This is a genomic window from Pseudaquabacterium rugosum (assembly GCF_038066575.1).
Lineage (GTDB): Bacteria > Pseudomonadota > Gammaproteobacteria > Burkholderiales > Burkholderiaceae_C > Pseudaquabacterium > Pseudaquabacterium rugosum.
Genome location: NZ_JBBUTF010000005.1, coordinates 1 through 57671, shown reverse-complemented (window position 1 = coordinate 57671; position 57671 = coordinate 1). Strand labels below are relative to the sequence as shown.

Here is a 57671-nt window from a genome sequence, read left to right as displayed (position 1 = left end):
TGTCGACCAGCGTGGCGTGATAACGCCCCTGCAGCACATGCCCGACCAGGCCATGCCGGCGATTGAACGCCTGCGTGTAGACGCCGTTGATCTGCCGCATCACGCGGGACAGCGGGATCTCGCCCGTGCGCAGCACCAGGTGGTAGTGGTTGCCCATCAGACACCAGGCCAGCGCGCGGGCATCGAACCGCATCAGCGCCCGGGCGATGACATCCAGGTGGGTGCAGCGGTCCTGGTCATCGCGGTAGATGGGCTCGCGCCGGTCCCCACGCGAAGTGACGTGATGCACGGCGCCCGGGTACTCGATGCGCAACGGTCGGACCATGCCGACAGTCTGCAAACCCACCGCCAAGACGCAATGCCTCCGATCGGGGTCAGGTCTTGCTGTTTGCTCCCCCATCGGAGGGAGCAAAAGGCAAGACCTGACCCCGATCGGATCACAGCTCGCGCTTGGCCTGGAGGATGGTGGTGATGGTGATGTTGGAGGCGGTGGCGAAGTCGCTGCCGCTGGCCATCAGGCGTTCGGCCTGGGTGTAGTCGCCGCGGTTGATGGTGTGGGCGATGGCGCCGGCGGCGCGGTGGAAGGCGGCGTGCTCCTGGATCAGGCGGCTGAAGACCGGGGCGTGTGACCAGCGCACGCGGCCGTCGCCGTGCAGCCACTGGCCGAGCGGGCACTGGTCGTCGCGGCACAGCTTGTCCGCATCCAGCGGCTCGCGCTTGGCGATGGCGCTGCGCAGCTTGACCTTCCAGGCCTGGTGCGCCTGCACCGCCTTGTCGAAATCGAAGACCGGCGCGCCGCGGCTCAGCTGCTCGGCGGCGCTGACGGGCTCCAGCTCGGCCGGCAGACGGAAGGCCGCCACGCGCTGCACCAGCTGGCCGGCCTGATCCTTGAGGGACGCGGCCGCGGCGGCGGTCTCCTCCACCAGCGCGGCATTGCTCTGGGTGCTGCGGTCGAGCTCCTGCGCGGCCTGGCCCACCTGCTGCACGCCCGCGCTCTGCTCGCGTGCGCCGACGGCGATCTGCTGCACGTGCTGGCCCATGTGGCGGGCGCTGGCCACCACCTCGGCAATGGCCTCGCGGGCGCTGCCGACGATCTGGCCGCCGGTCTCCACCTGCTCGCCGCTGCGCTGGATCAGCTGGCGGATCTCGCGGGCCGCCGCGCCGGCACGCTGGGCCAGCAGCCGGACCTCGCCCGCCACCACCGCGAAGCCGCGGCCGGCCTCCCCGGCCCGGGCCGCCTCGACGGCGGCGTTCAAGGCCAGGATGTTGGTCTGGAACGCGATGCCGTCGATGGTGCCGATGATCTCGCCGATGCGGGCCGACGACTGGCCGATGGCCTGCATGGTCTGCACCACCTGGTCCATCACCTGACCGCCACGTTGCGCGGCCTCGGCGTTGTGGCGGGCCAGCTCGGCGGCCTGGTCGGCGCTCTGGGCACTGTTCTGCACGGTGCCGGAGATCTGCTCCATGGCCGACGCGGTCTGCTCGATGTTGGCGGCCGTCTGCTCGGTGCGGGCCGACAGGTCCATCGCGCCGTTGGCGATCTCGCTGCTGCTGTGCAGGATCACGTCGCTGCCCTGGCGCACGTCGTGCACGATGGCGCGCAGCGCATCCTGCATGCGGGCGACGGCGCGCATCAGCTCGGCCGCCTCGTCATGGCCCCAGGGCACGGGCGAGGTGGTGAGATCGCCGGCGGTCATGGCCTGCAGGTGGCGCTGGGTCTCGGCCAGGCCCCCTCGCATCACGAGGTAGAACGACCAGAACAGGTAGGCGCCCGCCACCAGGCCGACGCCGACGATCAGCGTCAGCGCGGTCAGCGTGGTGGCCTCCCGCTGCAGGCGGGCGTCCAGGCCGGCTTCCAGATCCATCAGCAGGCGCTGCTGCAGGGCGGTCAGGGCCTGGGTGCGCTCGTCGGCCAGCGCGGCGCGGGCGTCGGGGGCGGCCTGGTCGTACCGGGCATCGGCCTGCGCCAGGGCCTCGGCCTCGGGCAGCGCGGACGACAGGCCGGCGGCCTTGCGGTCGGCCGACACCTTGGCCAGCGCGGCGCTCACCCGCTCCATCACGAGGGCGGCCTGGGCGGTGTGGCGCGCCAGATCGCGGGCGGCGGTGGCATGGTCGGCGGGGCGGGCCTGGGCGGCCTGCTGCAGGCTGAACTGCTGCTGCAGGCGCGGCAGCTCATGCACGCTGGCCAGCATCAGGTAGAAGGTGCGCAGTTCGGGGTCGAGCGCCAGGCCCGAGGCGTCCTCGATCTGGTCGATCAGGGCCAGCACGGCCTGCAGCACCTGGGCATCGCCCGAGGCCGCGCTGCCGCTGCCGCCCACGGCATGGCGCTGCAGGCGATCGTCGATCTCGCGCACGGCGGCGGCCAGATCCAGCCGGGGATCCGCGGCCTGCAGGGCGGCACGCAGGGGCGTCAGCGCGTCCTTCGCCGCATCGAGCGCCTTCTGCTGGCCGGCCGCATCACCCGCCGCCGCCTGCCGCTGCAGCGCATCGACCGCCTGCATCAGCGGCAGACTGGCCCGCGCCAGGTGCACGCCATCGCGCTCCAGGCGGGTCACGTCGCGCATGGCGAGGTGGTCGCTCAACCAGCCGTGGCCCACCGCCAGCAGCGGCAGCAGAAAGCACAGGCTGATGATCAAGGACTTGGCCGGAAAGGACAGCCGCCGAAACAGCCGCACCCCCGGCGCCCACACGCCGTGGTGCGTGAAAAAGCCCTTGTCGCCGCTTCCGGCCATGGAAGCGCCCTGCATCGAGACTGCCCTGCTCATCACCCTGACTGCCTTCTGTAGAGACGTGAGGCGCGCTCAGACCGACGGCGCGCTGCACGCTCTATCGACGAAGACCGGTCAAGACTTGAGGACAGCGTCGTGGGGAAGTCTCGAAGCCGGGGGCAAACGGCCAGGCAAAAGGCAAGACCTGACCCCGAACCTAGGCCTTCATCACGAGGTTGTCGCGATGGATCAGCTCGGGCTCGTTGGCATAGCCCAGCAGGCCGGCGATCTGGCTGGAGGGCTTGCGGGCGATCAGCCGGCACTCGGCGCTGCCGTAGTTGGCCAGGCCGCGGGCGATCTCGGCGCCCTGCAGGGTGCGCACGGCGATGACATCGCCGCGGTGGTATTCGCCCTCGACCTCGACCACGCCGATGGGCAGCAGGCTGACCCCGTCGTTTCGCAGTTTGGCGGCCGCACCGTCATCGACGACGACGGCACCGCGCAGCTGCAGGTGATCGGCCATCCACTGTTTGCGCGCGGCCAGCTTGGCGGTGCCGGCCAGCAAGGCGGTGCCGATGTCCTCGCCCGCGGCCAGGCGCAGCAGCACGTCGTCCTCACGGCCCCAGGCGATGACGGTGCTGGCGCCCGAGCGCGCGGCCCGCTTGGCGGCCAGGATCTTGGTGATCATGCCGCCGGTGCCGATGCCGCTGCCGGCGCCGCCGGCCATCTGCTCCAGCTCGGGCGTGCCCGCGGTGGCCACGTCGATGAAGCGGGCGTCGGGGTTCTTGCGCGGATCGGCGCTGTAGAGGCCGCGCTGGTCGGTGAGGATGATCAGCGCATCGGCCTCGACCAGATTGGCCACCAGCGCGCCGAGCGTGTCGTTGTCGCCGACCTTGATCTCGTCGGTGACGACGGTGTCGTTCTCGTTGATCACCGGCACCACCTTGAGCTGCAGCAGCGTCAGCAGGGTGGAGCGGGCGTTCAGGTAACGCTCGCGATCGGCCAGATCGCCGTGGGTCAGCAGCACCTGGGCGCTGCCGATGCCGTGCTGGCGCAGCTGCGTCTCGTACATCTGGGCCACGCCCATCTGGCCGACGGCGGCCGCGGCCTGCAGCTCGTTGATCTCGGTCGGCCGGGTCTTCCAGCCCAGGCGCTTCATGCCCTCGGCGATGGCGCCGGAGCTGACCATGATCACCTCACGCCCCTGGGCGACGAGGGCCGCCAACTGCCGACACCAGGTGCCGACGGCCGCGGCATCGATGCCCCGCCCCTCGTTGGTGACGAGGCTGGAGCCGACCTTGACGACGATGCGCCGGGCGTTCTTCAGAGCGTCGGTCATGCGGACTTCTTGCGGGCGGCGGCTTTCTTGGCGATGGGCGCGGCCGTCTTGGCGGCGACGGTCTTCTTGGCGGCGGGTGCGGCCTTCTTCGCTGCAACCACCTTCTTGGCGGCCGGCGCGGCCTTCTTCGCGGCGGCCACCTTCTTGGCGGCCGGCGCGGCCTTCTTCGCGGCTGCCACCTTCTTGGCGACCGGCGCAGCCGTCTTCACCGCAGCCGCCTTCTTCGCGACCGGCGCGGCCTTCTTCGCCACAGCCACCTTCTTTGCGACCGGCGCGGCCTTCTTCGCCGCAGCCACCTTCTTCGCGACCGGCGCGGCCTTCTTCGCCGCAGCCACCTTCTTGGCGGCCGGTGCAGCCTTCTTCGCCGCTGCCGCCTTCTTGGCGACCGGCGCGGCCTTCTTCGCCGCAGCCACCTTCTTCGCGACCGGCGCGGCCTTCTTCACCGCAGCCACCTTCTTCGCCGCCGGCGCAGCCTTCTTCGCCGCAGCCACCTTCTTGGCGACCGGCGCAGCCTTCTTCGCCACAGCCACCTTCTTCGCCGCCGGCGCAGCCTTCTTCGCCACCGGCTTCGTCACCGCAGGTGCCGGGGCAGGCGACGCCTTGGCCACCGGCGCAGCCTTCTTCACGGCAGCCGCCTTCTTCGCAACCGGCGCGGCCTTCTCAGCAGCAACCACCTTCTTCGCCACCGGCTTCTTCACCGCAGGTGCCGGGGCAGGCGAGGCCTTGGCGACCGGCGCAGGCGCAGGCACCGGCGCCAGCACCGCCACCGGCAGCGATTCGATGTCGATCGCGGCGGCCTTGGCACCGGCGCGGCGCGGCGCGGCCGGCGCGGCCGCCCGCACCGGACTGCGACGGCCCGACGCCTTGCGCACCACCGGCGCCACCGCAGCGGCCGCGGGGCTGGCCTCGGCCGCCACATCGGCCGCGATCTGCGCATCCAGCTCCTCAGGCGTGAGGTCATGGTGCGTGGACTCGGGCGCACCGAAGCGCGGGTCGATCTCGACCGGCGGCAGTTGCTTGTGCTGGGCCACGTGCTCGTAGACGGTGTGCACCAGCAGCTCGGTGCCCTCGCGCGCCAGCGCGGAAATCTCCAGCACCGTGCCCTTCCAGCCCAGGCGCTGGATGAAATCCTTGACGCGCGCCGCGCGCTGCTCGGTCGGCACCATGTCGAGCTTGTTCAGCACGATCCAGCGCGGCTTGTCGTACAGCGCCTGGTCGTACTTGCGCAGCTCTTCGATGATGCCCTTGGCCTGCGCCACCGGATCCAGCGACTCGTCCAGGCAGGACAGATCGACCACGTGCAGCAGCAGACGCGTGCGCTGCAGATGGCGCAGGAACAGGTGGCCCAGGCCGGCGCCCTCGGCCGCGCCCTCGATCAGACCCGGCAGATCGGCGACGACGAAGCTGCGCTCCGGGCCGGCCCGCACAACGCCCAGATTCGGGTGCAGCGTGGTGAAGGGATAGTCGGCGATCTTCGGGCGCGCGTTGCTGATCGCGGTGATCAGCGTGCTCTTGCCGGCGTTCGGCAGGCCCAGCAGGCCGACGTCGGCCAGCACGCGCAGCTCCAGCTTCACGGTGCGCGCCTCGCCGGGCCAGCCGGCGGTCTTCTGGCGCGGCGCCCGGTTGGTGCTGCTCTTGAAGTGCAGGTTGCCGAAGCCGCCGTCACCGCCCTTGCACAACAGCACGGGGGTGTCCGGGTCGAGCAGCTCGGCCATCACCTCGCCGGTCTCGATGTCGGAGACGATGGTGCCCACCGGCATGCGCAGCGTGATGTCGGGGCCGGCGCCGCCGAACTGGTCGGCGCCACGGCCGGCCTCGCCGTTCCTGGCGATGTGCTTGCGCGTGTAGCGGTAGTCGATCAGCGTGTTGAGGTTGCGGTCGGCCACCGCCCACACGCTGCCGCCCCGGCCACCATCGCCGCCATCGGGGCCGCCGAAGGGGATGAACTTCTCGCGGCGGAAGCTGGCGCAGCCGGCACCGCCATTGCCTGCCGCGATCTCGATGGTGGCTTCGTCAACGAATTTCATGGCTGTAGAGGTGCTGTGGTGTGCCGGGCCGCCGCACGCGGATCGGGTTCAAGAAACGACAAAGCCCCGGCAGACCGGGGCTCATGCGACCGGGCGACACAGGGCCGCCCGGACGATCTCGCTGGATCGTTCGCCGAGGCCTCAGGCCGCCGGCGTGATGACGACCGTCGAGTGGTTCGACGGGCCCTTCTGGGTGAAGGACACGGTGCCATCGACCAGCGCGAACAGCGTGTGGTCACGGCCCATGCCGACGTTGTCGCCGGCGTGGAAACGCGTGCCGCGCTGGCGCACGATGATCGAACCGGCCGAGACGGCTTGGCCGCCAAAGGCCTTCACGCCGAGCATCTTCGGCTTCGAGTCGCGGCCGTTACGGGTACTGCCGCCGCCTTTTTTCTGTGCCATGGTGCTATTGCTCCTGGTGGGTCAGTCGTGCGGGCCGGAATCAGGCGCTGATGGCGCCGATTTCGAGCTCGGTGTACTGCTGGCGGTGGCCGCCGTGCTTCTGGTAGTGCTTGCGGCGACGCATCTTGAAGATGCGCACCTTGTCGTGCTTGCCGTGGGACACGACCTTGGCCGTGACCGTGGCGCCAGCCACCAGAGGCGTGCCGACCGTCAGGCTGTCACCAGCGCCGAGCGCCAGCACCTGGTCGATCACGATGTCCTGGCCAACGTCCGCAGCAATCTGTTCTACCTTGATCTTCTCGCCGGCAGCAACCTTGTATTGCTTGCCACCGGTTTTTATGACCGCGTACATGAAAGCCTCTTCAGGGAAAGAGTGTGGATCGGAACACTCCGCACCACGCAACGCGCGGGCCCTGCATGCAAGGCTCACGCACACACAGCGCGAAGAACCCGCGATTCTAGCGCAACCGCCCCGATCTTTGACAAGCGCTTGCAGCAGCCAGGCGCGAGCCGCGGACTCGACACCTATAATCGTGGGCTTGCCCTTGTGCCGGATTTCTCGCTTCAGCCCACCGTGACCGCCGCCGCCACCTCTTCCGCCGCCATGGCCGACCCGATGGCTGCCGACATGCAGCGGGTCGATGACGTGATCCGCCTGCGCCTGGCATCCGAGGTGGCGCTGATCAACCAGATCTCGCACTACATCGTCAGCGCCGGTGGCAAGCGCATGCGGCCGCGGCTGGTGATGCTGTTCGCCCAGGCGCTGGGCTTCGACGGCCCCGAGCAGTACGAACTGGCCGCCACCGTCGAGTTCATCCACACCGCCACGCTGCTGCACGACGACGTGGTCGATGAATCCGACCTGCGCCGCGGCCGCCAGACCGCCAACGCGCTGTTCGGCAACGCCGCCAGCGTGCTGGTCGGCGACTTCCTCTACTCGCGCGCCTTCCAGATGATGGTCGGCGTCAACCGCATGCGGGTGCTCGAGGTCCTGGCCGACGCGACCAACGTGATCGCCGAGGGCGAGGTCCTGCAGCTGATGAACATGCACGACCCCGACCTGACGGTCGAGGACTACCTGAAGGTCATCCGCTACAAGACGGCCAAGCTGTTCGAGGCCAGCGCCCGCCTGGGCGCGGTGCTGGCCGACGCCGACGCCACGGTCGAGGAAGCCTGCGCCAACTACGGCCGCTCGCTGGGCACCGCCTTCCAGCTGATCGACGATCTGCTCGACTACGAAGGCGACACCACCGAGCTGGGCAAGAACGTCGGCGACGACCTGCGCGAAGGCAAGGCCACGCTGCCGCTGCTGATCGCCATGCAGCGCGCCACCGAGGACGAGCGCGCCCTGCTGCGCCACGCCATCGAGCACGGCGAGGAAGAGCGCCTGACCGAGATCATCGATCTGGTGCGCCGCACCGGCGCGCTGGAGGCCACCCGCGAGGCCGCCCAGCAGCAAATTGACCAAGCGATTCAGTCGGTCAATTTCCTGTCGGACTCGACAGCCAAGAAATTCCTGATAGAGTTCGGGATTCGGTCGGTGCAGCGAAAGAGCTGAAACGACACGAGCTACGGGGTGTAGCTTAGCCTGGTAGAGCGCTACGTTCGGGACGTAGAGGCCGGAGGTTCGAATCCTCTCACCCCGACCAGACTCCTTCCTGGTCCACAGGAAGTTCAAGAAAGCCGCGGTCCTCCGCGGCTTTCTTGTTTTCCGCGCCACCCGCGGACAGCGGCACCGGACGGCGCCGGATCCCCCCCGACCACTCAGGGCACACTTGGCGGCCTCCCCAAGCCAGAGCCCGGAGGCCGCACCGTGTCCGTCACCCCTGATCGCCCGCTGCTGGTGGGCGTGTCCGCCCGCATCCACCACCCGGACACGCCGGTGCTCGATCTGGGCGGCATCTGGACCAAGACGCTGCACTACATGGAGCAGTCGGTCGCCCTGTGGCTGATGAAGGGCCGGGCCCTGCCGGTGATGGTGCCGGCCTTCGAAGCCGACAGCCTGGTCCACCGCCAGCTGATGGACCTGCCGGCCTATGCGGCGACGCTCGATGGTCTGGTGCTGCAGGGCGGCGCGGATGTGTCACCCCGCATGTACGGCGAGGCCCCGCTGCGGGCCGAATGGTCCGGCGACGCGATCCGCGACGCCTACGAGATCGAGCTGATCCAGGCCTTTGTCCGTGCCGGCAAGCCGGTGTTCGGCATCTGCCGGGGCCTGCAGATCCTCAACGTCGCGTTCGGCGGCAGCCTCTACCAGGATCTGCCGACCCAGGCCGCGGGCCCGGTCACCCACTTCGACGATGCCCGCTACGAGCGCAACGGCCACCCCCTGGCCCTGGAGCCCGATGGCTGGCTGGCGGGGCTGTATGCCGATCATCCTCGCAGTTGGGTCAACAGCATCCACCACCAGGCGATCCACCGGCTGGCGCCCGGCTTCCGGATCGAGGCCCGCTGCCCGGAGGACGGCCTGATCGAAGCGGTCAGCCGCCCCGGTGGCAGCTTCCTCGCCGGCGTGCAGTGGCATCCCGAGTTCCCCTGGCATGCCGGTGAGGCCGCCTTCGACGACCGGCCGCTGCTGAACGATTTCCTGCAGGCCTGCCGCCAGGTCCGCGACGCCGGCCGGAGCGGCTGAGGAGAACCCTCGGGAACCGTGGATCGCCGCGGCCACTCGGACCGCAGGACACCACCGGCACACCGAGGCGAACATGCGATTCACCCCTTCCGCCCCTCTGACGTTCGGCCTTGAGCTGGAGTTGCAGGTGCTCGATCCGCGCACCGGCCGCCTCGTGCCAGCGGCCAGCGGTCTGTGGACGGCCCTGCAGCCGCGCCCGCAGGCCCGGCATTTCGCCCTGGAAGCCACGCAGGCGACGATCGAGTTCAACTCGTCCGTGCACACGCACGCCGACCGCCTGGCCGACGAGGTCGCGGCCTGCGTGGGCCTGCTGCGCGAGGTGGCCCGGGATCAAGGGCTGGAACTGCACGGCGGCGGCACCCAGATCGCCCAGTTCTGGAACCAGCGGGTGCTCACGCCCACGCCGCGCGCCCGGCTGCTCACGGAGCGCTTCGGCTTTCTGCCCAAGCGCTTTTCCACCTACGGCATGCACGTCCATGTCGGCATGCCGGACGGCGAGCAGGCGCTCGCCGTGGCCAACGTGCTGCAGGCGCTGTCGCCGCTGTTCATCGCGATGTCGGCCGCCTCCCCTTTCCTGCAACTGGCCGACTCCGGCCTCGCCGCCTGCCGTCCGCTGGAGCCACTGGTCTACCCGCACGGCGGCCCGATGCCGGTCCTGCGCGACTGGGCCGCCTTCGAGGCGGTGGTGCAGGACTACGTCGACACGGGCATCGCCGACACGCTCAAGGACATCTACTGGGACGTCCGCCCCAAGCCCGAGTTCGGGACGGTGGAGGTCCGCGTCTTCGACACCCCCTTGTCGGTGCGCAAGGCCGTCGCCCTGGCCGCCTTCACGCGGGCGCTGGCCGGCCTGGCCCTGCGCGGCCAGCTGGTCCTGCCCGACGCGGTGCAGACGGGTACGCCCGCACGCCGGGTGAGCCGGTTCAACGCCTGCCGCCACGGGATGGAAGCGTCGCTGCACAACCCCTGGGCCGACGCCTGGCAACCGGCCCGGCACTGGCTGGCGACACTGATCGACGCCGTGCGCGCCTGCCCGGCCGAGGCCGCGGACCAGGCGTGGATCGACACCCTGATCGCCGGCGACGCGCCGGAGGACCACGCCTGGATGCGGGCGCAGTGGTCGGCACTCGGCGGACGCTTCGACGGGGCCGAGCCGCCGGTCGCGCTGCTGGCGGACAACGCCCGGCGGATGGCCGCCAGGCTGCTGGACTGAGCTCAGCGCGGGGCCAGCCGGGCCGCCGTGCCGGGCCCGTCACCCGCACGCCGGCGCCACAGCGTGACCATCACATGGCCGCCCACGCCCAGCAGCACCAGCCCGAGCGCGCCCACGGCCCAGATCCCCCAGGCCAGCACCGTCAGGCCGCCGGCGAGCATCGGCAGGGCCTGCAGCAGGCCGTCGATCAACGGGGCCATGCCGGCGATCAGCTGGGTGACGGCCTGCACCATCTCGGCCGGCACCCAGGGCGCCAGCCAGGCGGGCAAGGGGATGGCGCCGACGTCGGTGGCGACGCCGCTCAGCGCGCCGGCATTCGAGAGGGCCCACACCGCCGCGGCATGGAGGGCCCAGGCGGTCAGCGACCACAGGGCCAGGAACAGGGCGACGGCCAGCCAGACAAGTGCGTGGATCATGGTGCGAGGTCGACGGAAGGGTTCGAAAGACGCGCAGTGTGACCGCCCCGTCCGTTCGGACGAACCAGCGTCCACCGAAGCGAAACGACGGTTTTCCCGCACCTGAGGCCGCCGCTATACTGCGCGCCTTCGTCATCGGGGAGTAGCCGCCCTGCGTCATGCAGGGGCTCGCGTCAACACACTTGGTCCTCACGACCATGGCGCGCGCAGCAGCCAGCCTGGCAAGACCTTTGACCACATCGCCTCCGGACAGGGCCGGGGGTGCGGTGTGGTCTCTGGTTTTTCGCCGGCCCTCGGAGCTACCCACATGGAAGCCTTTCTCGTGTCCACCGGCGTCGTCGCGCTCGGTGAAATGGGCGACAAGACCCAGTTGCTGGCCATCATCCTGGCCGCTGCCTTCCGCAAGCCCGTGCCCATCATCCTGGGCATCTTCGTGGCCACCGTCGCCAACCATGCCGCCGCGGGCGCCGTGGGCGGCTGGGTGGCACAGGCACTCGGCCCGGACATCCTGCGCTGGGTGATCGGCATCTCCTTCCTGGCGATGGCCGGCTGGATGCTGATCCCCGACAAGATGGACGACGACGCAGCCCAGGGCGAGCACCGCTTCGGCGTCTTCGGCACCACCGTCATCGCCTTCTTCCTGGCCGAGATGGGCGACAAGACCCAGATCGCCACCGTCGCGCTGGCCGCGCGCTACACCGACATCGTGCAGGTGGTGCTGGGCACCACCGTCGGCATGATGCTGGCCAACGTGCCGGCCGTCTTCCTGGGCGACACCATCGCCCGCAAGGTGTCGATGCCCCTGGTCCACGGCATCGCGGCCGCCATCTTCGCGGTGCTGGGCGTGCTGACGCTGCTCAACGTCGGACGGCTGTTCTGAACCGGAGGCCGCCGGCCCCCGCGCTCGACCAAGGGGGAGCGGGGGATCCGGCGTCGGTCCGCAGCAACAAGCCGCACCACGCTCCGGTATAAAGTGCGCGTGCGCGACGCGTCTGCCGGCAAGCCAGGGCTGTGCCGGCGCGCGTCGTGCCTGTCTTTGTCTTACCCCGCCGCACGCGGAGCCCCATGGCCCTGGACACCCCCGTCGAATCCACCGGCACGGCCAACCTGTCCGGCGTCGCCCGCGCCCTGGTCACGGCCGGGCTGCTGCCGGCGCAGGCCGCCGCCGATCTCGCCAAGCTCGCCCGCGAGCGCAGGAGCACCTTCCTGGCGGCCGTCATCGCCGCCCGGGCGATCCCGGCCCCGGCACTGGCCCATGCGCTGTGCCGCGCACTGGCGCTGCCGCTGCTGGATCTGTCGCAGGTCGCCATCGACCGCCTGCCGCGCGATCTGCTCGATCCCAAGCTGGCCGCGCAGTACCACCTGATCGTGCTGGGCCGGCGCGGCAACCGCCTGTTCATCGGCGGCGCCGATCCGACCGACCAGGACGCGGCCGAGCGCATCAAGTTCGCCACCCAGCTGTCGCCCGAATGGGTGCTGGTCGAGTACGACAAGCTGGCGCAGGCCCTCGACGGCCGCACGGCCTCGGCCGCCGAGACGCTGGAGGCCCTGACGGCCGAGGAGTTCGAGTTCGACGTCACCGAGGACGTCGGCGTGGTCGAGACCGAGGTGGTCTCGGAGGTCGAGGACGCGCCGGTCGTGCGCTTCCTGCAGAAGATGCTGATCGACGCGATCAACCTGCGCGCCTCCGACCTGCACTTCGAGCCCTACGAGCACCAGTACCGCGTGCGCTTCCGCGTCGACGGCGAGCTGCGCGAGATCACCCAGCCGCCGCTGGCGATCAAGGAGAAGCTGGCCTCGCGCATCAAGGTCATCAGCCGGCTGGACATCGCCGAGAAGCGCGTGCCGCAGGACGGCCGCATGAAGCTGAAGTTCGGCTCGAAGGCGATCGACTTCCGCGTCTCGACCCTGCCCACGCTGCACGGCGAGAAGATCGTGATCCGGATCCTGGACTCCTCGTCCACGCGCCTGGGCATCGAGGCGCTGGGCTACGAGAAGATCGAGAAGGAGCGGCTGCTGCAGGCGATCCAGCGGCCCTACGGGATGATCCTGGTCACCGGCCCGACGGGCTCGGGCAAGACCGTCTCGCTCTACACCTGCCTGAACCTGCTGAATCAGCCGGGCGTCAACATCTCGACCGTCGAGGATCCGGCCGAAATCAACCTGCCGGGCATCAACCAGGTCAACGTCAACGACAAGGCGGGCCTGAGTTTCGCCGCGGCGCTGAAGTCCTTCCTGCGCCAGGATCCGGACATCATCATGGTGGGCGAGATCCGCGATCTGGAGACCGCCGACATCGCCATCAAGGCCGCCCAGACCGGCCACATGGTGATGAGCACGCTGCACACCAACGATGCGCCGACCACGCTGACACGGCTGCTGAACATGGGCGTGGCGCCGTTCAACATCGCCTCCAGCGTCATCCTGATCACCGCCCAGCGCCTGGCTCGGCGCCTGTGCGAAGGCTGCAAGCAGCCGGCCGACTACCCGAAGGAAGCGCTGCTGCGCGCCGGCTTCAAGGCCGAGGACATCGACGGCACCTGGCGCCCGTACCGTGCGGTCGGCTGCGCGTCGTGCACGGCCGGCTACCGCGGGCGCGTCGGTCTCTACCAGGTGATGCCGATCACCGAGGCGATGCAGCGCCTGATCCTGTCCGAGGGCACCGCCATCGACATCGCCGAACAGGCCGGGCGCGAGGGCGTGCGCGACCTGCGCCAGGCCGGGCTGGTCAAAGTTCGCGCGGGGGTCACCTCGCTCGAAGAGGTGATCGCCGTCACCAATCAATAATCCGTCAAGAACGCGTGCCGCGCGCCGCGATCCGACCTTGAAGGCCACGGGCCCGGGACGGGTCGCGGCGCGCGTGCCACATGAAGAGCACACGAGGGCGAAGCGGGCATGGCCACGACTGCGGCGAGAAACGAGCGGGAAGTCATCTTCGAGTGGGAAGGCAAGGACAAGAACGGCAAGCTGGTGCGCGGCGAGATGCGCGCCGGCGGCGAGGCCGCGGTCACCGCCAGCCTGCGCCGGCAGGGCATCCTGCTGGTCAAGCTCAAGCGCCGGCGCGCGAGCGGCGGCAAGACGATCACCGAGAAGGACGTGGCGCTGTTCACGCGCCAGCTCGGCACCATGATGAAGGCCGGCGTGCCGCTGCTGCAGTCCTTCGACATCGTCGGCCGCGGCGCCACCAACCCGCGCCTGACCAAGCTGCTCAACGACATCCGCACCGATGTCGAGACCGGCACCAGCCTGTCCTCGGCCTTCCGCAAGCACCCGCAGTACTTCAACGCGCTGTACTGCAACCTGATCGAGGCCGGTGAGGCCGGCGGCATCCTGGAGGCGCTGCTCGACCGCCTGGCGCTCTACCAGGAGAAGACGCTGGCCATCAAGAGCAAGATCAAGTCGGCCCTGATGTACCCGGCGGCGGTGATGGTGGTGGCCTTCCTGGTGCTGGTGGTCATCATGGTCAAGGTGATCCCGGCCTTCAAGGAGGTGTTCACCTCCTTCGGCTCGGACCTGCCGATGCCCACGCTGGTGGTCATCGCGATGTCGGAGTTCTTCGTCGACTGGTGGGCGCCGCTGCTGCTGATCGTCGCCGGCGGCGGCTACATGTTCGGCCAGGCCTGGCGCCGCAGCCCGAAGATCCAGATGGCGATGGACCGCCTGCTGCTGCGCCTGCCGATCTTCGGCACGCTGGTGGACAAGTCGGTGATCGCGCGCTGGACGCGCACGCTGTCGACGCTGTTCGCCGCCGGCGTGCCGCTGGTCGAGGCGCTGGATTCGGTGGGCGGGGCCGCCGGCAGCGCCGTCTATGCCGAGGCGACGCAGAAGATCCAGCGCGACGTGGCCACCGGCACCGCGCTGACCTCGGCCATGCAGGCCACCGGACAGTTCCCGACGATGGTGGTGCAGATGGCGGCCATCGGCGAGGAATCCGGCTCGCTCGACCACATGCTGGCCAAGTGCGCCGAGTTCTACGAGGACGAGGTCGACGACATGGTCAAGGGCCTGTCCAGCCTGCTGGAGCCGTTGATCATCGTGGTGCTGGGCATCCTCATCGGCGGCATCGTGGTCGCCATGTACCTGCCGATCTTCAAGCTGGGCCAGGTGGTCTGAGCCACGGCCCGGCGGCCGCTGCGGGCGGCCGCCCTTCTCCCGGACGACGACATGATCGATCACGCACCGTGGCTGCCGCCGGCGGTCCTGCTGCCGACGCTGGCCGTGCTGGGCCTGCTGGTGGGCAGCTTTCTCAACGTGGTGGTGCACCGCCTGCCGCGCATGCTCGAGCGGGACTGGCTGACCGGTGTCGGCCAGACGCTGCAGGACGACCCGACGATGCAGCGCGTGCTGCCGGCCGACACGGCCCTGCGCACGGCGCTGGCGGCCCAGGGCCGCGCGCTGGAGCAGACGCTGGACGCACAGCCGCCCCTGAACCTGTCGCAGCCGCGCTCGCGCTGCCCGCACTGCGGCCACGGCATCCGCTGGTACGAGAACATCCCCGTGCTGTCCTGGCTGGCGCTGCGCGCGCGCTGCTCGGCCTGCAAGGCCCCCATCTCCTGGCGTTATCCGCTGGTCGAGTTGGTCACGGCCGTGCTGTTCACCGCCGCCGGCGCGCATGCGCTGGGGCTCGCGGCGGCACCGGGCGGCGCGGCCTCCGGACTGACCCCGCTGGCGGCCACCCAGATCGGCGCGGCCGGCGCCGGCCTCGGCCAGCCGCTGGCCTTCACCGCGCTGTGGTGCGTGGCGCTGGCGCTGCTGCTGGCCGCCGCGCTGATCGACCTCGACACCACGCTGCTGCCCGACGAGCTGACACTGCCGTTGATGGGCCTCGGCCTGCTGGGCGCCTGGCAGGGCTGGACCGGCGTGCGCCTGGACGACGCGGCCCTCGGCCTGCTGTTCGGCTATGGCGGGCTGTGGGCGCTGGCCTTCGTCTATCGCCTGATCCGCGGTGTCGAGGGCATGGCCGAGGGCGATTTCAAGCTGCTCGGCGCGCTCGGCGCGCTGCTGGGCTGGCAGTCCCTGCCCGACATCGTGCTGCTGTCCTCGGCGGTGGGCGCGGCCGTCGGCATCACCCTGATCGTCGCGCGCGGCCATGACCGCCAGGTGCCCATTCCCTTCGGCCCCTATCTGGCCGGCGGCGGCATCGCGGCGCTGTTCTTCGGCCCGACGCTGCTCTTCGGCCCGCTGGTGGCCGCGGCGTGGACCCGCTGAGCCCGGCCGGGCTGGCGGCACGGGCCGCCGCGCTGCCGGCGCGCGAGGTCGCCGACGGCCAGGTCCGCACCATCGGCCTGACCGGCGGCATCGGCAGCGGCAAGAGCACCGTGGCGGCCCTGCTGGTCGGACTCGGCGCGACGCTGGTGGACACCGACGCCATCGCCCACGCGCTGACCGGCCCCGGCGGCGCGGCCATGCCCGCCCTGCGCGCGGCCTTCGGCGAGACCATCGCCACGGCCGACGGGGCGCTCGACCGCGCGGCGATGCGCGCACGCGTGTTCGCCGATGCCGCGGACAAGCGCCGCCTGGAAGCCCTGCTGCATCCGCTGATCCATGCCCAGGCGCTGGACCAGGCGCTGCAGGCGCTGCGTGACCCCGGCGCGGTGGTCGTCTTCGACGTCCCGCTGCTGGCCGAAAGCGGACCGGACGGCCCCTGGCGCCGCCGCTGCCAGCGCGTGCTCGTGATCGACTGCGACGAGGCCGAGCAACGCCGCCGCGTGATGGCACGAAACGGCTGGAACGAGGAGCAGGTCCAGCGGATCATCGATGCCCAGGCCCCGCGGGCCGTGCGCCGGGCGCTGGCGGACGCTGTTCTGCTGAATCAGGGGATCGACAAATCGGCGCTGATGGACCAGCTTCTGACGATTTGGCAGCGCTGGTGCGGGGGGAACCGCCCGCGGGTATGAAACAATCGGCAATGACCCGCGGACATTTCCGTCCCCGGCGAACACGCGCTGCCCGTGGTCCTGTACGAATATCCGTTCAACGAGAGCATCCGCACCATGCTGCGGCTGGAACACCTGTTCGACAGGCTGGGCCGGCTGCTGGCACGTGAATCGGCGCTGGACCACCACTTCGCGCTGCTCACCATGTTCGAGATCACCGAGGTCGCCGCCCGCGCGGACCTCAAGAGCGATCTGCTCAAGGAGCTCGAACGCCACAAGGCCCAGCTGGTGGCCTGGCGCGACAACCCCGCGGTCTCGCAGGGCGCCCTCGACGGGGCCATCGAACGCATCGACCACGCGTTCAACGGCCTGAACCAGCAGTCCGGCAAGGCCGGCCACACGCTGGCCAGCAACGAGTGGCTCAACAGCCTGAAGAGCCGCATCGGCATCCCGGGCGGCACCTGCGAGTTCGACCTGCCCGCCTACCACGCCTGGCAGCACCGCAGCCTGGACCGCCGGCGGATCGACCTGCACGCCTGGGTCTCGACCCTGGCCCCGCTGGCCGAGGCGCTCGGCGTGCTGCTGGGCCTGCTGCGCGACTCCGGCGTGCCGCACATGGTGGCCGCCACGGCCGGGCAGTTCCAGCAGAGCCTGCCGCAGGGCCGCGGCTACCAGATGATGCGCCTGCGCATCAGCGGCGACGACGACCTCGTGCCCGAGATCACCGGCCACCGCCTGCTGGTGTCGGTGCGCCTCATGCGCGCCGATGGCGACGGCCGCCTGCGCACCGCGCCGGTGGACACCGCCTTCGAACTGACGCTGTGCGCGTGAGGCCGGGCGCCCGGCCCTGAACCCGGTCGCGCCCCACGCCGGACGCGCCGTCTCCGTCCTGTCCCACCCTTTGCCTGCCTGCCCGACCATGGCCGACACCTCCACCAGCGGCCGGCCGCCGCTGCGCGCGCCCTGCCCGACCTGCCGCCAGCTGATCGCCTACAGCACGGACAACCCCTGGCGCCCGTTCTGCAGCGAGCGCTGCCGCGGGATCGACTTCGGCGCCTGGGCCAACGAGGACTACCGCGTGCCCTCGCCGCCGGCGCAGACCGACGACGACGACCTGCCGCCGGTCTGAATCAGCGCCCGCGCCGGTCGCCTCCCCCCGGAAAAATCCCGCTTTCCGGCCTCTTGAAAGGCCGGAGCCCGTCCCTATAATTCGTTCTGCTAGCACTCGCTGGTGCTGAGTGCTAACAGCTCGGCCCGGCCCGCAAGGGCTGCCGGCGATCGATCCAGCGGGGTGCCGAGGGGCATTCCGCGCGCTGAACCGACCTTGTACCAAGGACACACGATGAACCTCCGTCCCCTGCACGATCGCGTGATCGTCAAGCGTCTCGAGCAAGAAACCAAGACCGCCTCGGGCATCGTCATCCCTGACAACGCCGCCGAGAAGCCGGACCAGGGCGAGATCCTGGCCGTCGGCCCGGGCAAGCGCAACGACAAGGGCGATTTCGTCGTCCTGAACGTCAAGGTGGGCGATCGCGTCCTGTTCGGCAAGTACAGCGGCCAGACCGTCAAGGTCGATGGCAACGAACTGCTGGTGATGCGCGAGGAAGACCTCTTCGCCGTGGTCGAGAAGTAACTCGCCACCTGCGTCGTCTACCCTCACACTGATCGATTCGGAGAATCCTGAACATGGCTGCAAAAGACGTTGTCTTCGGCGCTGACGCCCGTCACCGCATGGTCGAAGGCGTGAACATCCTCGCCAACGCCGTCAAGACCACCCTGGGCCCCAAGGGCCGCAACGTGGTCCTGGAGCGTTCCTTCGGCGCCCCCACCGTCACCAAGGACGGTGTCTCGGTGGCCAAGGAAGTCGAGCTGAAGGACAAGCTGCAGAACATGGGCGCGCAGATGGTCAAGGAAGTCGCTTCCAAGACCTCTGACAACGCGGGCGACGGCACCACCACCGCCACCGTGCTGGCCCAGGCCATCGTGCGCGAAGGCATGAAGTACGTAGCCGCCGGCATGAACCCGATGGACCTGAAGCGCGGCATCGACAAGGCGGTCTCCGCCCTGGTCACGCAGCTGAAGGCCGCCTCGAAGGCCACCACCACGTCCAAGGAAATCGCGCAGGTCGGCACCATCTCCGCCAACAGCGATGCGGACGTTGGCGAGATCATCGCCAAGGCCATGGACAAGGTCGGCAAGGAAGGCGTCATCACCGTCGAAGACGGCAAGTCGCTGGACAACGAGCTCGACATCGTCGAAGGCATGCAGTTCGACCGCGGCTACCTGTCGCCGTACTTCATCAACAACCCGGAAAAGCAGGCCGCCCTGCTCGACAACCCGTTCGTGCTGCTGTACGACAAGAAGGTGTCGAACATCCGTGACCTGCTGCCGACGCTGGAGCAGGTCGCCAAGGCCGGCCGTCCGCTGCTGATCATCGCCGAGGACGTGGACGGCGAGGCGCTGGCCACCCTGGTGGTCAACACCATCCGCGGCATCCTGAAGGTCGTCGCCGTCAAGGCGCCGGGCTTCGGCGACCGTCGCAAGGCCATGCTGGAAGACATCGCCATCCTGACGGGCGGCAAGGTCATCGCCGAAGAAGTCGGCCTGACGCTCGAGAAGGTCACGCTGGCTGACCTGGGCCAGGCCAAGCGCGTCGAAGTGGCCAAGGAAAACACCACCATCATCGATGGCGCCGGCGCTGCCGCCGACATCGAGGCGCGTGTCAAGCAGATCCGCATCCAGATCGAAGAAGCCACCAGCGACTACGACCGCGAGAAGCTGCAAGAGCGCGTGGCCAAGCTGGCCGGCGGTGTCGCCGTCATCAAGGTCGGTGCCGCCACCGAAGTCGAGATGAAGGAAAAGAAGGCCCGCGTGGAAGACGCCCTGCACGCCACCCGTGCAGCCGTCGAGGAAGGCATCGTCGCCGGTGGTGGCGTCGCCCTGCTGCGTGCCAAGGCCGCCGCTGGCGCCATCAAGGGTGACAACGCCGACCAGGACGCCGGCGTCAAGCTGGTCCTGAAGGCCATCGAAGCCCCGCTGCGCGAGATCGTCGCCAACGCCGGTGGCGAGCCGTCGGTCGTGATCAACAAGGTTCTGGAAGGCACGGGGAACTTCGGTTTCAACGCCGCCAACGACACCTATGGCGACATGATCGAAATGGGCATCCTGGACCCGACCAAGGTGACCCGCACCGCGCTGCAGAACGCCGCCTCCGTGGCCGGCCTGATGCTGACGACCGAGTGCATGATCGCCGAAGCCCCGAAGGACGAGGCTCCGATGCCTGCCGGCGGTGGCATGGGCGGCATGGGCGGCATGGGCATGGACATGTAAGTCCGGCTCCGTGCCATGGCGGCGGCCCTGCGGGGCAGCCGCCACAGCCGGTCCTCGACGGCCCGCGCAGCCCCACGGCAGCGCGGGCCGTCGTCCTTTCACGGACACGCATGTGTCAGACGGACACGCGGCGTCCATCACGCGGGCGGACGGGAGCGGACCTCGCGTCACGGGGTTGTGGCGGACGGTCGCTGCGCTCCCCTGATAATGCGCGGCATGGTCGATCGACCCCCCTCCCTGCACGATTTCATCGACGACGAACTGCTGCGCGCGCCGATGACGCTGGACCGGGTCATCGACGCGGTCCAGGAGCAATGGCGCGCACTGCGGCCCGGCCACGGCGCCTGGCGCACGGTGCACGATCCGACGCGCACGCTGCGCACCCACCGCGGTGAGCTGGTCAGCGCGGCGTTGCGCGCGCTGCGGGAAGCCGTCCAGGCCGACATCCGCCCCGGCGGCATGCGGCCGACCTCGTTCGACGATTTCCAGGCCTCGCTGCCGATGTCGCTGGCGCTGATCGACGACGACACGGTGGTCGCCGACATCGAGATCGCCCGCTGCATCGAGACCATCAAGCTGGCCGCCGAGGACGAGCTGCGCGAGCTGCAGACCTACACCGCGACGCTGGTCAACGACCCCAACGTCTCGCGCGACACCAATCCCTTCCGACCCGAGATCTTCGTGCGGGCGCTGTGGCAGGGCGTGCAGACCGGGCTGCCGCTGGACCTGCACGGCCAGGCCGCGTTCATGCACGAGGCGACGCCCGCGCTGGCCTCGGCGCTGCGCCAGGCCTATGCCGGGGCCGCCGACCGGCTGGAGGAGCGGGGCGTGACGGCCGCCCGGCACCGCACGATCGTGACCGTGGGCCATGCCGCCTTCCGGCTGACGGGCGTGCCGCTGCACGTTCCCCCGCCGCCGGCCCGCCACGATCCGACGGCCCGGCCCGAGGACCGGTCCACGCCGGCCGGCGCCGCGGACTGGCCGCCGCGCCCCGGGCTGCAGTACGCCAGCCAGGCACCGATGCCACCGGCACGCCCGGCGGCACCGGCCGCCCCCACCCATCCGCCGGCCAGCGCCGGCCGCAGCGGCGTGCTGCCCGACGGCGCGGGCGCCCTGTCCGCCACGATCTGGCCGTCACGCCGGCCGGCCAATGACACCGAGCTGCGCACGCTGCTGCGCCAGCTCTTCGACGAACTGGCGGCCGACCGCGCCCACCCCCCGGAGTTCACCGCCTTCGTCCACGGCCTGCTGCCGGTGGCCGAGCGCCTGCAGGGCCCGCACGAGGACGTGCTGCACCGCGACCACGCCCTGTGGCACTTCATCGATCTGGCCGCCCACGCGGTGCAGCTGTGCGCGGTGGCCGAACGGCCACGCGTGCTGGGTCTGCTGCGCAATCTGCAGCAGCACCTGACCTCGCTCAGCGAGGTCGATGCCGAGCGGCTGCGCTGGGCGACCAGCCGCCTGCAGGCGCTGCAGACGCATCTGCTGCAGCAGGCCCAGAGCCGCGCCCAGCCCACGCTCGAACGCCACCGGGCCGCCGCCGCGCGGCTGCCCGATGCCCCCGAGACCCGGCCGCTGGACCTGGGCTCGATGGACACCGTGCCGGCCGATCTGCTGGACGCGCCGCCGCCGACGGATCCGGGCGAGGCCGCGGCAGACCTCGGTGCGCTGTGGCTGCGCCCGGGCGAGCACCTGCACATCTGGCTGCAAGGCCACTGGCGCATGCTGCAGCTGCTGCTGGTCGACGAACGGCTGCCGCTGTGGGTGCTGCGCGATCTGGGTGACGATCAGGCGTGGCCGGTGCGCCCGTCCGCGATCGAGCGCCTGACCAGCGGGGGGCTGGCGCGGCCCGTGGCCCTGCGCTCGCTGGTGCGCCGCGCCGTCGACCGCTTACGGTTGCGCGCCTGAGGCGCCGTCGGCGTCCTCGGCGTCGTCGCCGAGGCCGTCGTCCGCGCCCTCGGGCGGCGCCGTCCAGTGCACGGCGGTGGCGGCATGGCGCTGCGACCACTCGTGCAGCTGCAGGGCGGCATCGCCCACGCCCTGGCGCTTGAGGGCCGAGAACAGGCAGACGCCGATGTCCGAGACCTCGGTGGCCAGACCGGCCAGCAGCTCCTGGGCCGCGGCCAGCGCCTCCGTGGCCTCCTTGCGGTTGAGCTTGTCGGCCTTGGTCAGCAGCACCAGCAGGCCGACCTCGCCGCGCGCCACGCGCGGCATCACGAAGTCCAGCAGCTGGCGATCGAGGTCGGTGAAGCCATGGCGGCTGTCGACCATCATCACGATGCCGGCCAGCGCGTGGCGGTGCTCGAGGTAGTCGGCCATCACCTTCTGCCAGCGCTGCTTGGCGTCCTTGGCCACCATCGCGAAGCCGTAGCCGGGCAGGTCGGCCCACAGCTGATCGGTGGCCTGTTGCAGGCCGACCGAGAACAGGTTGATGTGCTGCGTGCGGCCGGGCGTCTTCGACGCGTAGGCCAGCTGACGCTGCTGCGCCAGCGTGTTGATGGCGGTCGACTTGCCGGCATTGCTGCGGCCGACGAAGGCGATCTCGGGCAGGTCCGGCGGCGGCAGATGGTGCAGCTGCGCCGCGGTCGTCAGAAAGCGCGCGGTGTGCGTCCAGGCCAGCGCCCGCTGCTCGGGCGAGGGCTGCGCCGCAGGGGCCTGCGAAGTGCCCGAAGGACGATCTGGATCAGCTTTCTTGTTCATGGTGCATTGTAAGATCGTCGGGTTTTGTCCTCCCCACACCCAGGAGTGCAGGGCAGCGGCACGGCGCCAGGTCGCCGCCGACGGTGCCGCTGGATGACCCGGCGGCCACGTCGGCCCGCTCCCCCACACCGCTAGGCAAGGTACACAGACCATGAAGTCGCTGCTCGCCACGTCGCTCCTCGCCGCACTGACGGCCTTCGCCGCCGGTGCCGCTCAAGCCGCCGACGGCACGCCGGCCAAGGGCGATCCGGTCAAGGGTCAGGAAAAGGCCGCGGCCTGCATGGCCTGTCACACGGCCGATGGCAGCCGAGGCATTGCCGCGAACCCGATTCTGCAGGGCCAGCACGCGGATTACCTCGTCAAACAGTTGACCGAGTTCAAGTCCGGCAAACGCCAGAACGCCGTGATGAACGGTATGGCGGCGCCGCTGGCCCCGCAGGACATGCTCGACATCGCCGCCTTCTTCGCCGGCAAGCAGGCCAAGGGCGGCAACGCGACGCAGAAGGCCACGCTGGCGCTCGGCGAGAAGATCTACCGCGGCGGCATCGCCGCCAAGCAGGTGCCCGCCTGCGCCGGCTGTCACAGCCCGAACGGCGCCGGCATCCCGGCCCAGTACCCGCGTCTGGCCGGCCAGCACGCCGAGTACACCGAGTCGCAGCTCAACGGCTTCCGCGCCGGCAGCCGTGGCAACTCGCCGCAGATGCTGACGATCGCCGCCCGCATGAGCGACAAGGAAATCAAGGCGGTGGCCGACTACATCGCCGGCCTGCACTGAGTGCCGGCCCCGCCGGCCGCATCGCCGCCGGCACTGCTCCAGGCCGCCACAGCGCGACCTGAGACATCTGGCGCAGGGCGGGACTTTCCCTGATCTGACGCAACCCCCAGGGCCGATCCATGATCGGCCCTTCGTCTTTCCGGGGGACTTGACCCCGGATAATCCGCGCCCATCATGCCGTCCGAGATCCTGACCCCGCACCGCCCGGCCCACAGCGCCTGGCGCGACCTGCTGGAACTGCTGGCGTCGATGCGCTTCGCCATCGCGCTGCTGACGCTGATCTGCATCGCGTCGATCATCGGCACCGTCATCAAGCAGAACGAGCCCTGGGTCAACTACGTGAACCAGTTCGGCCCGTTCTGGGCCGAGGTGTTCGGCCGCGTGGGCCTGTACGGCGTCTACAGCGCCTGGTGGTTCCTGCTGATCCTGGGCTTCCTGGTGCTCAGCACCAGCCTGTGCATCGCGCGCTCGGCGCCCAAGATCCTGGCCGACCGCAAGGCCTTCAAGGAACATGTGCGCGCCAGCGCGCTGCGCGCCTTCCACCACCGCGCCGAAGGCCGCATCGACGGCACGCCCGAGGCCGCGCTCGAACACGTCAACCGGCTGCTGACGGCCGGCGGCTGGCAGGCCAAGGCCCAGATCCGGCCGGACGGCACGATGGTGGCCGCGCGCAAGGGCATGTCGCACAAGCTGGGCTACCTGGCCACGCACGGCGCCATCGTCGCGATCTGCATCGGCGGCCTGCTCGACGGCGATCTGGTGGTGCGGGCGCAGATGTGGTTCCAGGGCAAGACGCTGTTCACCGGCGGCGGCACCATCGCCGACGTGCCGGAACGCCACCGCCTGTCCGAGCGCAACCCGACCTACCGCGGCAACCTGTTCGTGCCCGAGGGCCGCACCGGCAACACCGCGGTGCTCAACATCGGCGACGGCGTGCTGCTGCAGCCGCTGCCCTTCGATGTCGAGCTGAAGAAGTTCCGGGTCGAGTACTACGAGACCGGCATGCCCAAGCTCTTCGCCAGCGACGTGGTGATCCACGACCGCGACACCGGCGAGAAGACCGCGGCCACGATCAAGGTCAACGAGCCGCTGATCCACCGCGGCATCGCGCTGTTCCAGAGCAGCTTCGACGACGGCGGCAGCACGCTCAAGCTGCGCGCCCTGCCGCTGCGCAACGCCGGCGCCCAGCCCTTCGCCATCGACTCCACCGTCGGCGGCCGCAGCGAGCTGCGCAATGCCTCGGGCGCCGATGCCGACCGGCTGACGCTGGAGTTCACCGGCCTGCGCGTGATCAACGTCGAGAACCTGGACACCGCCCAGGCCGAAGCCGGCAGCGCCACCGACGTGCGCAAGGTCGATCTGACCGCGTCGATCGACAAGCACCTGGGCTCGGGCGCGCGCGCCGACAAGGCCAAGCAGCTGCACAACATCGGCCCGTCCTTCAGCTACAAGATCCGCGACGCGGCCGGCCAGGCCCGCGAGTACAACGCCTACATGCTGCCGGTCGAGCTCGACGGCCGCCGCGTGCTGCTGGCCGGTGTGCGCGAGACGCCGGCCGAGCCCTTCCGCTACCTGCGCATCCCGATCGACGACCAGGGCGGCATCGACGGCTGGTACCGCATGCAGGCCGGCCTGGCCGACACCGCGCTGCGCGAGGAGGCCGCCCGCCGCTACGCCCGCAGCGCCAGCTCGCCCGACAAGCCCGAGATGGTCGAGCAGCTGCGCGTGACCGCGAGCCGGGCGCTGGCGCTGTTCTCCGGCGCCGAGAAGGCCACGCGCGACGGCACGGCCGCCCCCGGCGGCCTGCAGGCGCTGGCCCAGTTCGTCGAGACCACGGTGCCGGCGGCCGAGCAGCAGCGCGTCTCCGAGGTGCTGCTGCGCATCGTCAACGGCGGGCTGTTCGAGCTGGCCAACCTGACGCGCGAGCGTGCCGGCCTGGCCCCGCTGGTCAGCGACGACGCCACCCGCAGCTTCATGACCCAGGCCGTGCTCAGCCTGTCGGACGCGATGTTCTATCCGGCGCCGGTGCTGCTGCAGCTCTCCAGCTTCGAGCAGCTGCAGGCCAGCGTCTTCCAGGTCGCCCGCACGCCGGGCAAGACCCTGGTCTACCTGGGCTGCGTGCTGCTGACCCTCGGCGTGCTGGTGATGCTCTACATCCGCGAGCGCCGGCTGTGGATCTGGTTGCATCCGACGGCCGACGGCCACGGAACCCAGGTCCAGGCCGCGCTGTCCACGACACGGCGCACGCTCGACGCCGACGCGGAATTCGACCGCCTGAGCGCCGATCTGCTGGGCACGGCCCCGCCGCCCGCCCGTCCCGTCTGAAGGAACCGATCCATGAACTCCCAGGTCTCGAGCCCCCCGCTGGCCGCCCAGGACAAGGCCGTGCGCACCGTCACCCTCGGCCATGCCGGCGCCGGTGCCAGCCTGGGCGCCGCCCTGCGCCGCCGCACGCCGATGGACGGGCTGTGGGCCGCGCTGATGATCGGCGGCGGCGCCTGGATCGCCCAGCACTACGGCGCCGCGATGGACGGCTACGAGCGCGGCATCCTGCTCGGCACCGTGCCCTCGCTGCTGCTGCTGGGCTGGTTCTGGCCGGCGCTGCAGCGTCTGGGCATCGCGGTGGGCGCGGCCTCGCTGCTGGCGATCTCGCTCTACGGCCGTGCCACCGACGCCTTCGGCGCCGACCTGGCCCAGGCCGAGCACGTCTTCCTGCTGAAGTACTTCCTGTCCAGCCAGAGCGCGATCCTGTGGATGGCGGTGCTGTTCTTCATGAGCACGGCCTTCTACTGGATCGGCTTCTTCACCGGCCGCACCGGACAGGAGAACCTGGCCCACCGCATCGGCTCGGGCATGGCCTGGGTCGGCGTCTTCATGGCGCTGACCGGCACGATGGTGCGCTGGTACGAGAGCCACCAGATCGGCCCCGACATCGGCCACATCCCGGTCAGCAACCTCTACGAGGTGTTCGTGCTGTTCTGCTGGATGACGGCGGCGTTCTACCTGTGGTTCGAGCAGCACTACCGCACCCGCGCGCTCGGCGGCTTCGTGATGCTGGTGGTCAGCGCGGCGGTCGGCTTCCTGCTCTGGTACACGGTGGCGCGCGATGCCGGCGAGATCCAGCCGCTGGTGCCGGCCCTGCAGAGCTGGTGGATGAAGCTGCACGTGCCGGCCAACTTCATCGGCTACGGCACCTTCGCGCTGTCGGCGATGGTGGCCTTCGCCTACCTGATCCAGCAGCAGGCCGAGGAAACCAGCGGGTGGAAGCTGGCGCCGCTGGCCGCACTCGGCCTGGTGCTGTGCTTCGAGCCCGTCGTCTTCCGCGCCAGCCAGCTCAGCGCCTCGGCCAGCTACTGGGCGGCCTATGCCGGCGTCAGCCTGCTGATCGTCGGCGGCATCCTGGCCGCGCGCCGCCGCATCGCCGCCGCGCTGCCGCCGGCAGACGTGCTCGACGACCTGATGTACAAGGCGATCGCGGTCGGCTTCGCCTTCTTCACGATCGCCACCATCCTGGGCGCCTTCTGGGCCGCCGAGGCCTGGGGCGGCTACTGGAGCTGGGACCCGAAGGAGACCTGGGCCCTGATCGTCTGGCTGAACTACGCCGCCTGGCTGCACATGCGCCTGATCAAGGGCCTGCGCGGCAGCGTCTCGGCCTGGTGGGCGCTGGTGGGCCTGGTGGTCACCACCTTCGCCTTCCTCGGCGTCAACATGTTCCTGTCGGGCCTGCACTCGTACGGCGAGCTGTGAGCGGCCGCGCCGGCGGGCCGCCGCGCTGAGGGCGCGCGGCCGACCGGCCCGCCCGCCGCTGCGCAGGCCGGCCTCAGGGCCGCTCGCCTGCGGCGGCCTCGCACAGCAGCCGCGTCAGGCGGGCCGTCGAGCGCACGCCGAGCTTGGCGCGGATGCTGCGCAGCTGGTGGTCGATGGTCGGCAGCGCGCGGTCGAGCACGCGGGCCATCTCCTTGTAGCTCAGGCCCTGGGCGACGAGCGCGGCCAGCCGGGCCTCGGCCGGGGTCAGCGTGGCCAGCCGGCCGGCCCCCGCCGCCTCCGCCGCCGCCGTCCCCGCGGCACCAGCGCCAGCATCGGCCACCGCCAGCCCCGCCGCCGCGGCCAGCAGCGGCCCGAGCGCCTCGCGCGCGAAGCCGGCCAGGGCCTCCACGGTGCCGGCCGGCCAGCGCGGATGGACACGGTGCCAGTCGGCGCACACCAGCCCGACCGGCGTGGCGCCATCGCGCACCGGCAGCGCCAGCTTGGCGCGGGTGCCGACGGTCTGCAGGCGCTGGCGCAGGTCGTCGGCGATCGTCGGCTCCTGGCTGACGTCGGGAATCAGGGTCAGGTCGGCGCCCAGCCAGACCGCGCGCAAACCGGAGGCACTGGCCCGGAAGTGGCGGCCGAGCACCGGCGGCAGGCCCAGGCCGGGGCGCTGGGCTTCGGCCATCACCACATAGTCGCGGCCGCCGGCACGGGCACCACCCCGGTGGCCACCAGGGCCGCCGTAGCCCCCGAAACCACCGTCGACCCGGTCGGCATCGAGCGTCTCGCGCAACCAGTCGGTGGTCAGGCGCCAGCAGGCCTGAGGCTCGTCCAGGTACAGCAGCAGCTGCGCGGCCAGCTCGCGGCCCGGCCGCCAGTCCAGCGCCCGCGGACCTTCGAACAGGCGGCCGCGCAGCGCACGCTGGGCCTGCATCAGCGCGGCGGGATCGGAGGAGCGGCGGGCGGGCATGGCGGGCGTCGGGGCTGCCGCGGATTGTCCGGGCGCCGCCCGCCGGCAGGCGCGAGGCAGCCCCCGGGACAACCCTTGACGAAGGTTCGCGATGGCGGGCCGCCCACCGGCTGTCGACACTGCCGGCCGGCCCTCAGGAGACCCCGATGCAGACCTTCCTCAACACCGTCGACGGCCGGCCGCAGCCCGCCGCCTCCACCTTCGACTCGCACAACCCCGCCTCCGGCGAGGTTCTCGGCCAGGTCGCGCGCAGCACGGCCGCGCAGGTCGACGCGGCGGTGGCCGCCGCCCGCGCGGCCCAGCCGGCCTGGGCGGCGCTGTCGGCCGACAGCCGCCAGGCCGCGCTGCTGCGCGCCATCGACGCGCTGAGCCAGCAGGCCGAGGCGCTGGCCACCTGGGTCACCCGCGAGCAGGGCAAGCCGCTGGGCGGCGTGGGGCCCGGCCAGGTGCCCGGCGCGCGCTTCGAGCTCTGGGGCTGCGAGGCCTGGGCCCGCACGAGCACGCTGCTGGATCTGCCAGACGAGGTGGTGTTCGAGGACGCCAGCCGGCGCGATGTGCTGCAGCGCCGCCCGCTGGGCGTGATCGGCGCGATCGCGCCCTGGAACTGGCCGCTGCTGATCGCCATCTGGCAGATCATCCCCGCGCTGCGGGCGGGCAACACGGTGGTGATCAAACCGTCCGAGCTGACCAGCATCTGCAGCCTGGAGATGGTGCGCGTGCTGGCACAGGCGCTGCCGCCGGGCGTGCTCAACTCGGTCAGCGGCGATGGCGCGGTCGGCGGCTGGCTGGTCGAGCATCCGGACCTGGACAAGATCCTGTTCACCGGCTCGGGCGCGACCGGCGCGCGCATCGCCGCCACGGCCGCGCGCACGCTGACGCCGACCACGCTGGAGCTGGGCGGCAACGACGCCGCCATCGTGCTGCCCGATGCCGATCCGCAGGCCATCGCGATGGACCTGTTCTGGGGCGCCTTCCTGAACATGGGCCAGACCTGCGCCTGCATCAAGCGCCTGTACGTGCCCGAGGCCCTGCACGACGCGGTGGTGGACGCGCTGGCCGCCCTGATCCGGGCGATGCCGATGGGCGACGGCATGGCGCCCGGCACCGTCATGGGCCCGCTGCAGAACCGCATGCAGTTCGACAAGGTGCGCGCGCTGGTCGAGGACGCGAAGGCCGCCGGCGCCACCATCGTCTGCGGCGGCGCCCCGCGGCCGGGCGCCGGCTGGTTCTACCCGCTGACCCTGGTCACCGACATCGCCGACGGCACCCGCCTGGTCGACGAGGAGCAGTTCGGCCCGGTGCTGCCGGTCATCCGCTACCGCAGCGTCGACGCGGCGGTGGCCAGCGCCAACCGGCTCGATGTCGGCCTGGGGGCCTCGGTCTGGTCCGGCGATCCGGCGGCCGCCCGGGCGGTGGCCGAGCGCCTGCAGGCCGGCACGGTGTGGATCAACCAGCACGGCACCATCCACCCGATGGTGCCCTTCGGCGGCAGCAAGGGCTCGGGCTGGGGCGTGGAGTTCGGCCTGGAAGGGCTGAAGTCGCTCACCCAGCCGCGGGTCATCAGCCTGAAGAAGTGAGGGGCGCGCCACGGGCGCACCGGCGGAACCGGCAGGCCCGGCGCATCATCCATCGCCCGACGGTCCGGCGCGTGTAACCCTGCGCCGGGGTGCGACGACAGACCGCTCGTCCACCGCCCCGTTCTGACGAAGGATCGCCCGCCCATGCCCTCCCGCACCGACCTCGGCTTCGACCATCCGGTCCCCTCGGAGATCACGCCCCGCGCCGCCTACGAGGGCCGCCGCCGCTGGCTGCGCCAGCTGGCCGCCGGCTCGCTGGGCACCGGCCTGGCCACCTGGGCCGGGCGCCAGGCGCTGGCCGCCGAGGGCGCCCCACGCGGCGCGGCCCTGGCGGCCGTGAAGTCGGCGGTGGCCGGCGCGGTGACGATGGAGCGTCCGACCTCGCGCGCCGACGTCACCCGCTACAACAACTTCTACGAGTTCGGCACCGACAAGGCCGACCCGGCGAAGAACGCCCACACGCTGAAGACCCGGCCGTGGACGGTGGTCATCGACGGCGAGGTGAAGAAGCCGCGCACCCTCGACATCGACGCGCTGATGAAGCTCGCGCCGATGGAGGAGCGCATCTACCGCCTGCGCTGCGTCGAGGGCTGGAGCATGGTGATCCCGTGGGTCGGCTGGTCGCTGGCCGAGCTGATCCGCCAGGTCGAGCCCACCGGCCACGCGAAGTACGTCGAGTTCCACACGCTCGCCGACCCGAAGACCATGCCCTTCGTCGGCTCGCGCGTGCTGGAGTGGCCGTATGTCGAGGGCCTGCGCCTGGACGAGGCGATGCACCCGCTGACGCTGCTGGCCTTCGGCCTCTATGGCGAGGTGCTGCCGAACCAGAACGGCGCGCCGGTGCGCCTGGTCGTGCCCTGGAAGTACGGCTTCAAGAGCGCGAAGTCCATCGTGCGCATCCGCTTCACCGCGCAGCCACCGCGCACCGCCTGGAACAAGGCGGCGCCGCAGGAATACGGCTTCTACAGCAACGTCAACCCGGAGGTCGACCATCCGCGCTGGAGCCAGGCCAGCGAGCGCCGCATCGGCGAGGACGGGCTGTTCGCGAAGAAGCGGCCGACGCTGATGTTCAACGGCTACGGCGCGCAGGTGGCGCAGCTCTACACCGGCATGGACCTGCGGCGTGAGTTCTGAGGCAGTGGCGACGGCCTCCGGCGGCCCGCGTGCCCGCCTGGACCGGGCGCTGCGCCATGCCGCGGTCAAGCCGCTGCTGTGGGCCCTGCTGCTGACACCGCTGGCCCTGCTGATCCACGGCGCGGCCACCGACCGCCTGGGCGCCAACCCGGCCGAGGCCCTGCTGCGCGGCAGCGGCGACTGGAGCTTGCGCGTGCTGCTGCTGGCGCTGGCCATCACCCCGCTGCGTGAGGCGCTGCGACTGCCCACGCTGGCCCGGCTGCGGCGGCCGACCGGGCTGTTCGCGTTCTTCTGGTGCAGCCTGCACCTGCTGGCCTGGGCCTGGCTGGACCAGGGCCTGGAGCCGGCGGCCCTGCTGGCCGACATCGCCAAGCGGCCGTTCATCCTCGTCGGCAGCCTGGCCTGGGGGCTGCTGGCCGTCCTCGCGCTGACCTCGCCGCAGCGCGTCGCGCGCGCCCTCGGCGGCGCCCGCTGGCGGTCACTGCACCGCGGCGCCTACGTCGCCGGCCTGCTGGGCCTGCTGCACTTCTACTGGATGAAGGCCGGCAAGAACGACTTCGGTGAATGGGCCGTCCATGCGGCCGTGCTGGCCGCGCTGCTGGGCTGGCGGCTGTGGCGCCGGCCACGGCGCGCGGGCGGGCCGCGCTGAGATCGGCGCGGCCGTCGTCCGCGCGCCACAGCTTCACCTTGCTTCACGTCCACGCAGCGGGCCGAGACACACGGGCACCGGACAGTGCGGCCCCGGAGCCGACACGGCTCCGCGGGGCGCATCCAGCGACCTGCCCGACAAACCGAGGAGCCTGTGGCGCGCTGCCGCCGTCACCACACGACCGGCGCGCCATGGCTCCCGCACACGACCCGCAGCCCATGACCCATCACCCATCCGACGCGCCCTCGCCCGCCGCCCGCGAGACCATCGACCCGAAACGCCGCCGCGGCCTGATCGGCCTGATCGGCGGCCTCGGCGCGGCCACGCTGTCCGCCTGCGGCGGCGGTGGCGGCAGCGGCGGCACCGCGCTGTCCGGCACCGACAGCAGCACGAGCGCGGCCACCACGAGCACCACCGACACCAGCGCCCTGGTGCTCGACAGCGCGACCGAGGAAACGCTCAAGACCACGCTGGCCGCCAGCACCTCGACCGCCACCTGCACCGTGGCGGCCACCGAGACCGAAGGCCCCTACCCGCTGCGCGCGATCCTGGCCAACAGCGCCATCGTGCGGGCCGACATGACCGAGGGCAAGACCGGCGTGCCGCTGACCCTGCGCCTCCGGCTGGTCGACGTCAACAACGCCTGCGCGCCGATCGCCGGCGCCTGGGTCTACATCTGGCACTGCGACAAGGACGGCCTGTACTCGGGCTATGACGCATCGAACAACGCCGGCCAGTCGGGCCTGACCTATCTGCGCGCGATCCAGCAGAGCGACGCCAACGGCTACGTCACCTTCAAGACCATCTTTCCGGGCTGGTACGCGGGCCGCATCACGCACATCCACGCCATGGTGTTCCTGGCCGGCAGCACGCTGTCGAGCACCAGCTCGTCGATGGCGACGACCCAGTTCGCCTTCCCGCAGGCGATCAGCAGTGCGGTCTACGCCAGCACGCTCTACACCCACGGCCAGAACACCTCGGTGACCCGCTTCGCCGACGACAACGTGTTCAGCGACGGCACGGGCACCGAGATGCTGACGCTGTCGGGCAGCGTCGCGCGCGGCTATGTGGGCGGCATCGTCGTGGGCATCGACCAGACGGCGTCCAACGGCAGCGGCAGCAGCGATGCCGGGGCCGGCGGCAGCGCGCCGGGCGGCACGACCGCACCGGGCACGGCTCCGGGCAGCGGCTCCGGCACCCCCGGCACGCCACCGGGCGGCACCCCGCCCACAGGCGCACTCTGACGCGCTCTGACGCGCTCCGACGCGCTCCGACGCGCCCGCCCCCACAGGCCGCCTCCCTTCCCTTTTCACGAGCCCCTCATGATGAATGTCATTCCGATGCCCATCACGCCGTCGCATCCCGTCTGCGGCACCGCTGCCACACGGTCGGCCCTGCGCCGCCATGCCGGCGCGCTGGCCGCCACCGCCCTGCTCGGCCTGACGCTGCTGGGCGCGGCCCCGGCCGCACGCGCCGACGAACAGCTGGCCAACGGCGGCTTCGAATCGGGCCTCAGCGGCTGGACCGCCTCCGGCACGGTCAGCCTGGAGCGCACCGATACCGCCGCCGGCAGCCTGGCCGCCGTGCTGGCCGACGAGAACGCCAGCCTGAGCCTGACGCTGGACACGGCCATCGACGTCAGCACCATCGTCCAGCTCGGCTTCCAGGCCCGCAGCGATGCGGGCGTGCTCAGCCTGATCGTGCTGAGCTATGCCGACGGCAGCACCAGCGGCACCGACGTGTCGATCTTCGACCTCGGCAACAGCGCCTGGACCGGATACGACCTGAGCACCGCGCTGAAGGCCGGTGCCAGCCTGACCGGGCTGACGATCTACGGCAGCAGCGCCGGCGCCACCCTGATCGACGCTGTCACGCTGCAGACGACCGGCGCGATCGGCGCGGTGCCCGAGCCGGCCTCGGCCGCGCTGGCGCTGGGCGGCGCCGGCCTGCTGCTGGCCCTGGCCGGCCGCCGACGCGCCAACGCCCGCGGCTGAGGCCAGCGGCCGCCACCCGTCGGCGTGCAATGCCGCACGGGAGACGCCTTCAGCCTGGGGATCCACCCCCCAAGCCAGGGCCGGGGCGAGGCAGACCACCCAGGGCCTCGCGGCCTACGATCCCGGCCATGCCGTTCGATGACCTGCCCGCCCCGCCGCCGCCGCCGTCCGCCAGGACCCGCCGGGCGTCGGAAGACCCCGTCGCGCCCCGCCGCGGCGGCCGCGCCCTGCCCGAGGGCGAAGCCCTCGGCGCACTGCGCACCGCCCTCGACGAGCAGCGCGTGGCGCTGGCCCACGGCCATCCGATCGTCGTCTGCGAGGCGCTGACCCAGACCGCCCGCTGCCTGGCCGCGCTGCACGCCTATGCGGAAGCGGAGGCCAGCCTGGCCTCCGCCCTGGCCGCGCTGCGCCAGATGCCCGGCGCGGCCGATGCCGAGGGCGACCTGCTGTGCGCCCTGGCCGAGATCTGCTGCAACGAGGCCGATCAGGTCGAGGCCCTCGAAGATGACGCCCCCGAGGCCCAGTCCCGGCGACGCGCCGCCCGCGCCCGGGCACGGGACTGGGCCGACGGCGCCTCGCGCCTGGCGCTGCTGACCAGCGATCCGGGCTGGGGCGCGATCCTGCTGATGCGCGCGGCCGACGTGCTCGAACGCGGTGGCGACATCGACGATGCCGTCACGCTGCAGCGCCAGGCCCTGGCCCTCAGCGAGCCGCGCCGCAGCCCCTCGCGCTGGGCGCAGCCGGAAGGCCTGCGCCATGCGGCGCCGACCGTCCTGATGTGATCGCCGCCGGGCGTCCGGCCCGGCCACCCTACCCTGGCCCCCCCGGCCACCCCGGCCAGACGAACCAGCCGCTCAGAGCTTCCAGAGCAGTTCCAGCCCCCAGCTCAGGCTGTCGAGCCGGCTGCGCGGCAGCTCGCTCGTGCGGCCGTCCGCCAAGGGCACCCGGATGCGCTGGCGCTGCAGGGTCGCCGCGCGGGCCCAGCCGCCCACATGCACCTGGGGCAGGACCGCCACGCTGTAGCGCCCTTCCAGCGACAGATCCCAGCCGCCGAAGCTGTCGGAATAGCGCTGGAGCGGGAACTGGCTGTTCTCCACCCGGCGCCAGACCGGCGTGGCCACCGTGAGCCGCAGGCCATGGTGTGACGGCGCCCCACGCACCTGCTCGCTGTCGAGGCTCAGGCCGGCGTGCAGCAGGACCTCGGCGCTGTCCTCGATGACGGTCTGGTCGGTCGGCAGGTCGACGACCTGGTCCACGCCGGCATGGAAATCGAAGCGCTTGAAGTTCAGGTTGCGGAAGCCCAGCCCCGCCGTGCCGAACCAGGGCGTGGCCGGCAGCAGCCGCCGGTGCCCGGCCAGCAGCACCTGGTTGGTCGACAGGCTGAACTGGTTGGTCTGCAGCAGCGTGTCCTGCAGCGGGGTGCCGTTGAACGGGTTGCTGCCGGCGTGCCATCGTTCGGGGCCGCGGCCGGGCGCGAAGGTCGACAGGCTGTCCATCGAGAACATCAGATCGGGCCCCAGCACGTAGAGCGCGCCGGCCACCAGCATCGGGCTGCGGGTGGTCACCTGGCTGCGGACATCGGACAGGCTGGCGCGCTCTTCGTAGCGCTGCACGTGCTGCCCCAGGCCGATGAAGTACGAGAAGCCCTTGTCGCTGGCGGGCTCATCGAACAGGGCCCGCAGCCGCAGCGCACCGGCCGACAGCCCGCCGCCGCCGGCCGCCACGGGGACCGCGGCCTCCTGGGCCTGAGCCGATGGCGCCAGACTCGCCAGCCAGACCAGACCGAGCCCGGCGCGGACGGCCCGCAGCGCCGCGTCCGGCCAGGAGGTCCGCCGAAGGACAGACAGGTTCAAGCGCATCGAAGGACTCCCGGAAAGGACTGGGGCACAGGGCCGTGACACGACGGACGGCCACCCAGCCCGGCGCAACGGCAGGGGTCTCTCGCGGCACGTCGACACGGGCTGAGCTTGCCCGCCGCCGCCGCCGTGCGCTTCAGCCGTTTGGCCGATCCCCCCCCGGACACGACGGGGGCGGCCGGCAGCGTGAGCGCCCGGGCCGCGCTCAGCCGGACAGCGCTCGCCAGCGGGTGACGGCCTGCACCGCCTGCGCGCGCGAGCGGACCCCGAGCTTGCGGAACAAGGCCTGCAGATGCGTCTTGACCGTGGCGTGCGACAGCGCCAGCTCGCGGCAGATCAGCTTGTCCGGCAGGCCATCGATCAGCAGCCGCAGCACGTCGCGCTGGCGCTCGGTCAGGGCCAGCACGGGCGGCCCGTCGGCCGGACCGTGCACCGGCGCGGCCTCCGTCGGCATCTGGGCCGTGGTCACGGTGGCCATGTGGCCCAGCCGCGGGGCCGGCACACGGCCGCCCGGCAGCGGGGCCTGCAACGGGGCCGGCGGCGCAGGCACCGTGCGGGCGGCGACGGCCACGTCAGTGCCCTCGACGACCGGCGGGCGCAGCGCCGGATCGAGCCCCTGCGGCCAGCGCGCCAGGGTGTGCATGGCCTGTTCCAGCCGGACCAGCAGGGAGCGCGCATCGACGCTCTTGGAGACGAAGCCCACCGCCCCCAGCGCCAAGGCCTGCTGCACCTGCGCGGCATCGTCATGGGCCGACAGCACGACCACCGGCACCCGCGGCGCACGCGCGCGCAGCGTCTGCAGCGTCTGCATGCCGTGGCTGTCGGGCAGCTCCAGATCCAGCAGCACGGCGCCGGTGTCGGGGGCCACCGCCAGCTGGGCCAGCGCCTCGCGCAGCGTGCCGGCCTCGTCCAGCTGGACCCCGGGCAGGCGCTGGGCCAGCAGCAGCAGCAGCGACTCCCGCACCAGCGCATGGTCATCGACGACCAGCAGACGGCCGACGCTCAGCATGGCCGCCCCCGAGACGCTGGCGCGGCGGCCGGGGCAAGGCCGCGGCCCCGGAGCGCCGGGCGGGCGCTGGAACAGGGCTGCTGCGCGCGGGCGCAGCCCCACGCAAGCGGCCCGGATGGGCGGCGACGGTTCGACATCGGAAACTCCCTGGGCGTCATCATGATGCGTGGTCCCGAAGCAGGCGGGCCGCTCCGTCGGACGGGGTCCTGTCCTGCCCTCGGACGGATCATCTTCAGACCATCATGACCCACCGGCGCGCCCCGCGCCAGCCACGGCTCACCCTAAAGGTCGATCGGCGACGTCGGGCCCGCGGCCGTCCTCAGCCCTGCGCGCGCGCCTGCACGCCGAACAGCGCACGCACCGCCTCGCGGTACTGGTCCAGCCCCAGCGCATTGGCGTTGTGGTGCGAGGCGCCCTCGACCAGCAGCCAGCGCTTGGGCTCGGGCGCCCGTTCGTAGAGCGCGCGGCCGACGGCCGGATCGACCACCCGGTCCGCGCTGCCGTGCACCACCAGCACCGGCGCGCGGACCTCGGCGATGCGCTCGCCGGCGGCCAGACGCTGGGTGATCAGCGGGCCCAGCGGCAGCCAGCCCCAGGCGTAGTGGCTGACGACGTCGGGGATCGAGGTGAAGCTGCCCTCGACGATCAGGCCCGCCAGCGCCGGGCCGACGTCGGCCGCCACGTGCACCGCCACCGCGCCGCCCAGCGAGTGGCCGAACAGGTGGCGCGGGCGGCCCGGATGCTGGCGGCCCAGCCAGTCCCAGGCCGCGCGGGCGTCCTCGATCACCAGCTCCTGCGAGGGCAGCACGTCGGTGCTCTGGCCGAAGCCGCGGTAGTCGACCGCCAGCACGGCGTAGCCGAGCTGGTGCAGCCGGCGCATGCGCGGCGCACTGCCGCGCACGTCGAAACGCGCGCCGTGCAGATAGAGCAGCAGCGGCGCGGCCGCGTCACCGTCCTGCGGCAGCCACAGGCCGTGCAGGCGCACGTCCTGACCGGTCAGCGCCGAGCGGTGGTCGATCCAGACCTCGGCCATGCCCTGCGCGGCGGCCTCGCCGCCCCGCCAGCTGCGCTGGCCGGGCTGGAAGATCCACTCGCGCTGCTTGAGCTCCAGCGAGGTGCAGCCCGTGCCCAGCAAGGCCGTCCCGCCGAGCGCGGCCGCACCCAGCAGCAGACGGCGGCGGGCGCCGTCACGGGGGCGCGCTTCAGGGTGGTCAGGCGCATCGGCAGGCGGATCGGTCGGCATGGCGGGAACCCGGTCAGCGCGCCAGCACCGGCGCCAGCGCGAGGCCGGTGTGAGTGCCCAGCGCGACCAATTGTTCCGGCGTCGCCGCCGCCACCACCCGGCCGCCGCCGGTGCCGCCCTCGGGCCCGAGGTCGATCACCCAGTCGGCCTCGGCGATGACGTCCAGATCGTGCTCGATGACGACCACGCTGTGGCCGGCATCGACCAGGCGGTGCAGCACGCGGATCAGGCGCTCGACATCGGCCATGTGCAGGCCCACCGTCGGCTCGTCGAGCACGTACAGCGTGTGCGGCGGCCTGGGCGTGCGACGGCCCTTGGGCGCCTTGCCGGCGGCCGTGGCCTCGGCGATGGCCGCATCGGTCAGCTCGGTGGACAGCGGCGACTCGTCGCGCACCTTGACCAGCTCGGTCACCAGCTTGATGCGCTGGGCCTCGCCGCCGGACAGCGTCGGGCTGGGCTGGCCCAGCGTCAGATAGCCCAGGCCGACGTCCTGCAGCAGCTTCAGCGGATGGGCGATGGCCGGCATGCTGGCGAAGAAGGCCACCGCCTCGTCCACGCTCATCGCCAGCACGTCGCCGATGCTCTTGCCGCGCCAGGTCACGGCCAGCGTCTCGGGGTTGAAGCGCGCGCCGTGGCAGGTGTCGCAGGGCAGCTTGACGTCGGGCAGGAAGCTCATCTCCACCGTCACCATGCCCTGGCCCTCGCAGGCCGGGCAGCGACCGGCGCCGGTGTTGAAGCTGAAGCGGCCGGCCGCATAACCGCGGGCCTTGGACTCCAGCGTCTCGGCGTAGAGCTTGCGGATCGCGTCCCAGAAGCCGATGTAGGTGGCCGGGCAGCTGCGCGGGGTCTTGCCGATCGGCGTCTGGTCGACCTCCAGCACGCGCTCGATCTGCTCGACGCCGCTCAGCGTGGCCAGCCCGCGCAGGCCCGGGCCCTGGCCGGCCTCGATCGCCTTGCGGCCGGCCGCGGTGGCGCGCGCCTGCACCTGGGTCTGCACGTTGGCCAGCAGCACGTCGCGCGCCAGCGTGCTCTTGCCCGAACCGCTGACGCCGGTCACCGCCACCAACCGCTGCAGCGGCACCTGCACCGCCACGCCCTGCAGGTTGTGCAGCGTCGCCCCCGTCATCCCCAACTGCCAGGTCGCGCGGTTGACGATGCGGCGCGGCCGCAGCGGATGCTTCAGCGGATGGGCCAGACAACGGCCGGTGACCGAATCGGGCGCGGCCGCCAGCGCTGCCGCGTCGCCCTGGGCGATGAGCTGGCCGCCGCGCTTGCCGGCGCCCGGGCCGATGTCGATCAGGTGATCGGCACGGCGGATCGTGTCCTCGTCGTGCTCGACGACGACCAGCGTGTTGCCCTGCGCGCTCAGCCGGTTCAGCGCATTGAGCAGGATGCCGTTGTCGCGCGGGTGCAGGCCGATGGTCGGCTCGTCCAGCACGTAGCACACGCCCTGCAGATTGCTGCCCAGCTGGGCGGCCAGGCGGATGCGCTGGGCCTCGCCGCCGGACAGCGTGGGCGCGGCCCGGTCCAGCGTCAGATAGCCCAGGCCCACCTCCTCCAGGAAGCGCAGGCGCGAGGCGATCTCGGCCACCACGTCGCGGGCGATGGCCGCGTCGCGGCCTTCCAGACGCAGGCCGTCGATCCAGCCGCGCACCGCGCTGACCGAGCGCATCGCGATCTCGCCGATGCCCTGGTCGTCGAAGCGGATCGCGCGCGCCACCGGGTTCAGCCGCGTGCCGCCGCAGTCCTCACAGGGCTGGTCGCTCAGGTCCTCGACCTCGGGCTCCTCGGCGAAGCGCTGCTCGCGGCCCTTCTGGTCGTCGTCGCGCACGCTGTCGTCGAAGGCCTTGCGCTGCTCGCGCGTCAGGCGCAGGCCGGTGCCGACGCAGCCGGGGCACCAGCCGTGCTTGCTGTTGTAGCTGAACAGGCGCGGGTCGAGCTCCGGGTAACTGGTGCTGCAGGTCGGACAGGCGCGGCGGGTCGAATGCACCTTGAGTGCGCCCAGGCCGGCCCCGTCCCCGCCCGCGGCCAGCGACTCGGCCAGGCCGTCGAGCGGGCTGAGCACGTGCACCACGCCCTTGCCCAGGTCCAGCGCCTTGGCGAGCGCCGCGCGCAGGCCGGCCTCGTCGGCCGGATCGACGACGAAATCGGCGACCGGCAGCTCCAGCGTGTGCTCCTTGAAGCGGTCCAGCCGCGGCCAGGGATCGACCGGCACGAAGGCGCCGTCCACGCGCAGATGGGTGTGGCCGCGCGCCTTGGCCCACTTGGCCAGATCGGTGTAGACGCCCTTGCGGTGGACGACGAGGGGCGCCAGCAGGCCGATGTGCTGGCCGCGGTGGCCCCCGGCGGCCGGCGTGCGCAGCAGCTGGGCGGCGATGCTCTCGATGCTCTGCGGCTGCACCGGCGTGCCGTCGTGGATGCAGCGCTGGATGCCCAGCTTGACCCACAGCAGGCGCAGGAAGTGCCAGACCTCGGTGGTGGTGGCCACGGTGGACTTGCGCCCGCCGCGCGACAGCCGCTGCTCGATGGCCACCGTCGGCGGAATGCCCCACACCGCGTCGACCTCGGGCCGGCCGGCCGGCTGCACGATGGAGCGCGCATAGGCGTTCAGGCTCTCCAGGTAGCGGCGCTGGCCCTCGTTGAACAGGATGTCGAAGGCCAGCGTGCTCTTGCCCGAACCGCTGACGCCGGTGATGACGCTGAACTTGCCGCGCGGGATGTCGACCGACAGCGCCTTCAGGTTGTGCTCGCGGGCGTTGACGATGCGGATCGCGTCGGCGCCCTCGGTGGCCGCGCGCGCGGCGTCGCGCCGGGCCTTGGCCACGAGCTGCAGCGGCCGGCCCTCCTCGACCTGGCCGAGCGCGCCGTCATAGGCCCGCAGCGCGGCGCCGGTGTGCGAGCCGGCGTGGGCGCGCACCACCTCGGGCGGGCCGGCCACCATCAGCTGGCCGCCGCCGTCGCCGCCCTCGGGGCCGAGGTCGATGATCCAGTCGGCGCTGCGGATCACGTCCAGGTTGTGCTCGATGACGATCAGCGAGTGGCCGGCCTCCAGCAGCTTGCGCATGCTGCGCATCAGCTTGGCGATGTCGTCGAAGTGCAGGCCGGTGGTCGGCTCGTCGAACAGGAACAGCGTGCCCTTCTTCGCCACCGCGGGCGGCGCCGCGGCGCCGGAGACCCCGGCCTCGGCCAGGAAGCCCGCCAGCTTCAGGCGTTGGGCCTCGCCGCCCGACAGCGTGGGCACCGGCTGGCCCAGGCGCACGTAGTCGAGGCCGACGTCGACGATGGGCTGCAGCCGCTGGATCACCGCACGGTCCTCGCGGAACAGCGCGCAGGCCTCGGAGACGGTCAGCTCCAGCACGTCGGCCACGCTGAGCGCCCGGCCGCCGCGGGCGATCGTCGCCTCCAGGATCTCGGCGCGGAAGCGTCGGCCGTCGCACTCCGGGCAGCGCAGGTAGACGTCGGAGAGGAACTGCATCTCCACGTGCTCGAAGCCCGAGCCGCCGCAGTGCGGGCAGCGCCCGTCGCCGGCGTTGAAGCTGAACATGCCGGCGCCGTAGCCGCGCTCGATGGCCAGCGGCGCCTGCGCGAACAGCTTGCGGATCTCGTCGAAGGCGCCGAGGTAGCTGACCGGGTTGGAGCGCGCGGTCTTGCCGATCGGGCTCTGGTCGACGAAGACGGCCGCCGCCAGCCAGTCCATGCCCAGCACCGCGTCATGCTCGCCCGGGGCCTCGGTGGCCTGGCCGAAGTGGCGCAGCAGGGCCGGCACCAGCAGGTCCTGCACCAGCGTGCTCTTGCCCGAGCCGCTGACGCCGGTGACGACCGTCAGGCGCTGCAGCGGAAAGCTGACCTCCAGGTTGCGCAGATTGTTGGCCCGCGCGCCCTGCACGATCAGCCGCGGCGTGCTGTCGCCGACATGGCGGCGGATGCCCATGCCCACGTGCTTGCGCCCGCCCAGATAGGCGCCGGTCAGCGTGTCGGCCGAGCGCACCGCGTCGGGCGTGCCGTCGAAGACGATGCGCCCGCCCTGCTCGCCCGGGCCCGGGCCCATGTCGATCAGGCGGTCGGCGGCCAGCATCACCGCCGGGTCATGCTCGACCACCACCAGCGTGTTGCCGGCATCGCGCAGCCGGTGCATGGCCTGCACGATGCGGTCCATGTCGCGCGGGTGCAGGCCGATGCTGGGCTCGTCCAGCACGAACAGCGTGTTGACCAGCGAGGTGCCCAGCGCCGTGGTCAGGTTGATGCGCTGCACCTCGCCGCCGGACAGCGTGCGGCTCTGGCGGTCCAGCGTCAGATAGCCCAGGCCGACGTCGACCAGGTACTTCAGCCGCGTGCGGATCTCGGAGAGCACCAGCTTGCCCGCCTCGTCGGCCAGCCCGGCGGGCAGCGTGAGGCGGTCGAAGAAGCGCTGCAGCCGGGCGATCGGCAGCCGCATCAGGTCGTGCAGGCCGAGGCCGGGCAGCGCGTCGAGCTGGGCGCGCGTCCAGGCCACGCCCTGGGGCAGGAAGCGCTCGACGGCCAGGCCGCCGCCGGCCGGCGCCAGCGCGGTCCGGGCCTCGTCGTGCTCGCCGACGCGCCACAGCAGCGCCTCGGTCTTCAGCCGTGCGCCACCGCAGCTGCCGCAGGTGGTGTAACTGCGGTACTTCGAGAGCAGCACGCGGATGTGCATCTTGTACGCCTTGCTCTCGAGGTACTCGAAGAAGCGCAGGACGCCGTACCACTGCTTGTTCCAGTTGCCGGCCCAGTTCGGGCTGCCCTGGATCACCCAGTCGCGCTGCTCGGGGCTGAGCTGGTTCCACGCGGTGTCGCGCGGGATGCCGGCATCGCCGGCGTACTTCATCAGATCGTCCTGGCACTCCTTCCAGGCCGGCGTCTGCAGCGGCTTGATGGCGCCGTTGCGCAGCGTCTTGCGGTGGTCGGGGATGACCAGGCCGAGGTCGACCCCGATCACGCGGCCGAAGCCACGGCAGGTGTCGCAGGCGCCGAGCGCGCTGTTGAAGCTGAACAGCGCGGGCTGCGGCTCGGCGTAGCGCAGATCGCTGTCCGGGCAGTGCAGGCCGGTCGACCAACGCCAGATCTCAGGCGCATCGCCGTCGGCCGCGTCCGCCTTGAGCACATGCACGTTGACGCGCCCGCTGCCGCGCTTGAGGCACAGCTCGATGGCCTCGATGCCGCGCGCGCGCTCGGTTCCGGCGACGCGGAAGCGGTCGGCCACCACGTCGAGCAGCGTGACCTGCACCGACTCGTCGCCCGGCCGCGGCCCGACGCGCCGCGCCTGCACGCGCGAGAAGCCGCTGGCCGACAGCCACTGCTCGACCTCGGCATCGGTGACCGTGGCCGGCAGCTCGACCGGGAAGGTCAGCACCACGCGCGGATCGCCGGCGGCGGCGGCCCGGGCCTGCAGATCGGCCCAGATGGTGTCGGCCGTGTCGTGGCGCACCGGCTGCGCGGTCTGGCGGTCGAACAGCCGCGCGGCCCGCGCGAACAGCAGCTTCAGGTGGTCGTTGAGCTCCGTCATCGTGCCGACCGTCGAGCGCGAGCTGCGCACCGGGTTGGTCTGGTCGATGGCGATGGCCGGCGGCACGCCGTCGACGCGGTCGACCGCCGGACGGTCCATGCGGTCGAGGAACTGCCGGGCGTAGGCGCTGAAGGTCTCGACGTAACGCCGCTGACCTTCGGCGTACAGCGTGTCGAAGACGAGGCTGGACTTGCCCGAGCCGCTGGGGCCGGTGACCACCGTCAGCTCGCCGGTGCGGATGTCGAGATCGACCTGCTTGAGGTTGTGCTGGCGCGCCCCCCGGATGCGGATCAGGCCGCCTCCGGCCGCCGTGCCGGAATCGGTCTCGGGGATGTGCAGGTCATCGGCACCGGGCATGCAGCAGGCTCCGCCAGAAAGGAAGCGGGTGATTCTACGGATCGGGTCCGGCCCGCACGGCCGCCGGGACAAGCCGCCACGACCCGGCGGCAGGCCCGTCGCCCCGGCCTGACACCCCGCTGTACCGGCCTGTCGCGGTTCACGCGATATGTAACATCCGGTGTTAGAGTGCTGACGGCTTTGCCGCCAGGACAGCCAGAGAGAGGGAGCGGCCGCACTCCACACAACCATCCACGTGCGCCGACAACTGCGTAGTACCTAGGACCGGATGGGACCCCCAGACCCCGAGTTGCGCGGCGGCACAGGCGTGCCGGTGGCCGCGCAGGACTGTTTCCTGGAGCTCGACGTACGGCGCGCACGCGCCTGGCTGTCGCCGACCCTGGCCCGCTGGTTGGGCTGGACGACGGGCTCGGGCGACGTGGCGCTGCACCGGCTGGCACGGCGCATCCATGCGGCCGACCGCCAGCTGTGGGCCGAGGTCTGGCGCGCGCGGCGCGACGGCGCGACGGGCACCGGCGGCGCGGCGGCCGGCAGCTGGTCCCACGAGATGCGCTTGCGCGACGCGCTGGGGCGCTGGCAGCGTGTCAGCGGCCTGGCCCGCTGGTGGCGCCAGCCCGACGGGCTGCGACTGACGGTGCACTGGCAGCTCGACAGCGGCCCCCCGCCGCCGGGCGCGCACGAGGCCGACGCCGCCGAGGAGCCGCCCGAGCTGACCATCGCACGCCTGCGCCTGGCGCTGCGCCGGGCCGAACAGCGCCGCCACGCGGCCGAGCGGGCCAACGCCGCCAAGACGCGCTTCCTGGCGCACATCAGCCACGAGATCCGCACCCCGCTGTCGGGCGTGCTGGGCCTGACGGAGCTGGCCCTGCAGCGCGCCCACAGCGCCGATCTGCGCCGCTACCTGGAGCAGGCCCGCCTGTCGGGCCAGGCCCTGCACCAGGTCATCAGCGATGTGCTGGATCTCTCGCGCATCGAGGCCGGCCACACCGAGCTGCGGCCGGTGGAGTTCGACCTCGGCGCCCTGCTGTGCGAGGCGGTGCGTGGCCTGCTGCCGCTGACGCGCGGCGCCACGCTGATGCTGCTGTTCGACCACGAGGGGCCCGAGGCCACGGTGCGCGGCGACCCCGGCGCCCTGCGCCAGATCATCACCAACCTGGTCGGCAACGCGATCAAGTACACCCCCTGCGGCGCGGTGCGGGTGATCGCCCGCATCCGGCCCTGCGGCCACGAACGGCTGCAGCTGCAGCTCGACGTGATCGACAACGGCCCCGGCATCCCCGAGACCCTGCGCCCCCTGCTGTTCGAGCCCTTCGTGCGCGGTCGCACGCCGGCCGTGCAGGGGCCGGAGGGGGCCGGCCTGGGGCTGGCCATCGCCCAGGCGCTGACACGGGCGACCGGTGGCCAGCTCGCCCTGCTGGACAGCCCGGTGGGCGCGCATTTCCGCCTGGAGGTGACGCTGGCCCAGGTCGGCGCCCTGCGCCAGGCCCCGGCGCGGGCGCAGGCCGCCCCGGCCTGGCTGGTCTTTCCCGACCGGGACTCGGGCGAGCACATGGCCCGCCGCCTGCGCCGGCAGGGCTGGGACTGCACGCTGCTGACCGACGTGGCCCAGGCCGTGGCCCTGGCCCGCCAGCCCTGGGGCGAACGGGCGCCGGTGGTGCTCCTGGCCGAACCGGCGCTGCAACGCGATGTCCAGCTGCGCCCGCTGCGCGAAGCCCTGCCCGACAGCGCCCTCTACCTGCTGATCCGGCCGGACTGGCACGAGCCGCTGCTGGAGTCACAGGCCCGCACCCTGGGCATCCAGCCGCTGGTCGCGCCCCTGACGCCGACCGAGCTGGTGCACCTGCAGCGGGCGCCCGAAACCGCCCCGGCGCCCCCGCCCCACACCCCGGCCCGCCTGCAGGCACGCTCCGGTGCCGGGCCGGCCGGCGCCCGATCCTCCCGGCGGGTCCTGCTGGTGGAGGACGACGAGGTCAACCAGCTGGTGGGCAGCGAGTTCCTGCGTGCGCTCGGCCTGCAGGTCCAGGTGGCCGCGGACGGCCAGGCCGCCCTGGCCGCCTGCGCGGCCCCCGGCGGCGGGCTCGACCTGGTGCTGATGGACCTGCAACTGCCCGACATCGACGGCCTGCAGGTGACGCAGATGCTGCTCGAACGCCAACGGCGGGGCCAGTGGGTCGGCGCCCCCATCGTCGCCCTCACCGCCCATGCCACGCCCGAGCACCAGGCCGCCTGCGAGGCCGCGGGCATGGCCGGCATGCTGACCAAGCCGCTGTCGCTGGACCTGCTGCGCCGCGTGCTCCCGCGCTGGCTCTGAACGGCCCCCAGGACAGGACGCGACAATCGCGCCATGTCCGATCCGACCCCCGCTCCGCTGGCCGCGGGCACCGGTGCCACGAGCCCGGCCCGCCCGCCCTCCTCTCCGGCCACCCCGACCGCCGCCACCGCACCGGCACCCACCGCACCGGCCGTGGTCTCCGGCACCGTCGGCCTGCGCCACAGCCTGCTCGACGATGGCCAGGCCCTGGCCGTCGGCATCCTGTTCGCCGCCCTCGGCCTGCTGCTGTTCCGCAAGGCCGGGCTGATGACCGGCGGCACCGTCGGCCTGGCCCTGCTGGCCCACTACGCGACCGAAGGGTCGTTCAGCCTGCTGCTGTTCATCATCAACCTGCCCTTCTACGTGCTGGCCTGGCAGCGCATGGGCTGGAAGTTCACCGTCAAGACGCTGATCGCCGTCACCGGTCTGTCGCTGCTGAGCGCCGCGCTGCCGGACTGGCTGCAGCTGCAGGCGGTCGATCCGGTGTTCGCCGCCATCGCCGGCGGCCTGCTGGTGGGCACCGGCTTCATCATCCTGTTCCGCCACCGCGCCAGCCTGGGCGGGCTGAACGTGGTCGTGATGTGGGTGCAGGAGCGCTGGGGCCTGCGCGCCGGCTGGCTGCAGCTGGCGCTCGACGGCAGCATCCTGCTGGCCTCCGCGCCGTGGATGGACGCGCGCCGGCTGGCGCTGTCGGTGCTGGCTGCCGCGGCGATGAACTTCGCGCTGGCGCTCAACCACCGGCCCGGCCGCTACCGCGGCGCCTGAGGCCGCACCCCGCGATGGTGAGCCCCCTCGAGGCCCCGCGGGGTCTGCCGGCACGGTCCTGGCTGCTGCTGGGCCTGGACTTCTCCAGCGCACCCAGCCGCCGCAAGCCGGTGACGCTGGCCATCGGCGAGCGCGTGCAGGGCGTCGTGCGCCTGCAGACCCTGCTGCGCCTGCCGACGCTGGAGGCCGTCGCGCAGTGGCTGGCGGCGCCGACGCCCGCCGCGCCGCCCCGGCCCTGGCTCGGCGGCTTCGACCTGCCCTTCGGCCTGCCGCGCGAGCTGGTGGAGACGCTGGGCTGGCCGCGCGACTGGGCCGCCTGCATCGACCACTACGTCGCGCAGGACCGCCGCGCGCTGCGCGACACCTTCGCCGCCTTCTGTGCGGCGCGGCCGGTCGGAGCCAAGTTCGCGCACCGCGCCTGCGACCGGCCGGCCGGCTCCAGCCCGTCGATGAAGTGGGTCAACCCGCCGGTGGCCTGGATGCTGCACGCGGGCGTGCCGCTGCTGCGCGCGGCCGGCTGGCAGCTGCCGGCGCACGAGGCCGGACCGCCGCCGACCGGCGACCGACGGCAGGACCCGGCGATCGGCGCCCCCCCGGCGGCCGCGGCCGGGACGAACCCGCCCGCCCCGGCCACCCCGGCCACCCCGGCCACCCCGGCCACCGATACGCTGCCACGCCTGGCGCTGGAGGCCTACCCCGGCCTGCTCGCCCGCGAGCTGATCGGCACCCGTTCCTACAAGGCCGACGACGCGGCCCGCCAGACGCCCGAGCGCCTGATCGCGCGCAAGGACATGGTCGATGCCCTGGAGCAGGGCCGCAGCCAGCGCCTGGACGGGCTGCGCCTGAAGCTCAGCGCCGCCCAGCGCGAGGCGCTGGCCGACGACCCCACCGGCGATCTGCTGGACGCCACGCTGTGCCTGATGCAGGCCGCCTGGGCCCTGCAGCGTCCGCACTGGGGCCTGCCGGACGGCATCGATCCGCTCGAAGGCTGGATCCTCTGCGCCTGAGGGGCCGGGGGCGCCCGCCGGTCTCCGGTCCCCGCTCCCCGCTCTCCGGCCTCCGGTCTCCGCCGTCACCGGTCGCGTGGATCGACGGTCGGGGCGATCCACGGTCAGCGGGTCAGCGTCGCCCGGGGCGATGCCGCACGGTCCGTGGCCGGGCCGCCACAGCGGCGGCGCCACGCACGGCGCGGCCATGAAACCGTTGTCAACGTGGACCGGGGGGGCCGGGTATGCTGCGCGCGCCGCCGCCCGGCCGCCATCGTGCGGCCGCCCTGCGGGCGTGTGCCCGGCGCACGCCCGACCCTGCCGATGTCCGACCCGATGTCCGACCGCTCCGCCTGCGCCCAGCCCCCGTCCCCCCGGACGGCGATCGTCCACGCTGCCGGAGGACCCGGGGCGGACACCCCGCTGGAGCGGCGCCCGCTCGGCCCGCGGCTGCTGGCCGGCCTGGGCTGCGCCCTGCTGCTGGCCAGCTGCGGTGGCGGCGCGGGCGGTGGTGGCGGTGGTGGCGAGCGCACGGGCACCGACGCCCCCGCGGCCGCCGCCAGCGCCAGCCCGCCGAGCGCCGCGGGCTCCGGGACGGCCGGCGCGTCCGCCCCGGCCGCCGCCGCCTCGGCGCCGCCGGTCAGCGTCACCGTGGTCAAGGCCCAGGCCCGCGCCTATCCGGTCACCCTCGATCTGTCGGGCACCGTCAGCGCGCTGTCGGCGGTCGAGGTGCGGCCGCAGATCAGCGCCCCGGTGGCCCGGGTCCATGTGCAGGAAGGCCAGACGGTGCGCGCCGGCCAGCCGCTGTTCACGCTGGAGGCCAAGGCCGACGAGGTCGCGCTGCGCAAGGCCGAGGCCCAGGTGCAGAAGGACCAGGCCACGCTGGCCGACGCCCAGCGTCAGCTCGCACGCCAGCAGGAGCTGCTGGCCCGCGGCTTCATCTCCCAGGGCGCGGTCGACACGGCCCAGGCCAATGTGGCGGCGCAGCAGGCGACGCTGGCCGCCGACCGGGCGGCGGTCGATGCCGTGCGCGTGCAGCTGGGCCATGCGCGCATCGTCGCGCCGGCCGGCGGCCGGGTCGGCCAGATCAATGTCTGGCCGGGCAGCCTGGTCACGCCCACCGGCGCGGTGCTGCTGACGGTCACGCGCATGGACCCGGTGACGGTGAGCTTCGCACTGCCGCAACGCCACCTGCCCGACGCGCTGGCCGCGCTGCAGCGCGGCGACGCGCCGGTGCTGGCGCTGCTCAAGCCCGAGGCCGCGGGCGAGGGCCGTGGCGGGCGTGGCGGTGGCGGTGGCGGCGGTGCGGGTGCAGGGTCAGGTTCTGGCTCAGGCGGCGGCAACGGTGCCGCCGCAGGCGCCGGTGGCCGCGGCGACGCCCCGTCCGGCCCAGGCGCGACGGGCTCACCCGCCGCCTCGGCGGGCAGCACCGTCGCCGGCACGGCCAACAGCCCGGCAGCCACCCACCCGGCCGCAGCCAGCGCGCCGGCCGGTGCGGCCTCGGGCACCGGCCGCGGCGCCGCGGGCGTGCTGTGCGCCGCGCCCAAGGCCGAGCGCCTGCTGGCTGACGAGGGCGACCGGCCCCGCGCGGGCGGCAGCCGCCGCGACGACGGCACCCCACCCGGCCCGCGCACGGCCCCGCCCGCGGCCGCGCGCGCCACGCCTGCCGCTCACGGCCCCGCCACGGCAGCCAGCGGCCCGGCGGCGGACGGCGCCCGCCCACGCCCCGACAAGCCGGCCGACGACGGCCGCCGCTGCGGCGTGCTGCGCTTCATCGACAGCCAGGTCGACGCGGCCACCGGCACCGTCAAGGCCAAGGCCCTGTTCGCCAACGCCGACCAGGCGCTGTGGCCCGGCGCCTACGTGCCGCTGCGCCTGCAGCTGCGCACGCTGGAGCGCGCGATCGTCGTGCCCCAGGCCGCGATCGTCCAGGGCGCCCGCGGCGCCAGCGTCTTCGTCGTCGATGCCGAAGGCCGGGCCGAGCAGCGGCCGGTCCAGCTGCTGCTGTCGGCCGGCACCGACGCGGTGCTCAGCGGTCTGAAGCCGGGCGAGCAGGTCGTGCTCGACGGCCGCCAGAACGTGCGGCCGGGCTCGAAGCTGGTGATCCGGCCGGCCGACGGCGGCGGCCGGGGCGGCCGGGACGGCGGCTCGCCGTCGGCGGGCGCCGCGAGCGCCAGCGCAGCAGCCGGTGCCGGTGCCGACGGGCGTCCGGCCACGGCCACGGCCACGGCCACGGGCTCGGCCTCGGGCCCGGCTCCGGCCGGCGCCGCCGCCAACGCACGGGGCGGCTGATGAACCTGTCCGAGCTCTTCATCCGCCGTCCGGTGATGACGGTGCTGCTGAACCTGGCCATCCTGCTGGCCGGGGTGCTGGCGCTGCGCGAGATCCCGGTCGCCGCCCTGCCCAGCTACGACACGCCGGTCATCACCGTCTCGGCCAGCCTGCCCGGCGCCAGCCCCGAGACCATGGCCACGGCCGTGGCCACGCCGCTGGAAAAGCAGTTCCAGACCATTCCCGGCCTGGCCCTGATCAGTTCGACCAGCACGCTGGGCTCGACCAACGTGACGCTGGAGTTCGAGGAAGGCCGCGCGATCGATGCCGCGGCGGTTGACGTGCAGGCCGCCCTGCTGCGCGCCCAGCGCAGCCTGCCGGCCGAGATGACGCAGCCGCCGAGCTACCGCAAGGTCAACCCGGCCGATGCGCCGGTGCTGCTGCTGCCGATGACCTCGCCCGCGCTCAGCCCGTCCGATCTGCAGGACTGGGCCGAGCACCTGATCGTGCCCACGCTGGCCACGCTGCCCGGCGTGGCCCAGGTCAACATCTTCGGCGCCAAGCGTTATGCGGTGCGGGTGCGCGCCAACCCGGCCGCGCTGGCCGCCCGCAACCTCACGCTCGACGAGCTGCGCACGGCGCTGGCCACGGCCAACGCCAACAGCCCGGTCGGCACGCTGGAAGGCCCGCGCCAGGTGCTGACGCTGCAGGCCAACGCCCAGCTGCGCAACGCGGCCGAGTTCGCGCAGCTGATCGTGGCCACGCGCAACGGCGCCCCGGTGCGCCTGGCCGAGGTGGCCGAGGTGCTCGACAGCCTGGAGACGCTCAAGACGCGGGCCGAGTTCAACGGCGAGCCCTCGATCACGCTGGCCGTCCAGCGCCAGAGCGGCGCCAACACCGTGCAAGTGGTCGACCGCGTCAAGGCCGAGCTGGCGCGGCTGCAGCCGCAGCTGCCGCAGTCGGTGCGCATCGGCGTCAACAACGACCGCTCGGTGTCGGTGCGCGAGGCGCTGCACGACGTCTCGCTGACGCTGGCCGGCACCATCGTGCTGGTGGTGCTGGTGATGTACCTGTTCCTGCGCAAGGCGGTGGCCACGCTGATTCCGGCCCTCAGTCTGCCCGTCAGCCTGCTGGGTGCGGTGGCGCTGCTGTGGGGCCTGGGCCACAGCCTGGACAACATCTCGCTGCTGGGCCTGACGCTGGCCGTGGGCCTGGTGGTCGACGACGCGATCGTGATGCTGGAGAACATCGTGCGCCACATCGAGAACGGCGAGCCGCCGTTCCAGGCCGCGCTCAAGGCCTCGCGCGAGGTCGGCTTCACCATCCTGTCGATCTCGACCTCGCTGATCGCGGTCTTCATCCCGATCTTCTTCATGCCGGGCGTCATCGGCCTGCTGTTCCACGAGTTCGCGGTCGTGGTCGGCCTGTCGGTGCTGGTCTCGGCCTTCGTCTCGCTGACGCTGGTGCCGATGCTGGCCAGCCGCTGGCTGCGGCCCGAAGCCGGGACCGGCGGCGACGGCCACCACGTCCACGGCCAGGACGGCTCGGTGCTGGTGCGCGTCTTCGAGCGCGGCTTCGACGCCGTGCTGCGCGGCTACACCCGCTCGCTCGACGCCGCGCTGCGCTGGCGGCGCGCGGTGCTGGTGCTGGCGCTGGCCACCTTCGCCGCCACCGCCTGGCTGTTCACCGACATCCCCAAGGGCTTCTTCCCCGAGGAGGACATCGGCCAGATCAACGTCACCACCGAGGCGGCCGAGGACGTCTCCTTCGAGCAGATGCAGCTGCTGCAGGACCGGGTCGCGCGCATCTTCCGCGAGGATCCGGCGGTGGCCACGGTCAGCTCCTTCATGGGCGGCAACAACGCGGTCAACAGCGGCCGGCTGTTCATCAACCTGAAGGCCCGCGACCAGCGCCCGGCGATGAAGCCGGTGATCGAGGGCCTGCGCAAGAAACTGCGCGGCGTGGCCGGCATCCAGGTCTTCATGCGGCCGACGCAGAACCTGCAGCTCGGCGGCCGCCAGTCCAAGGCGCAGTACCAGTACATCCTGCAGAGCGTGCAGCCGGGCGAGCTCGGCGACTGGTCGCGCAGGCTGCTGGAGCCGATGCGCAGCGACCCGCTGTTCCGCGACGTGACCACCGACAGCCAGCTGCGCGGCCTGCAGGCCACGCTGCAGATCGACCGCGAACGCGCGGCCACGCTCGGCGTGGAGATGGGCGCGCTGCGCTCGGCGCTGTACTCGGCCTTCGGCGAGCGCCAGGTCGGCCAGCTCTACACGCCGACCGACGCGTACGCGCTGATCCTGGAGGCCACGCCCGAGGCCCGTGCCGACGAGCGCGCGCTGGAGGGCATCCACGTGCGCGGCACCGGCGGCGTGCTGGTGCCGCTGTCGGCCTTCGCCACCGTGCAGCGCACGGTCGGGCCGACGGCGGTCAACCACGTCGGCCAGCTGCAGGCGGTGACGCTGTCGTTCAACCTCGCGCCCGGCGTCGCGCTCGGCCAGGCCACCGACCGCATCGACGCGCTGCGCGAGCGCCTGGGCATGCCGGCCTCGATCGTCAGCCGCTGGGGCGGCGACGCGGCGGTGTTCAAGAACAGCCAGGGCAGCCAGACGGTGCTGATCATCGCCGCGCTGCTGGTGATCTACGTGCTGCTGGGCGTGCTCTACGAGAGCTGGGTCCACCCGCTGACCATCCTGGCCGGCCTGCCCTCGGCGGCCGTGGGCGCGCTGCTGACGCTCAAGTTCTACGGCATGGACCTGACGCTGATCGCCACCATCGGCATCCTGCTGCTGATCGGCGTGGTCAAGAAGAACGCGATCATGATGATCGACTTCGCGCTGGAGGAGCAGCGCGAGCACGGCTGGAGCCCGCAGCAGGCGATCCGCGAGGCCTGCATCCTGCGCTTCCGGCCGATCATGATGACCACGCTGGCGGCCTTCGTCGGCGCGCTGCCGATCGCGCTCGGCATCGGCGCCGGCGCCGAGCTGCGCCAGCCGCTGGGTCTCGCGGTGTGCGGCGGCCTGGTGTTCTCGCAGGCGGTCACGCTCTACATCACGCCGGTGATCTACCTGGCGCTGGACCGCTGGAGCGGGCGCGGGCCGGATCGCCGGCCGGAGCAGATGCCGGCCGCGGTGCCGCCGCCAGAAGTGACGCCGGCCGCCGTGGCGACGCCGCCGGGTCTGGCGGGCTGAACGAACCGGGCCGGGAGGCGCTCCGCGTCCGGGGCCGCGTCCGGACGCGGGTGTCAGTCCGGCGCGCCGCGCCGCTGCACCGCCTCGCCCGGGCCGGCGCTGACGTAGTCGTCGTTCAGCCGGGCCCAGCCGCGGTCGCGCTCGCGGGCGATCAGGGCCCGCAGCGCCTCGCGCTCGGCCGGCCGCAGGCCGCTGTCGTGGTGCAGCGCGATCTCGGCCAGCAGCGCCCAGTCCAGGTCGGCATCGGCCGGATCGAGCCACAGCTCGGCGGTGGCGGGCAGCAGGGCCAGCAACTGGTCGGCCGTGCTGCGGCCGTCCTCGGGCTGCAGCCGCAGCTGCTGCGGCCAGCGCGCGGGCCGCGGCGCAGCCGCATCGGGCGGCGCCCACAGCACCAGCAGACGCAGCGCGGGCCGGCTGTCGACCAGCGGCCCCTGGGGCGTGTTGACCAGCTCGGTGCTGGCCTCGACCACCGTGCGCGCCGCGCCGATCCAGGCCCCCGGCCGCCAGGGCGTGCACACCCGCGGGTCGAGCGCCGCGCGCAGGCCGATGGCGCGCAGATCGGGCTGCCAGTCCTGCAGCGCCTGCGCGGTCTGGTCGCGCTGCCAGCGCTGGGCGGCAGCGCCGGCCCGGCGCATCGTGGCCGCGTCGGCCTCGCCATCGGTGTGGGACAGGTCGAGGTCGAGATCGTCGGCGTGATCGGCGTGGTCAGCGACGGCGGCGGCGATGGCGGACGGCGGCAGGGGCTCGACGTCGACCACGTCCTCGGCCTGCCAGCGCAGGCCCGAGCGCAGCTGGCCCGAGCGCGCTGCGCCGGTGGCCGGCTCGGTGGACACGCCGGCACCGGCAGCGCCGAAACCGACCGCAGCGGCTGCAGCGGCGCCCGCAGCGGCCGCCGACCCCGGCGGCGGACCGTCCGCGCCGCGGCCCTGTGCGCCGGGCGCGTCCCAGGGCATGGCGCCGGCCTGCGCGGCGGCCACCGCCGCCGCCTGGGCGGCCTGCACGCTGGCCACCACGCCCGACAGGTCGATGCCGGGCGCCGCCGGGGCGTCCAGCACATCGGCCTGTTGCAGGCGGCGGGCGAAACCGCGCAGGCTCAGGTCGGGGGCCTCGTCCGGTGACGAGGGCGGCGGGGCGTCGGCGGGCAGCGTCGAGGTCACCCGCCTATTGTGCGCTGCACAGGGACAGCGGACGGCCCGACCACCGCCGCCCGCGCAAGGTGAGGGGGGGCAATTCCGCACAGCCCCGCACAATCGCCGGATGCGCCCGCCCGCCCCACCCGCTCGCCGTCGCGCCCGCCACACGCCTGCGGCCGCGCCGGCAGGAGCGGCAGCGTCGGTGGGGCCGGTGGGGCCGGTGCCGGTGCCGGTGCCGGTGCAGGCGGAGGCGGTGGTGGTGGCTGACGCGGCGCTCACGGCGGCAGTCAGCGTCCCGGCGGACGCCAGGGGCACGGCCGAGGCGGCGCGGCACCCCGCCGCAGCCGCAGCCACCGCCACCGCCACAGCCACCGGCCGACAGCGGTTGCAGGCATGGTTCGAGGCCCGCGGCTGGCAGCCCTTCGACTTCCAGCAGGCGGTCTGGCAGGCGATGGCCGAGGGCCGCAGCGGTCTGTTGCACGCGACCACCGGCGCCGGCAAGACCCTGGCCGCCGGCTTCGGTGCCTGGCTGCGCGCGCCACAGCCACAGCCACAGCCACAGCCACAGCCACAGCCACAGCCACAGCCGCAACCGCGGCCGACGCCCGCCACCGCCACCGCCACCGCCACCGCCACCGCCACCGCCACCGCCACCGCCACCGCCACCGCCACCGCCACCGCCACCGCCACCGCCGGCCGCCCACCCGCACCACCGCCCCCGCTGCAGGTGCTGTGGATCACGCCGATGCGCGCCCTGGCGGCCGACACGACCCGCGCGCTGACCGAGGCCCTGGCCCCGCTGGCCCCCGCCTGGACGATCGGCCTGCGCAGCGGCGACACGCCGGCCGCTGAACGTGCGCGTCAGGACCGCCGGCTGCCGACCCTGCTGGTGACCACCCCCGAATCGCTGAGCCTGCTGCTGACCCGCGCCGACGCCCGCGAGCGCCTGCGCCACGTGCACACCGTGATCGTCGACGAATGGCACGAGCAGGTCGGCAACAAGCGCGGCGTGCAGCTGCAGCTGGCGCTGGCCCGGCTGCGCCATTTCCGGGAAGGCCTCCAGGGCCATCAGGGCCGCCAAGGCGACGGGCCCGTGGTCTGGGGCCTGTCGGCCACGCTCGGCAACCTGGAGGCCGCGCGCGACATGCTGCTGGGACCGCAGGCCGCCGCGCACGCCCCGCCGCCGGCCCTGGTGCGCGGGCGCATCGACAAGACCCTGGTCGTCGACACCCTGCCGCCGGCGCAGCCCGGGCGCTTCGCCTGGGGCGGCCATCTGGGCGCGCAGATGGTGGCGCCGGTGGCCGCCGAGATCGCGGCCACGGCCGGGCATGCCGACCCACGCCAGCGCGGCAGCACGCTGGTCTTCACCAACGTGCGCAGCCAGGCCGAGGCCTGGTACCAGCTGCTGCTGGAGGCCCGCCCGGACTGGGCCGGCCGCATCGCGCTGCACCACGGCTCGCTGGACCGGAGCGTGCGCGACTGGGTCGAGGCCGGCCTGAAGGACGGCAGCCTGATCGCCGTGGTGGCCACCGCCTCGCTCGATCTGGGCGTGGACTTCGTGCCGGTGGCCCGCGTGCTGCAGATCGGCTCGGCCAAGGGCGTGGCGCGGCTGCTGCAGCGCGCCGGCCGCTCGGGCCACCAGCCCGGCCGCCACAGCCGCATCACGCTGGTGCCGACGAACACGCTGGAGCTGATCGAGGCCGTGGCCGCCCGACGCGCGATCGCCGCCGGCCGCGTCGAGCCGCGCGCCGCCCCCGAACAGCCGCTGGACGTGCTGGTCCAGCATCTGGTGACGGTGGCCCTCGGCGGCGGCTTCGAGGCCGATGCCCTGTACGCCGAAATCAGGGGCTGCTGGAGCTACCGGGCGCTGCCGCGCGCCGACTTCGACTGGGCGCTGGCCTTCGTCGAACTCGGCGGCGACTCGCTCGGCGCCTATCCCGAATACCACCGGGTGGTGCGCGGCGACGACGGCGTCTGGCGTGTACCGGACCGCGGCATCGCGCTGCGCCACCGGCTGCAGGTCGGCACCATCGTCGGCGACTCGGCGCTGGCGGTGCGCTGGTGGCACCAGGCCGCGGGCGGCGGCGGCTCGCTCGGCCAGATCGAGGAGAGCTTCGTCGCCCGGCTGCGCGCCGGCGACTGCTTCGTCTTCGCCGGCCGGCTGCTGGAATACGTCTGCACGCGCGACCAGGCGGCCTGGGTGCGCCGCGCCACCGCGCGCCGCGGCATCGTGCCGAGCTGGGGCGGCAGCCGCATGCCGCTGTCGACCGAGCTGGCCGACGCGACGCGCGCGGTGCTCGACGCGCTGCCGGCCGACGAGGCGCCTGATTTCGACGGTCTGCTGCGTGCGGATGCCGAACCCGAACTGCGCGCCGCACGGCCGATGCTGCAGGCCCAGGCCCGGCTGTCGCGCCTGCCACAGCCGGGCCGGCTGCTGGTCGAGCGGCTGCGCAGCCGCGAGGGCCACCACCTCTTCTTCTACCCTTACGCCGGACGTCTGGTGCATCTGGGCCTGGCCAGCCTGATCGCCTGGCGCCTGGCCCGCACACGGCCGGCGACCTGGTCGATCAGCGTCAACGACTACGGCTTCGAGCTGCTGTCGGCCACCGAGCCGGATCTGCAGGGGCTGTTCGACGGATCGTTGCTGGCGGACGGCGCAGACGACACGGACGGGGCGGCGCGGCCGTCCACCGCGACACCCGCGGACGATCCGCTGCTGCACGAGGTGCTGGCCAGCCTGAACAGCGGCGAGCTGGCCCGCAAGCGCTTCCGCGAGATCGCGCGCGTAGCGGGCCTGGTGTTCACCGGTTATCCGGGGGCGCCGAAGAGCACGCGCCAGCTGCAGGCCTCGTCCAGCCTGTTCTACGACGTCTTCCGCCAGTACGACCCGGCCAACCGCCTGCTGGCCCAGGCCGAGGGGGAGGTGCTGGCGCAGGAGCTGGATCTGCAGCGCCTGCGCGCGGCGCTGCGGCAGCTGCGGGGCCTGACGCCCGAACGGGTGAGCCTGACCACCCCCGGCCCCTTCGCGCTGGCGCTGATGGTCGAGCGCTTCCGCGAGCAGCTGAGTACCGAACAGCTGGGCGACCGCCTGCAGCGCCTGCTGGCCGAGGCAGCCGAGGTGATGCACGAGCCGGCACCGGAACCTTTGAACGGCCTGAGCGACCCTGACGCGCGATCGACGCGTCCACCCTCGCCCCGCCGCACGGAGGCCGCCGCGCGCCGTCGCCGCCGGACGTGAGGGTTGTGGAGCCGGCGGGGGCGTGCTCGGGGAAGCGCGCGGGGCGATCGGTGCGCGGCGACGGCTGGCCGGGCAGGCCGGGCTCCTCATGCCAAAAATCGTCGCCCGGCCTGCCCGTCCATCCGCCGCCCGATGCACCGCGCACCACGCGGGCATGCGCCGACCGCAGTGAATGGCGGTGGGCCAGGCCAGGCCAGGCCAGACCACACGCGCCCCACGCACCGGCCACTGCCAGAACATTGAGGGCCGGGCGGGGTCGGGGTGGGCCGCCCGACGATTTTTGGCATGAGGAGGGCGG

The 57671-nt window shown here is 72.6% G+C and carries 41 protein-coding genes, 1 tRNA gene, 1 pseudogene and 1 riboswitch (1 of these 44 running past the window's edge); of the genes and pseudogenes, 29 read left to right on the top strand and 14 right to left on the bottom strand.

The genetic code is table 11. The features are described 5' to 3' along the window. From AACH11_RS06230 to rplU, 6 genes and pseudogenes are all read right to left on the bottom strand, one after another. Window positions 1-325 carry the 5' end (the start) of a transposase gene (locus AACH11_RS06230; RefSeq protein ID WP_341373338.1) on the bottom strand. Its footprint begins 590 nt before the window's first position, so only the first 325 of its 915 coding nucleotides appear in the window; it begins with the start codon at window positions 323-325; its stop codon lies off the left edge, out of view. Window positions 326-437: 112 nt separating this feature from the next. Next, window positions 438-2639: a methyl-accepting chemotaxis protein gene (locus AACH11_RS06225; RefSeq protein WP_341373337.1), complete on the bottom strand. Its 2202-nt coding sequence runs from the start codon at window positions 2637-2639 to the stop codon at window positions 438-440. Between the two features lie 289 nt (window positions 2640-2928). Then, window positions 2929-4050: a glutamate 5-kinase gene (gene proB, locus AACH11_RS06220; RefSeq protein ID WP_341373336.1), complete on the bottom strand. Its 1122-nt coding sequence runs from the start codon at window positions 4048-4050 to the stop codon at window positions 2929-2931. Between the two features lie 875 nt (window positions 4051-4925). Beyond that, window positions 4926-6077, bottom strand: a pseudogene (gene cgtA, locus AACH11_RS06215) (Obg family GTPase CgtA); the annotation flags it as partial. Between the two features lie 141 nt (window positions 6078-6218). After that, window positions 6219-6479 carry a 50S ribosomal protein L27 gene (rpmA, locus tag AACH11_RS06210; protein WP_341373335.1) on the bottom strand — a complete coding sequence of 87 codons (261 nt, stop codon included), beginning with the start codon at window positions 6477-6479 and terminating at the stop codon, window positions 6219-6221. 40 nt (window positions 6480-6519) lie between these two features. Continuing rightward, a complete protein-coding gene (gene rplU / locus AACH11_RS06205) occupies window positions 6520-6831 on the bottom strand; it encodes a 50S ribosomal protein L21 (protein ID WP_341373334.1) in 312 nt (103 codons plus the stop codon). Window positions 6832-7095: 264 nt separating this feature from the next. Between rplU and AACH11_RS06200 the strand changes: the two genes are divergently transcribed. The 4 genes from AACH11_RS06200 (at window position 7096) to AACH11_RS06185 (ending at window position 10324) form a co-directional block, all read left to right on the top strand. Further along, window positions 7096-8037: a polyprenyl synthetase family protein gene (locus tag AACH11_RS06200; RefSeq protein WP_341373563.1), complete on the top strand. Its 942-nt coding sequence runs from the start codon at window positions 7096-7098 to the stop codon at window positions 8035-8037. Window positions 8038-8051: 14 nt separating this feature from the next. Beyond that, window positions 8052-8128, top strand: a tRNA-Pro gene (locus AACH11_RS06195). 164 nt (window positions 8129-8292) lie between these two features. Continuing rightward, window positions 8293-9111, top strand: coding sequence for a gamma-glutamyl-gamma-aminobutyrate hydrolase family protein (locus AACH11_RS06190; RefSeq protein ID WP_341373333.1), 819 nt, complete (start codon window positions 8293-8295; stop codon window positions 9109-9111). A gap of 73 nt (window positions 9112-9184) precedes the next feature. Then, window positions 9185-10324: a YbdK family carboxylate-amine ligase gene (locus AACH11_RS06185; protein ID WP_341373332.1), complete on the top strand. Its 1140-nt coding sequence runs from the start codon at window positions 9185-9187 to the stop codon at window positions 10322-10324. A gap of 2 nt (window positions 10325-10326) precedes the next feature. On the opposite strand, the gene AACH11_RS06180 is transcribed toward AACH11_RS06185, so the two are convergent. Beyond that, window positions 10327-10740 carry a hypothetical protein gene (locus AACH11_RS06180; RefSeq protein WP_341373331.1) on the bottom strand — a complete coding sequence of 138 codons (414 nt, stop codon included), beginning with the start codon at window positions 10738-10740 and terminating at the stop codon, window positions 10327-10329. A gap of 125 nt (window positions 10741-10865) precedes the next feature. Continuing rightward, a riboswitch (yybP-ykoY riboswitch) is annotated at window positions 10866-11041 on the top strand. A gap of 6 nt (window positions 11042-11047) precedes the next feature. Here AACH11_RS06180 and AACH11_RS06175 point away from each other — a divergent pair. From AACH11_RS06175 to AACH11_RS06130, 10 genes are all read left to right on the top strand, one after another. After that, entirely contained in the window at window positions 11048-11620 is a 573-nt protein-coding gene (locus tag AACH11_RS06175) for a TMEM165/GDT1 family protein (RefSeq protein ID WP_341373330.1), read from the top strand. A 185-nt stretch (window positions 11621-11805) separates the two neighbouring features. Continuing rightward, window positions 11806-13527, top strand: a complete 1722-nt coding sequence (gene pilB, locus AACH11_RS06170) for a type IV-A pilus assembly ATPase PilB (RefSeq protein ID WP_341373329.1) — start codon at window positions 11806-11808, stop codon at window positions 13525-13527. A 108-nt stretch (window positions 13528-13635) separates the two neighbouring features. Then, entirely contained in the window at window positions 13636-14853 is a 1218-nt protein-coding gene (locus tag AACH11_RS06165; RefSeq protein WP_341373328.1) for a type II secretion system F family protein, read from the top strand. Between the two features lie 51 nt (window positions 14854-14904). Then, on the top strand, window positions 14905-15948 hold the full coding sequence (locus tag AACH11_RS06160; RefSeq protein WP_341373327.1) for a prepilin peptidase: 1044 nt from the start codon (window positions 14905-14907) through the stop codon (window positions 15946-15948). 32 nt (window positions 15949-15980) lie between these two features. Then, a complete protein-coding gene (gene coaE / locus AACH11_RS06155; protein ID WP_341373562.1) occupies window positions 15981-16637 on the top strand; it encodes a dephospho-CoA kinase in 657 nt (218 codons plus the stop codon). A gap of 54 nt (window positions 16638-16691) precedes the next feature. Next, a complete protein-coding gene (gene zapD / locus AACH11_RS06150) occupies window positions 16692-17447 on the top strand; it encodes a cell division protein ZapD (RefSeq protein WP_341373326.1) in 756 nt (251 codons plus the stop codon). Window positions 17448-17535: 88 nt separating this feature from the next. Further along, complete coding sequence (locus tag AACH11_RS06145) at window positions 17536-17745, top strand: DNA gyrase inhibitor YacG (RefSeq protein ID WP_341373325.1); 210 nt, start codon at window positions 17536-17538, stop codon at window positions 17743-17745. 213 nt (window positions 17746-17958) lie between these two features. Then, entirely contained in the window at window positions 17959-18249 is a 291-nt protein-coding gene (gene groES, locus AACH11_RS06140) for a co-chaperone GroES (RefSeq protein ID WP_341373324.1), read from the top strand. Between the two features lie 53 nt (window positions 18250-18302). After that, window positions 18303-19946 carry a chaperonin GroEL gene (gene groL, locus AACH11_RS06135; RefSeq protein ID WP_341373323.1) on the top strand — a complete coding sequence of 548 codons (1644 nt, stop codon included), beginning with the start codon at window positions 18303-18305 and terminating at the stop codon, window positions 19944-19946. A gap of 216 nt (window positions 19947-20162) precedes the next feature. Further along, complete coding sequence (locus AACH11_RS06130; RefSeq protein WP_341373322.1) at window positions 20163-21854, top strand: DUF1631 family protein; 1692 nt, start codon at window positions 20163-20165, stop codon at window positions 21852-21854. On the opposite strand, the gene yihA is transcribed toward AACH11_RS06130, so the two are convergent. Then, a complete protein-coding gene (gene yihA, locus AACH11_RS06125; protein WP_341373321.1) occupies window positions 21837-22646 on the bottom strand; it encodes a ribosome biogenesis GTP-binding protein YihA/YsxC in 810 nt (269 codons plus the stop codon). The two genes, AACH11_RS06130 and yihA, sit on opposite strands and share 18 nt — an antisense overlap. A 151-nt stretch (window positions 22647-22797) precedes the next feature. Here yihA and AACH11_RS06120 point away from each other — a divergent pair, with 151 nt between their 5' ends. From AACH11_RS06120 to ccsB, 3 genes are all read left to right on the top strand, one after another. Continuing rightward, window positions 22798-23421, top strand: a complete 624-nt coding sequence (locus AACH11_RS06120) for a c-type cytochrome (RefSeq protein WP_341373320.1) — start codon at window positions 22798-22800, stop codon at window positions 23419-23421. Between the two features lie 174 nt (window positions 23422-23595). Continuing rightward, window positions 23596-25746, top strand: a complete 2151-nt coding sequence (locus AACH11_RS06115; RefSeq protein ID WP_341373319.1) for a cytochrome c biogenesis protein ResB — start codon at window positions 23596-23598, stop codon at window positions 25744-25746. A gap of 132 nt (window positions 25747-25878) precedes the next feature. After that, window positions 25879-27168 (top strand): c-type cytochrome biogenesis protein CcsB, encoded by a 1290-nt coding sequence (ccsB, locus tag AACH11_RS06110; RefSeq protein ID WP_341373561.1) that lies wholly within the window; start codon window positions 25879-25881, stop codon window positions 27166-27168. A 73-nt stretch (window positions 27169-27241) separates the two neighbouring features. On the opposite strand, the gene AACH11_RS06105 is transcribed toward ccsB, so the two are convergent. Next, window positions 27242-28141 (bottom strand): helix-turn-helix transcriptional regulator, encoded by a 900-nt coding sequence (locus AACH11_RS06105; RefSeq protein ID WP_341373318.1) that lies wholly within the window; start codon window positions 28139-28141, stop codon window positions 27242-27244. Window positions 28142-28287: 146 nt separating this feature from the next. Between AACH11_RS06105 and AACH11_RS06100 the strand changes: the two genes are divergently transcribed. The 6 genes from AACH11_RS06100 (at window position 28288) to AACH11_RS06075 (ending at window position 34277) form a co-directional block, all read left to right on the top strand. Beyond that, window positions 28288-29718 (top strand): aldehyde dehydrogenase family protein, encoded by a 1431-nt coding sequence (locus tag AACH11_RS06100; protein WP_341373317.1) that lies wholly within the window; start codon window positions 28288-28290, stop codon window positions 29716-29718. Window positions 29719-29862: 144 nt separating this feature from the next. Continuing rightward, window positions 29863-30852, top strand: coding sequence for a protein-methionine-sulfoxide reductase catalytic subunit MsrP (gene msrP, locus AACH11_RS06095; protein WP_341373316.1), 990 nt, complete (start codon window positions 29863-29865; stop codon window positions 30850-30852). Next, complete coding sequence (locus AACH11_RS06090; RefSeq protein WP_341373315.1) at window positions 30842-31501, top strand: protein-methionine-sulfoxide reductase heme-binding subunit MsrQ; 660 nt, start codon at window positions 30842-30844, stop codon at window positions 31499-31501. Before msrP ends, AACH11_RS06090 begins: the two co-directional genes overlap by 11 nt. A gap of 218 nt (window positions 31502-31719) precedes the next feature. Beyond that, window positions 31720-32745 (top strand): intradiol ring-cleavage dioxygenase, encoded by a 1026-nt coding sequence (locus tag AACH11_RS06085; RefSeq protein ID WP_341373314.1) that lies wholly within the window; start codon window positions 31720-31722, stop codon window positions 32743-32745. Between the two features lie 81 nt (window positions 32746-32826). Then, complete coding sequence (locus AACH11_RS06080) at window positions 32827-33495, top strand: PEP-CTERM sorting domain-containing protein (RefSeq protein WP_341373313.1); 669 nt, start codon at window positions 32827-32829, stop codon at window positions 33493-33495. Window positions 33496-33623: 128 nt separating this feature from the next. Further along, a complete protein-coding gene (locus AACH11_RS06075) occupies window positions 33624-34277 on the top strand; it encodes a hypothetical protein (RefSeq protein ID WP_341373312.1) in 654 nt (217 codons plus the stop codon). A 72-nt stretch (window positions 34278-34349) separates the two neighbouring features. On the opposite strand, the gene AACH11_RS06070 is transcribed toward AACH11_RS06075, so the two are convergent. From AACH11_RS06070 to uvrA, 4 genes are all read right to left on the bottom strand, one after another. Next, window positions 34350-35354 carry a hypothetical protein gene (locus AACH11_RS06070; protein WP_341373311.1) on the bottom strand — a complete coding sequence of 335 codons (1005 nt, stop codon included), beginning with the start codon at window positions 35352-35354 and terminating at the stop codon, window positions 34350-34352. A gap of 202 nt (window positions 35355-35556) precedes the next feature. Further along, complete coding sequence (locus tag AACH11_RS06065; protein ID WP_341373310.1) at window positions 35557-36360, bottom strand: response regulator; 804 nt, start codon at window positions 36358-36360, stop codon at window positions 35557-35559. Window positions 36361-36679: 319 nt separating this feature from the next. Continuing rightward, on the bottom strand, window positions 36680-37603 hold the full coding sequence (locus tag AACH11_RS06060; protein WP_341373309.1) for an alpha/beta hydrolase: 924 nt from the start codon (window positions 37601-37603) through the stop codon (window positions 36680-36682). 13 nt (window positions 37604-37616) lie between these two features. After that, window positions 37617-43478: an excinuclease ABC subunit UvrA gene (gene uvrA, locus AACH11_RS06055; RefSeq protein ID WP_341373308.1), complete on the bottom strand. Its 5862-nt coding sequence runs from the start codon at window positions 43476-43478 to the stop codon at window positions 37617-37619. 268 nt (window positions 43479-43746) lie between these two features. On the opposite strand from uvrA, the gene AACH11_RS06050 reads away from it, so the two are divergent. The 5 genes from AACH11_RS06050 to AACH11_RS06030 all read left to right on the top strand — a co-directional run bounded on the left by AACH11_RS06050 (window position 43747) and on the right by AACH11_RS06030 (window position 53002). Next, window positions 43747-45789, top strand: a complete 2043-nt coding sequence (locus tag AACH11_RS06050; RefSeq protein WP_341373307.1) for a hybrid sensor histidine kinase/response regulator — start codon at window positions 43747-43749, stop codon at window positions 45787-45789. 33 nt (window positions 45790-45822) lie between these two features. Beyond that, complete coding sequence (locus tag AACH11_RS06045) at window positions 45823-46554, top strand: YitT family protein (protein ID WP_341373306.1); 732 nt, start codon at window positions 45823-45825, stop codon at window positions 46552-46554. A gap of 14 nt (window positions 46555-46568) precedes the next feature. Then, a complete protein-coding gene (locus AACH11_RS06040; RefSeq protein ID WP_341373305.1) occupies window positions 46569-47561 on the top strand; it encodes a DUF429 domain-containing protein in 993 nt (330 codons plus the stop codon). A 315-nt stretch (window positions 47562-47876) separates the two neighbouring features. Next, window positions 47877-49832 (top strand): efflux RND transporter periplasmic adaptor subunit, encoded by a 1956-nt coding sequence (locus AACH11_RS06035; protein ID WP_341373304.1) that lies wholly within the window; start codon window positions 47877-47879, stop codon window positions 49830-49832. Beyond that, on the top strand, window positions 49832-53002 hold the full coding sequence (locus AACH11_RS06030; protein WP_341373303.1) for an efflux RND transporter permease subunit: 3171 nt from the start codon (window positions 49832-49834) through the stop codon (window positions 53000-53002). The genes AACH11_RS06035 and AACH11_RS06030 overlap by 1 nt, the downstream gene beginning before the upstream one ends. 53 nt (window positions 53003-53055) lie before the next feature. Here AACH11_RS06030 and AACH11_RS06025 read toward each other — a convergent pair whose 3' ends face one another. Then, window positions 53056-54159 carry a hypothetical protein gene (locus tag AACH11_RS06025; RefSeq protein WP_341373302.1) on the bottom strand — a complete coding sequence of 368 codons (1104 nt, stop codon included), beginning with the start codon at window positions 54157-54159 and terminating at the stop codon, window positions 53056-53058. A 100-nt stretch (window positions 54160-54259) separates the two neighbouring features. Here AACH11_RS06025 and AACH11_RS06020 point away from each other — a divergent pair, with 100 nt between their 5' ends. Then, on the top strand, window positions 54260-57373 hold the full coding sequence (locus AACH11_RS06020; RefSeq protein WP_341373301.1) for a ligase-associated DNA damage response DEXH box helicase: 3114 nt from the start codon (window positions 54260-54262) through the stop codon (window positions 57371-57373). The last annotated feature ends 298 nt before the right edge of the window (window positions 57374-57671 follow it).

Coding starts and splice junctions, on each gene's coding strand:
- proB (WP_341373336.1), bottom strand. CDS start 4,050: ATGACCGACGCTCTGAAGAACGCCCGGCGCATCGTCGTCAAGGTCGGC.
- rpmA (WP_341373335.1), bottom strand. CDS start 6,479: ATGGCACAGAAAAAAGGCGGCGGCAGTACCCGTAACGGCCGCGACTCG.
- rplU (WP_341373334.1), bottom strand. CDS start 6,831: ATGTACGCGGTCATAAAAACCGGTGGCAAGCAATACAAGGTTGCTGCC.
- AACH11_RS06200 (WP_341373563.1), top strand. CDS start 7,096: ATGGCTGCCGACATGCAGCGGGTCGATGACGTGATCCGCCTGCGCCTG.
- AACH11_RS06185 (WP_341373332.1), top strand. CDS start 9,185: ATGCGATTCACCCCTTCCGCCCCTCTGACGTTCGGCCTTGAGCTGGAG.
- AACH11_RS06180 (WP_341373331.1), bottom strand. CDS start 10,740: ATGATCCACGCACTTGTCTGGCTGGCCGTCGCCCTGTTCCTGGCCCTG.
- AACH11_RS06175 (WP_341373330.1), top strand. CDS start 11,048: ATGGAAGCCTTTCTCGTGTCCACCGGCGTCGTCGCGCTCGGTGAAATG.
- pilB (WP_341373329.1), top strand. CDS start 11,806: ATGGCCCTGGACACCCCCGTCGAATCCACCGGCACGGCCAACCTGTCC.
- AACH11_RS06165 (WP_341373328.1), top strand. CDS start 13,636: ATGGCCACGACTGCGGCGAGAAACGAGCGGGAAGTCATCTTCGAGTGG.
- AACH11_RS06160 (WP_341373327.1), top strand. CDS start 14,905: ATGATCGATCACGCACCGTGGCTGCCGCCGGCGGTCCTGCTGCCGACG.
- AACH11_RS06145 (WP_341373325.1), top strand. CDS start 17,536: ATGGCCGACACCTCCACCAGCGGCCGGCCGCCGCTGCGCGCGCCCTGC.
- groES (WP_341373324.1), top strand. CDS start 17,959: ATGAACCTCCGTCCCCTGCACGATCGCGTGATCGTCAAGCGTCTCGAG.
- groL (WP_341373323.1), top strand. CDS start 18,303: ATGGCTGCAAAAGACGTTGTCTTCGGCGCTGACGCCCGTCACCGCATG.
- AACH11_RS06130 (WP_341373322.1), top strand. CDS start 20,163: ATGGTCGATCGACCCCCCTCCCTGCACGATTTCATCGACGACGAACTG.
- yihA (WP_341373321.1), bottom strand. CDS start 22,646: ATGAACAAGAAAGCTGATCCAGATCGTCCTTCGGGCACTTCGCAGGCC.
- AACH11_RS06120 (WP_341373320.1), top strand. CDS start 22,798: ATGAAGTCGCTGCTCGCCACGTCGCTCCTCGCCGCACTGACGGCCTTC.
- AACH11_RS06115 (WP_341373319.1), top strand. CDS start 23,596: ATGCCGTCCGAGATCCTGACCCCGCACCGCCCGGCCCACAGCGCCTGG.
- ccsB (WP_341373561.1), top strand. CDS start 25,879: ATGGACGGGCTGTGGGCCGCGCTGATGATCGGCGGCGGCGCCTGGATC.
- AACH11_RS06105 (WP_341373318.1), bottom strand. CDS start 28,141: ATGCCCGCCCGCCGCTCCTCCGATCCCGCCGCGCTGATGCAGGCCCAG.
- AACH11_RS06100 (WP_341373317.1), top strand. CDS start 28,288: ATGCAGACCTTCCTCAACACCGTCGACGGCCGGCCGCAGCCCGCCGCC.
- msrP (WP_341373316.1), top strand. CDS start 29,863: ATGCCCTCCCGCACCGACCTCGGCTTCGACCATCCGGTCCCCTCGGAG.
- AACH11_RS06085 (WP_341373314.1), top strand. CDS start 31,720: ATGACCCATCACCCATCCGACGCGCCCTCGCCCGCCGCCCGCGAGACC.
- AACH11_RS06080 (WP_341373313.1), top strand. CDS start 32,827: ATGAATGTCATTCCGATGCCCATCACGCCGTCGCATCCCGTCTGCGGC.
- AACH11_RS06075 (WP_341373312.1), top strand. CDS start 33,624: ATGCCGTTCGATGACCTGCCCGCCCCGCCGCCGCCGCCGTCCGCCAGG.
- AACH11_RS06070 (WP_341373311.1), bottom strand. CDS start 35,354: ATGCGCTTGAACCTGTCTGTCCTTCGGCGGACCTCCTGGCCGGACGCG.
- AACH11_RS06065 (WP_341373310.1), bottom strand. CDS start 36,360: ATGCTGAGCGTCGGCCGTCTGCTGGTCGTCGATGACCATGCGCTGGTG.
- AACH11_RS06060 (WP_341373309.1), bottom strand. CDS start 37,603: ATGCCGACCGATCCGCCTGCCGATGCGCCTGACCACCCTGAAGCGCGC.
- uvrA (WP_341373308.1), bottom strand. CDS start 43,478: ATGCCCGGTGCCGATGACCTGCACATCCCCGAGACCGATTCCGGCACG.
- AACH11_RS06050 (WP_341373307.1), top strand. CDS start 43,747: ATGGGACCCCCAGACCCCGAGTTGCGCGGCGGCACAGGCGTGCCGGTG.
- AACH11_RS06045 (WP_341373306.1), top strand. CDS start 45,823: ATGTCCGATCCGACCCCCGCTCCGCTGGCCGCGGGCACCGGTGCCACG.
- AACH11_RS06040 (WP_341373305.1), top strand. CDS start 46,569: ATGGTGAGCCCCCTCGAGGCCCCGCGGGGTCTGCCGGCACGGTCCTGG.
- AACH11_RS06035 (WP_341373304.1), top strand. CDS start 47,877: ATGTCCGACCGCTCCGCCTGCGCCCAGCCCCCGTCCCCCCGGACGGCG.
- AACH11_RS06030 (WP_341373303.1), top strand. CDS start 49,832: ATGAACCTGTCCGAGCTCTTCATCCGCCGTCCGGTGATGACGGTGCTG.
- AACH11_RS06020 (WP_341373301.1), top strand. CDS start 54,260: ATGCGCCCGCCCGCCCCACCCGCTCGCCGTCGCGCCCGCCACACGCCT.